General features: G+C 48.0%; 59 protein-coding genes (1 of these 59 running past the window's edge). 56 read left to right on the top strand and 3 right to left on the bottom strand.

Annotated features, from left to right (window positions below; translation table 11 throughout):
* Positions 1-11466: the 3' portion of a retention module-containing protein gene (locus tag MDMS009_RS13255; RefSeq protein ID WP_008291998.1), read on the top strand. Its footprint begins 348 nt before the window's first position; only the last 11466 of its 11814 coding nucleotides appear in the window; the start codon falls outside the window, past its left edge; it ends in the stop codon at positions 11464-11466.
* A gap of 214 nt (positions 11467-11680) precedes the next feature.
* Complete coding sequence (locus tag MDMS009_RS13250; RefSeq protein ID WP_008291938.1) at positions 11681-19903, top strand: retention module-containing protein; 8223 nt, start codon at positions 11681-11683, stop codon at positions 19901-19903.
* A gap of 174 nt (positions 19904-20077) precedes the next feature.
* Here MDMS009_RS13250 and MDMS009_RS13245 read toward each other — a convergent pair whose 3' ends face one another.
* The gene (locus MDMS009_RS13245; protein WP_008291967.1) at positions 20078-20707 is read right to left on the bottom strand and encodes a S24 family peptidase; all 630 of its coding nucleotides are present in this window, start codon (positions 20705-20707) and stop codon (positions 20078-20080) included.
* A gap of 49 nt (positions 20708-20756) precedes the next feature.
* Positions 20757-20894: a hypothetical protein gene (locus tag MDMS009_RS16325; protein ID WP_008291939.1), complete on the bottom strand. Its 138-nt coding sequence runs from the start codon at positions 20892-20894 to the stop codon at positions 20757-20759.
* A 105-nt stretch (positions 20895-20999) separates the two neighbouring features.
* Here MDMS009_RS16325 and MDMS009_RS13240 point away from each other — a divergent pair, with 105 nt between their 5' ends.
* Entirely contained in the window at positions 21000-21284 is a 285-nt protein-coding gene (locus tag MDMS009_RS13240; RefSeq protein WP_043887910.1) for a hypothetical protein, read from the top strand.
* Here MDMS009_RS13240 and MDMS009_RS13235 read toward each other — a convergent pair whose 3' ends face one another.
* Positions 21285-21737, bottom strand: coding sequence for a hypothetical protein (locus tag MDMS009_RS13235; RefSeq protein WP_008290335.1), 453 nt, complete (start codon positions 21735-21737; stop codon positions 21285-21287).
* 15 nt (positions 21738-21752) lie between these two features.
* Here MDMS009_RS13235 and MDMS009_RS13230 point away from each other — a divergent pair, with 15 nt between their 5' ends.
* From MDMS009_RS13230 to MDMS009_RS12980, 53 genes are all read left to right on the top strand, one after another.
* Positions 21753-22322, top strand: coding sequence for a hypothetical protein (locus MDMS009_RS13230; protein ID WP_008290339.1), 570 nt, complete (start codon positions 21753-21755; stop codon positions 22320-22322).
* A complete protein-coding gene (locus MDMS009_RS13225; protein WP_008290354.1) occupies positions 22315-24483 on the top strand; it encodes a transposase domain-containing protein in 2169 nt (722 codons plus the stop codon). Before MDMS009_RS13230 ends, MDMS009_RS13225 begins: the two co-directional genes overlap by 8 nt.
* Positions 24484-24533: 50 nt before the next feature.
* Positions 24534-25298 (top strand): AAA family ATPase, encoded by a 765-nt coding sequence (locus tag MDMS009_RS13220; protein WP_008290142.1) that lies wholly within the window; start codon positions 24534-24536, stop codon positions 25296-25298.
* On the top strand, positions 25295-25906 hold the full coding sequence (locus tag MDMS009_RS13215) for a hypothetical protein (protein ID WP_008290358.1): 612 nt from the start codon (positions 25295-25297) through the stop codon (positions 25904-25906). Before MDMS009_RS13220 ends, MDMS009_RS13215 begins: the two co-directional genes overlap by 4 nt.
* The gene (locus MDMS009_RS13210; RefSeq protein WP_008290147.1) at positions 25906-26127 is read left to right on the top strand and encodes a hypothetical protein; all 222 of its coding nucleotides are present in this window, start codon (positions 25906-25908) and stop codon (positions 26125-26127) included. Before MDMS009_RS13215 ends, MDMS009_RS13210 begins: the two co-directional genes overlap by 1 nt.
* Complete coding sequence (gene csrA / locus MDMS009_RS13205) at positions 26127-26306, top strand: carbon storage regulator CsrA (protein ID WP_043887800.1); 180 nt, start codon at positions 26127-26129, stop codon at positions 26304-26306. The genes MDMS009_RS13210 and csrA overlap by 1 nt, the downstream gene beginning before the upstream one ends.
* Positions 26303-26635, top strand: a complete 333-nt coding sequence (locus MDMS009_RS13200) for a hypothetical protein (RefSeq protein WP_043887799.1) — start codon at positions 26303-26305, stop codon at positions 26633-26635. The genes csrA and MDMS009_RS13200 overlap by 4 nt, the downstream gene beginning before the upstream one ends.
* A 2-nt stretch (positions 26636-26637) precedes the next feature.
* Complete coding sequence (locus tag MDMS009_RS13195; RefSeq protein ID WP_008290127.1) at positions 26638-26907, top strand: hypothetical protein; 270 nt, start codon at positions 26638-26640, stop codon at positions 26905-26907.
* A gap of 13 nt (positions 26908-26920) precedes the next feature.
* Positions 26921-27538, top strand: coding sequence for a DUF3164 family protein (locus MDMS009_RS13190; RefSeq protein ID WP_008290166.1), 618 nt, complete (start codon positions 26921-26923; stop codon positions 27536-27538).
* 8 nt (positions 27539-27546) lie between these two features.
* Positions 27547-27771, top strand: coding sequence for a hypothetical protein (locus MDMS009_RS13185; protein WP_008290122.1), 225 nt, complete (start codon positions 27547-27549; stop codon positions 27769-27771).
* Between the two features lie 362 nt (positions 27772-28133).
* Positions 28134-28685, top strand: a complete 552-nt coding sequence (locus tag MDMS009_RS13180; protein WP_237700449.1) for an HD domain-containing protein — start codon at positions 28134-28136, stop codon at positions 28683-28685.
* Positions 28682-29290, top strand: coding sequence for a regulatory protein GemA (locus tag MDMS009_RS13175; RefSeq protein ID WP_008290338.1), 609 nt, complete (start codon positions 28682-28684; stop codon positions 29288-29290). Before MDMS009_RS13180 ends, MDMS009_RS13175 begins: the two co-directional genes overlap by 4 nt.
* A gap of 16 nt (positions 29291-29306) precedes the next feature.
* Positions 29307-29681 carry a hypothetical protein gene (locus MDMS009_RS13170; RefSeq protein ID WP_008290342.1) on the top strand — a complete coding sequence of 125 codons (375 nt, stop codon included), beginning with the start codon at positions 29307-29309 and terminating at the stop codon, positions 29679-29681.
* Entirely contained in the window at positions 29681-30589 is a 909-nt protein-coding gene (locus MDMS009_RS13165) for an AAA family ATPase (RefSeq protein WP_008290124.1), read from the top strand. Before MDMS009_RS13170 ends, MDMS009_RS13165 begins: the two co-directional genes overlap by 1 nt.
* Before the next feature lie 75 nt (positions 30590-30664).
* Positions 30665-30985, top strand: coding sequence for a hypothetical protein (locus MDMS009_RS13160; protein ID WP_043887798.1), 321 nt, complete (start codon positions 30665-30667; stop codon positions 30983-30985).
* Positions 30986-31153: 168 nt separating this feature from the next.
* On the top strand, positions 31154-31699 hold the full coding sequence (locus MDMS009_RS13155) for a glycoside hydrolase family 108 protein (RefSeq protein WP_008290134.1): 546 nt from the start codon (positions 31154-31156) through the stop codon (positions 31697-31699).
* On the top strand, positions 31686-32264 hold the full coding sequence (locus tag MDMS009_RS13150; protein ID WP_008290135.1) for a 3TM-type holin: 579 nt from the start codon (positions 31686-31688) through the stop codon (positions 32262-32264). The genes MDMS009_RS13155 and MDMS009_RS13150 overlap by 14 nt, the downstream gene beginning before the upstream one ends.
* A 2-nt stretch (positions 32265-32266) precedes the next feature.
* The gene (locus MDMS009_RS13145) at positions 32267-32494 is read left to right on the top strand and encodes a TraR/DksA family transcriptional regulator (RefSeq protein WP_081443580.1); all 228 of its coding nucleotides are present in this window, start codon (positions 32267-32269) and stop codon (positions 32492-32494) included.
* Complete coding sequence (locus MDMS009_RS13140) at positions 32495-32830, top strand: DUF2730 family protein (RefSeq protein ID WP_008290353.1); 336 nt, start codon at positions 32495-32497, stop codon at positions 32828-32830. It begins immediately after the preceding gene.
* The gene (locus MDMS009_RS13135) at positions 32827-33117 is read left to right on the top strand and encodes a VpaChn25_0724 family phage protein (RefSeq protein ID WP_008290323.1); all 291 of its coding nucleotides are present in this window, start codon (positions 32827-32829) and stop codon (positions 33115-33117) included. The genes MDMS009_RS13140 and MDMS009_RS13135 overlap by 4 nt, the downstream gene beginning before the upstream one ends.
* A complete protein-coding gene (locus tag MDMS009_RS16320; protein WP_008290347.1) occupies positions 33114-33287 on the top strand; it encodes a hypothetical protein in 174 nt (57 codons plus the stop codon). The genes MDMS009_RS13135 and MDMS009_RS16320 overlap by 4 nt, the downstream gene beginning before the upstream one ends.
* Positions 33287-33835: a DUF3486 family protein gene (locus tag MDMS009_RS13130; RefSeq protein WP_008290117.1), complete on the top strand. Its 549-nt coding sequence runs from the start codon at positions 33287-33289 to the stop codon at positions 33833-33835. Before MDMS009_RS16320 ends, MDMS009_RS13130 begins: the two co-directional genes overlap by 1 nt.
* A 3-nt stretch (positions 33836-33838) precedes the next feature.
* Complete coding sequence (locus MDMS009_RS13125; RefSeq protein ID WP_008290169.1) at positions 33839-35365, top strand: terminase large subunit domain-containing protein; 1527 nt, start codon at positions 33839-33841, stop codon at positions 35363-35365.
* 2 nt (positions 35366-35367) lie between these two features.
* Positions 35368-36933: a DUF935 domain-containing protein gene (locus MDMS009_RS13120; protein WP_008290130.1), complete on the top strand. Its 1566-nt coding sequence runs from the start codon at positions 35368-35370 to the stop codon at positions 36931-36933.
* Positions 36926-37222 carry a Gp49 family protein gene (locus MDMS009_RS13115; protein ID WP_008290712.1) on the top strand — a complete coding sequence of 99 codons (297 nt, stop codon included), beginning with the start codon at positions 36926-36928 and terminating at the stop codon, positions 37220-37222. Before MDMS009_RS13120 ends, MDMS009_RS13115 begins: the two co-directional genes overlap by 8 nt.
* Complete coding sequence (locus MDMS009_RS13110) at positions 37223-38440, top strand: PBECR2 nuclease fold domain-containing protein (protein ID WP_008290145.1); 1218 nt, start codon at positions 37223-37225, stop codon at positions 38438-38440. It begins immediately after the preceding gene.
* 96 nt (positions 38441-38536) lie between these two features.
* The gene (locus tag MDMS009_RS13105; RefSeq protein ID WP_008290150.1) at positions 38537-38986 is read left to right on the top strand and encodes a phage virion morphogenesis protein; all 450 of its coding nucleotides are present in this window, start codon (positions 38537-38539) and stop codon (positions 38984-38986) included.
* 230 nt (positions 38987-39216) lie between these two features.
* Positions 39217-39669 carry a hypothetical protein gene (locus tag MDMS009_RS13100; protein ID WP_154646946.1) on the top strand — a complete coding sequence of 151 codons (453 nt, stop codon included), beginning with the start codon at positions 39217-39219 and terminating at the stop codon, positions 39667-39669.
* Complete coding sequence (locus tag MDMS009_RS13095) at positions 39669-40247, top strand: hypothetical protein (RefSeq protein WP_008290118.1); 579 nt, start codon at positions 39669-39671, stop codon at positions 40245-40247. The genes MDMS009_RS13100 and MDMS009_RS13095 overlap by 1 nt, the downstream gene beginning before the upstream one ends.
* A gap of 173 nt (positions 40248-40420) precedes the next feature.
* Entirely contained in the window at positions 40421-41515 is a 1095-nt protein-coding gene (locus MDMS009_RS13090; protein WP_008290138.1) for a phage protease, read from the top strand.
* Positions 41515-41916 (top strand): hypothetical protein, encoded by a 402-nt coding sequence (locus tag MDMS009_RS13085; protein WP_008290156.1) that lies wholly within the window; start codon positions 41515-41517, stop codon positions 41914-41916. Before MDMS009_RS13090 ends, MDMS009_RS13085 begins: the two co-directional genes overlap by 1 nt.
* Positions 41917-41953: 37 nt before the next feature.
* The gene (locus tag MDMS009_RS13080) at positions 41954-43024 is read left to right on the top strand and encodes a Mu-like prophage major head subunit gpT family protein (RefSeq protein ID WP_008290173.1); all 1071 of its coding nucleotides are present in this window, start codon (positions 41954-41956) and stop codon (positions 43022-43024) included.
* Positions 43025-43090: 66 nt separating this feature from the next.
* Positions 43091-43513 carry a hypothetical protein gene (locus MDMS009_RS13075; RefSeq protein WP_008290141.1) on the top strand — a complete coding sequence of 141 codons (423 nt, stop codon included), beginning with the start codon at positions 43091-43093 and terminating at the stop codon, positions 43511-43513.
* Positions 43514-43528: 15 nt separating this feature from the next.
* Complete coding sequence (locus MDMS009_RS13070; RefSeq protein ID WP_008290132.1) at positions 43529-43948, top strand: gp436 family protein; 420 nt, start codon at positions 43529-43531, stop codon at positions 43946-43948.
* Complete coding sequence (locus MDMS009_RS13065; RefSeq protein ID WP_008290165.1) at positions 43945-44508, top strand: phage protein Gp37; 564 nt, start codon at positions 43945-43947, stop codon at positions 44506-44508. Before MDMS009_RS13070 ends, MDMS009_RS13065 begins: the two co-directional genes overlap by 4 nt.
* A 3-nt stretch (positions 44509-44511) precedes the next feature.
* The gene (locus MDMS009_RS13060; RefSeq protein ID WP_008290139.1) at positions 44512-44760 is read left to right on the top strand and encodes a DUF2635 domain-containing protein; all 249 of its coding nucleotides are present in this window, start codon (positions 44512-44514) and stop codon (positions 44758-44760) included.
* Positions 44761-44762: 2 nt separating this feature from the next.
* Entirely contained in the window at positions 44763-46229 is a 1467-nt protein-coding gene (locus MDMS009_RS13055; protein ID WP_008290164.1) for a phage tail sheath subtilisin-like domain-containing protein, read from the top strand.
* Positions 46230-46244: 15 nt separating this feature from the next.
* On the top strand, positions 46245-46595 hold the full coding sequence (locus MDMS009_RS13050) for a phage tail tube protein (RefSeq protein ID WP_008290154.1): 351 nt from the start codon (positions 46245-46247) through the stop codon (positions 46593-46595).
* Between the two features lie 4 nt (positions 46596-46599).
* Complete coding sequence (locus MDMS009_RS13045; RefSeq protein ID WP_043887794.1) at positions 46600-46980, top strand: phage tail assembly protein; 381 nt, start codon at positions 46600-46602, stop codon at positions 46978-46980.
* Between the two features lie 81 nt (positions 46981-47061).
* The gene (locus tag MDMS009_RS13040; protein ID WP_008290161.1) at positions 47062-48834 is read left to right on the top strand and encodes a phage tail tape measure protein; all 1773 of its coding nucleotides are present in this window, start codon (positions 47062-47064) and stop codon (positions 48832-48834) included.
* A complete protein-coding gene (locus MDMS009_RS13035; protein WP_008290153.1) occupies positions 48834-49961 on the top strand; it encodes a DNA circularization protein in 1128 nt (375 codons plus the stop codon). The genes MDMS009_RS13040 and MDMS009_RS13035 overlap by 1 nt, the downstream gene beginning before the upstream one ends.
* Positions 49954-50976, top strand: coding sequence for a phage baseplate assembly protein (locus MDMS009_RS13030; RefSeq protein WP_008290121.1), 1023 nt, complete (start codon positions 49954-49956; stop codon positions 50974-50976). The genes MDMS009_RS13035 and MDMS009_RS13030 overlap by 8 nt, the downstream gene beginning before the upstream one ends.
* Positions 50976-51527 carry a phage baseplate assembly protein V gene (locus tag MDMS009_RS13025; protein ID WP_008290167.1) on the top strand — a complete coding sequence of 184 codons (552 nt, stop codon included), beginning with the start codon at positions 50976-50978 and terminating at the stop codon, positions 51525-51527. Before MDMS009_RS13030 ends, MDMS009_RS13025 begins: the two co-directional genes overlap by 1 nt.
* Complete coding sequence (locus tag MDMS009_RS13020; RefSeq protein WP_008290120.1) at positions 51524-51985, top strand: phage GP46 family protein; 462 nt, start codon at positions 51524-51526, stop codon at positions 51983-51985. The genes MDMS009_RS13025 and MDMS009_RS13020 overlap by 4 nt, the downstream gene beginning before the upstream one ends.
* Positions 51975-53039, top strand: a complete 1065-nt coding sequence (locus MDMS009_RS13015; RefSeq protein WP_008290140.1) for a baseplate J/gp47 family protein — start codon at positions 51975-51977, stop codon at positions 53037-53039. The genes MDMS009_RS13020 and MDMS009_RS13015 overlap by 11 nt, the downstream gene beginning before the upstream one ends.
* Positions 53030-53617 carry a YmfQ family protein gene (locus tag MDMS009_RS13010; RefSeq protein ID WP_008290129.1) on the top strand — a complete coding sequence of 196 codons (588 nt, stop codon included), beginning with the start codon at positions 53030-53032 and terminating at the stop codon, positions 53615-53617. Before MDMS009_RS13015 ends, MDMS009_RS13010 begins: the two co-directional genes overlap by 10 nt.
* A 2-nt stretch (positions 53618-53619) precedes the next feature.
* The gene (locus tag MDMS009_RS15910) at positions 53620-54567 is read left to right on the top strand and encodes a hypothetical protein (RefSeq protein ID WP_008290149.1); all 948 of its coding nucleotides are present in this window, start codon (positions 53620-53622) and stop codon (positions 54565-54567) included.
* Positions 54567-55088: a hypothetical protein gene (locus MDMS009_RS13000; RefSeq protein ID WP_008290664.1), complete on the top strand. Its 522-nt coding sequence runs from the start codon at positions 54567-54569 to the stop codon at positions 55086-55088. The genes MDMS009_RS15910 and MDMS009_RS13000 overlap by 1 nt, the downstream gene beginning before the upstream one ends.
* A complete protein-coding gene (locus MDMS009_RS12995; RefSeq protein ID WP_008290144.1) occupies positions 55088-55450 on the top strand; it encodes a hypothetical protein in 363 nt (120 codons plus the stop codon). The genes MDMS009_RS13000 and MDMS009_RS12995 overlap by 1 nt, the downstream gene beginning before the upstream one ends.
* Before the next feature lie 138 nt (positions 55451-55588).
* The gene (locus MDMS009_RS16780) at positions 55589-55783 is read left to right on the top strand and encodes a Com family DNA-binding transcriptional regulator (protein ID WP_081443579.1); all 195 of its coding nucleotides are present in this window, start codon (positions 55589-55591) and stop codon (positions 55781-55783) included.
* The gene (locus MDMS009_RS12990) at positions 55749-56510 is read left to right on the top strand and encodes a DNA adenine methylase (protein WP_008290345.1); all 762 of its coding nucleotides are present in this window, start codon (positions 55749-55751) and stop codon (positions 56508-56510) included. The genes MDMS009_RS16780 and MDMS009_RS12990 overlap by 35 nt, the downstream gene beginning before the upstream one ends.
* 31 nt (positions 56511-56541) lie before the next feature.
* The gene (locus MDMS009_RS12985; RefSeq protein ID WP_008290170.1) at positions 56542-57432 is read left to right on the top strand and encodes a hypothetical protein; all 891 of its coding nucleotides are present in this window, start codon (positions 56542-56544) and stop codon (positions 57430-57432) included.
* A gap of 35 nt (positions 57433-57467) precedes the next feature.
* The coding region (locus MDMS009_RS12980; RefSeq protein WP_008290359.1) for a hypothetical protein at positions 57468-57671 on the top strand (204 nt) is incomplete at its 3' end.

Raw genomic sequence — 57671 nt, 5'->3', positions numbered from 1 at the left:
GTGACCGGAACAGGTAATGAAGGCCATGAGGCTGTTTTTGTTAACTACCTGAATCCTGAAGTAACGCCTGAAGCTGGTTTCGATACAATCGGTGTTAACAACGAGATTGAAGATTTAGAAGAAGAACAGTTAATCGATGGCACGCCGACAGCGGGTACCATCACTGTCTTATTAGACGAAGATGATCTGTCTTCTTACAGAGATTTTGATTCGTCTGTCTTTTTGCAAAACCTATTGGGGCAGATTCAACCTGAATTTCAAACCGATACTAGCCTATTTTTATCAAATGGTTTCCACATGGGTGTGGGCGATACCGCCACGCCAGGTGATGACCTACCCTCACCAACGCCAACATTTTTTAGTGGTGCTTTAAATGCAAATTTCGGATCAGATGGTCCTGGCTCGATTAGCTTTAATCCTGTGGGGTCACAACCCTCTGGTCTGACCTCCGGTGGTCAACCTGTTCAAATTTGGGTATCTGCAGACGGTCTTACTCTGATTGGCTATATTGCAGCTGAGAATGGTGATTACCCTTACACTGTTCGTCAAATTAGTGAAGGCCCACAGTTTGACGGTGCCGAAATTATTTTCAGTGCTCAAATCGATCCTGCAACGCTGAATTTCAGTGCGGGTATCTATGGACCACTGGATCATGCTGATACCGCTGAAGAAGGCGCATTTGAAGAAAACCTGCTGATCAACATGGCCTTTACCATCACTGATTCAGATGGTGACTCTGCTCAGGGTATTGTTCAATTGAATGTGGACGATGACAGCCCTGTTATCGGCGAACAACAAGATTACCCTCAGGAAGGTCGTTTTACCGATTCGCCGTTTGATAATGGTGCTTCTGTTGATGAAGATGACACAGATAACGGCGTAGGTAATATCGATTCACCGGGTGATGACTATAGTTCGCCATACATCACACTCCCGATTAATTTTGGTGCTGATGGTCCTGCAGCCGAAAATCCGGTTGAAATCAGTGCAGAAGGCATCGTTGATCAGTTTGGCAACTCACTGACCTCGAATGGCGTTGAAGTTCAATTCAACTGGAATGCATTAACGAATACACTCGAAGGTACTGCTGACGGGCAACCTGTCATCAATATTCACGTAAGCGTTTGGGAATTCGGACCGGGTACACAAGTTAATATCGAACTGCTGGATAACCTCGATCATCCAGTAGGTGCTGATGGTGAGTCACTTGGAACTGAAGATAACCTGAATCTTGTTCTAAATTACACAGCCACCGATGCTGATGGCGATCAAGCTTATGGTAGCTTTGATCTGAGTATCGATGACGATATGCCTGTTATCGGCACACCAGAAGCGGTTTCTGTTGATGAAGAAGGTATCAACGGCAATGCGGGTGATAGTTATGCCGAGGGAGCAACTGTGGTTCTTGGGCAGCCAGCTGATGGGGTTGTAGATCACTGGCACTTTACTCACAGTGGCGGTGAATTGGTCATAAATATTGATAGCGAACGTTATGCTGGTGACCTAAATGGCGATAGTGTAACGGATTCGTTTGATAGCCAAATATATCTGTTCAATGCTGATACTGGTCAATTGGTTGGCACCGATGATGATGGCGATCCTGTTGATTGGTTAGACTCAGAGTTATCATTTAGCGATCTACCTGAAGGAAATTATCAACTCGCCATTGGTGACTGGGTTCTGACCGAAGCTGAAGCGAGAAGCGGGGCACATGATGGCCCGATGGGACCTTATCACATCAATTTCAGTACAGGAGTCGTGATCACCGCATTACCTGCTGGAGGCAGCATAATTACTGGTGATGACGGCGATGACCTTCCTGGCGAAGCAACCGTTGCTGGTGGAAGCCTTGCTATCAACTGGGGTGCAGATGATAACAACGATGCCGAGTCTGATTTTGATCGCAGTGTGGCATTCACAGAGCAAGTTGCGCCTGAAGGTCTGACAGCAGACGGCCAACCGGTCAGCTACAGTATCAATGAAGACGGTAGCATGTTGACCGCCTATACAGGCGAGCAAGGCACAGACAGCTACAGCGAAGTATTTACTGTCACGGTGTCTGATGAAGACAATGGTAGTTACACCTTCACATTACTGGGTAATTTAGACCACCCAGAAGCCAATACGGAAGATGATATCGACCTAAGCTTTGAGTTCATTGCTACAGACTCTGATGGCGACTCGGCTGTTGGTAGCTTCAATGTCACAGTGGATGATGATGCGCCTGTCGCTTCAGGCGAGACAGTTGAATTCACGATTGATGAAGATGACATCAGAACTGAACTGTCTGAAGGTAATGAGCCAAATGATGGTGATGACACGGATGGTTCCTTTACTGGTAGCCCGCTAAGCCCGTTTGATAATGGCCCGGCCAATGTCAGTGGTTCTGTTGCTTCTCTAGTCTCATTCGGCGCTGATGGCGCTGGTAGCTTCACCTTGGCGGATAACTTCGACGCGTTATTGGCTCAAAATCTGACGTCGCAAGGCGAAGCGCTGAGCTATTCTGTCGATGGTAATGTACTTACCGCAGAAGCGGATGGCCGTGAGGTGTTTACGCTGACACTGAACGAGAATGGTGACTTCACCTTCGCACTGAGTGATCAGCTGGATCATGCTGATGCTAACGGCGAAAATAACTTACCACTAGACCTATCTTCAGTGATTGTCGCTACTGATGCCGATGGTGATGCCATTACGCTGGAAAGTGGTTTTGTCATTAACGTCACTGACGACGTGCCTGAACAAGCTGGTTGGTTGCCTGAAGTCGGCATCGTGGAAGAAGAAGCATTGCCTTCTGGTAATCAGGAGCTTGATGACTTCATTACTACTATCGATCTCGGTCCCTTCGGCACGATCACAATTGCTGTAGATGGCTGGCCTGACACGGCCATCGCAACAGGTTCACTGGCTGACCAAGTCAATGTAGGTGCAGATGAACCTGCGACGTTCACACTTTCAGGTGATTACACACAACTTATTGCACAAAATCTGACATCAGATGACGAGCCACTTAGTTATGCCGTTCAAGGTAACACTTTGTACGCTGTGGCAAATCAAACTCCGATCTTCACCCTGACATTGGATGCGAATGGTGATTACACCTTCACATTAATGGGGCCGCTGGACCATGCTGATGGCATTCTGGAAGAAAACCTCCTGTCTATCGATTTCTCAACCTTGGTCGTTGTAACTGATGCCGATGGTGACCAAATCACTTTGGACGAAAACTTCTTCATTGAAATCGTCGATGACTCGCCTGAGGTCGGCAACAATGCAAGAGTTCGCCTTGATGATGATGCACTGGAAGGTGGTAACCCTGGTGGTCCAGGCGATAACACTGACTCTGCCAATGTCACCGGTACGCTGTCGCACAGTTTCGGTGCGGATGGTGGCAGTATCAGTTGGCAGACCAGTGGCGCACCAAACGGTTTCAGCTATGAAGCGGATGGTGATGACCTGCTCGTAAAACAGGATGGTGAAACTGTTCTGACACTGACGTTGGACCCGCAAACGGGCGAATATTCAGTGACGCAGAACGCGCCAATTGATCATCGCGATAACGGCAACAACAACGAAAACAATCAGAATTTCAATATTGGATACCTCGTCACTGATGGGGATGGCGACACGGCAACAGGTTCGCTGCGAGTCAATGTTGATGATGACACACCAACGGTTGCTGACTACGAAGTCAACACCATGCGCATCATCAGTGATGATGACACGGTCGCTGGTTTGAACGGTAATCCTGGTGGTGTCGGTGACAGTAACGAGTACAACCAAGTCAAAACCCTGCAATTCTCTGTGGGTGCAGACGGCGGTACGGTTGCGTGGAATACAGACACTAGTTCAGTTGAAGATGCGACAGCAGGTATCACTTTTGTAGTTGATGGTGATGGCTCGCTGTTGATCATGCAGGATCAAGGTGGGGCTGAACCCGTCCAAGTAGCCATTGTTACGTTGGATGAGAACACTGGTGATTATGTCTATACCCAAACAGCGAATGTACTGCACACACCGGGTAATGATGAAAATGAAGCGTCATTCAAACTTGGTTTCACTGTTACCGATGGTGATGGTGATACGGCTGATGGCTATGTGACATTATTGATTGATGATGACACACCAACGGTTGCTGACTACGAAGTCAACACCATGCGTATCATCAGTGATGATGACACGGTCGCTGGTTTGAACGGTAACCCTGGTGGTGTCGGTGACAGTAACGAGTACAACCAAGTCAAAACCCTGCAATTCTCTGTAGGTGCAGACGGCGGTACGGTTGCATGGAATACAGACACCAGTTCAGTTGAAGATGCGACAGCAGGTATCACTTTTGTAGTTGATGGTGATGGCTCGCTGTTGATCATGCAGGATCAAGGTGGGGCTGAACCCGTCCAAGTAGCCATTGTCACGTTGGATGAGAACACCGGTGATTATGTCTATACCCAAACAGCGAATGTACTGCACACACCGGGTAATGACGAAAATGAAGCGTCATTCAAACTTGGCTTCACTGTTACCGATGGTGATGGTGATACGGCAGATGGCTATGTGACATTATTGATTGATGATGACACACCAACGGTTGCTGACTACGAAGTCAACACCATGCGTATCATCAGTGATGATGACACCGTAGCAGGTTTGGACGGCAATCCGGGTGAAGGCGCTAATACAAACGACGGCGCAGGTACTGATAGTAAAGAATACAACCAGACGGGTACGCTGCAATTCTCTGCAGGTGCTGACGGTGGTACGGTTGCATGGAATACAGACACTAGTTCTGTTGATGATGCTACGGCGGGTATCAGCTTTAGCGTAAATGCTGAGGGTTCACTGATACTGACTCAACAGCAAGATGGTGTCCCTGTAGAAATTGCTGTTATCACATTGGATGAAAATACCGGCGACTACACATACACCCAAACAGGTAATGTGCTGCACACTGCTGGTGATGCCGAAAATGAAGCAGCGTTTACGCTTGGCTTCACGGTCACAGATGGTGATGGCGATACAGCGGATGGTCATCTGACTTTATTAATTGATGATGACACTCCTGTTATCACCAGCCAGCAAATCAACCTGCTGAGTGAATCTTTTGAAAACTTTGCACCAGAACTGTCTAACAATAATTGGACGGTAGTTGGTGAAGGTGGCGGCACCATCATTGGCAACAATGGTATTGAATGGACCGTAAACGGTGCCGGTATCGAAATTCAGACGGGTAATGTTGGTGGCAGTTCGGCTTCAGATGGTAATGCCCATGCTGAGTTGGATGCTCATGACAGCAATGGTGACGGTGGTACAACACTAACTGTATTGTCGACACAAGTTGATTTGCCGACACCTGACGCGATTCTAAGCTTTGACTTTAAACCACGTCCTGGCAGTGTTGCAGACAGTGATATCTCTGTTTCTCTGGGTGGCAACACAGTCACGCTAGATACCGATGCCGCTGGCAATATTGACTTTGGCACTTTGCCTGCAGGCGTTACAGCAACACAAAGTACCAGTGCGAATGGTTGGACAACCGTAACACTGAGCTTTACTGGTTTGGATACAGACAGTGCACAAACGCTGGCGTTTGAAGGTTTGGGTAATGCCAACAGTTTGGGTGGTTACCTAGACAATATTAACCTGAATGCTGGTGTTAGCCTGACGGTTGATGAATCAGCGCTGGCTGATGGCAACAGCGAAGCTGGTGCCTCTACGGTAGCAAGCTTCGATTTCAGCGGTTTCTTCACGGGTGAATTTGGTGCCGATGGTGCAGGTAGTGAAAGTTATAGCCTGAACCTGAATGGTAGCGATGTAGCATCTGGTCTTTTTGCTGTCGATAGTACCGATACGGTAACAACGGATGGTGATGGCTTCGGTCAAGGCTCAGAAATTGTCCTCAATGAAGTAAACGGTGACATTATCGGTTCTGTTGGTGGTGTTGAATATTTCACTATCAGTGTTAATGCTGAAACGGGTGAAGTAACACTGACACAGTTGGATAATATCTGGCAGCCTGATGCTCAAAACCCAGATGATTCACAATCGCTGGTATTGGACGCTGAAACGCTGAGTTTAATTAAAGAAATTACCGATGCGGATGCTGACAGTGCTAGTGCGTCGCTGGACCTGAGTGGTGGTCTGTTTAACTTTGAAGATGATGCACCAACTATCAGTTCAGAGCAGCCAGCTGTCAGTCTCGAAATGACCGTGACAAATCATAATGAAGTTAGCTCGGCAGGCTATAACAGCAGCTACGGCTACTACATTAAAGGCGAAAATGGTGATCCAACAGACGGTGTGATTATCTGGAACAACGTTCAGGATCCTGCCAATGAGTCTGCCACTGTAACGCTGGAAGGCGTGAGTGCAGATCAAGTCGGTTTCTTTATCATTCCTAACGGCTTTACTAACAACGGCGGTCTGGAAAATGATACGGAAGTCACGTTTGTTAAAGATAGTTCTGGACATTGGGAAGCGCAAGTAAACGGCCAACCTCTAGCCGGTTCTGGTAGTAATGTGTTGTTTGATGTTGCGGCATTAAATAACGATGGCCAAGACCATGTTCAAGATAACGCTCTAACTGGTAATCAGAACTGGGAAGACTTACAAATCCCGACGGGTGATGGTGATTACAACGACGTGAATGTGAATGTTGAGCTGACACGTGTTGGTGGCATCACCGTTGACGAAACGGATCTGGATAGTAGCGCTAGTGACTCAATGAACTTGGCCGGTAGCTTTGATATCAGCTTTGGTGCTGATGGTGAAGGCAATGTGGCATACGCATTATCTGTTGATACCGAGGTTGAAACCGGCCTGGTTGATACCTTGAGTGATAAACCTGTTCAACTGCGTATTAATGGTGCGGGTGAGGTAGAAGGCTACATCACGACTGATGATAACTTCGACCTTGTTGTATTTACCGCAAGTGTTGACGCTGCAGGTGAAGTCACGCTGACGCAACAACGTGCTGTTGAACATGATGATGTAGAAGACCACGACGAAGCATTATCTCCTGCGACAATTAATGCGGGTGCGATTGCTTTGGTTGCCACTGTGACCGATGCAGATGGCGATACAGCGGCCGATAGCATTGATGTGGGCGTGCTGTTTGCCTTCGAAGATGATGGTCCAAGTGTGGGTGAGCAGACTGCTACCGAAGTAGATGAGGGCGAGACTGTTGACGGTCAATTGGTCTTTGACGCTGGCGAAGATGGTGGTGAAGTCACCGCTGTGAATGGCACAACGTTAACCTTCGGCCAAGATGGTTTCTCTCAAGAAATCGAATTGGATCATGGCACACTGCAAGTTAAAGCCAATGGCGAGTATAGCTATAGCGTTGACAGTGGTTCTGTTGAGCAAGATGAAGTCGAGAACTTCAACTTTACTGTTACTGATGGTGACGGCGATACAGCTCAAGGTGCCGTGGCGATTACGATTGTGAATGCTCAGGTAGCTGACGTTATCACTCTGAATGATGTTACGGTCAATGAAGGTGACGGCACAGCCACAATCACAGGCAGTGTAGAAAATGCTGTCACTGGTACGCCACTAGTTATCACGCTGGACAATGGTGCAATCATTACCATTCCAGTTGGTGCCACTAGTGCTGATTCCACACCATTTGTTGTACAAGGCGATGATGTCATTATCGATGGTGAAGACTATACCGTGGGTGTCACTGGAACAACGGGCGGTGACTTCTCATCGCTGGATACTTCTGATACATCAACGGTCACCATTAACGACACTATTGATGATGTCACCGTTGTGCTGAGTGCAACCAACTCCACTAGCGAAGATGGCGGCAGCATTACCTATACAGCGAGCCTGGTTGATGGGGATAACAACCCCGTGACCACCGCTAATGCGATTACTGTGACCTTGGATAATGGTGAAACAATCACCATTGCCGCAGGTAGCAGCAGTAGTGACTCGGCTCCTGTTGCCGTTGAACGGGATGATGTCTATCTGGAAACAGACAGCATCGACAACAGCATCACTGGCGTTTCGGAAGCCAATGCAGGTAGTGATGGTGCCTTCGAGAACCTGGGGTATGACGCCAGCACTGTAAGCACCACCATCACTGACGATAGTGATGCGGTGACGGTGGTGCTGAGTGCAACCAACTCCACTAGCGAAGATGGCGGCAGCATTACCTATACAGCGAGCCTGGTTGATGGGGATAACAACCCCGTGACCACCGCTAATGCGATTACTGTGACCTTGGATAATGGTGAAACAATCACCATTGCCGCAGGTAGCAGCAGTAGTGACTCGGCTCCTGTTGCCGTTGAACGGGATGATGTCTATCTGGAAACAGACAGCATCGACAACAGCATCACTAGCGTTTCGGAAGCCAATGCAGGTAGTGATGGTGCCTTCGAGAACCTGGGGTATGACGCCAGCACTGTAAGCACCACAATCACTGACGATAGTGATGCGGTGACTGCAACACTAAGCACATCGACTACTGATATCTCTGAAGATGGTGGTGACATTATCTACACCGTTACTTTGACAGGTGGTCCGGGTGCTATAGATCCAGATGCTAACCTTGTTATCAACCTGGCTAATAGTGAGCAAGTGACCATTCTGGCAGGCCAGACTTCTGGTTCAGTGACAGCAACGTATACAGATGCTGAGATTACTAACCAAACAGCCATCACCAATAGTATTAGTGGGGTTGCGTCGGGTGGTACAGAGTATGAAAGCCTGCAAACAGCGGGTAGTACTTCGGTTGATGTGAATTACGGTCCTGTTATTGAAGACCTGACACCGCAAGCACAAGGTGGTGATGTCTCTGTTGATGAAGATGACTTAACAGATGGTTCAGATACATCTAAAGAGTCTACGACTCAGGAAGGCACATTCACCATCAGTGCAGCAGATGGTATTGATGATTTAACTATCGGTGGTGAAGCGGTTATTACAGATGGCGTGTTCTCAGCAACAAGCTTTACTACTGGATTAGGTAATACCTTATCAGTGACCGGTTTTGATGCAGGTACTGGTGAAATTACCTATACCTATGAGTTGGTTGACAACACCTTAACGCATGGGCCTGCCAACGATGGTCAGAACAATGTGTTCGAAAACTTTGATGTTGTTCTGAGTGATGTCGATGGTGACTTGGCTAATGACACCTTGTCAGTGGAAATTGTTGATGATGTGCCAACTGCAACAGCGGATAGTGTTGAATCTAACGAAGGTTCAAGTTCAACACTGGGAGCCGATCTGGTATTGATGATCGATAGATCAGGCAGTGTTAGTAACAGTGACCTTGATTCATTGAAGTCTTCACTGCAAACATTGTTTAACAATGGCTCGGTGCATTCAGTGTTTATTACATCGTTCTCATCTGGGGGGCAATTCCACGACTCTGGTGTTGATGGTGGATGGTTCACGAACCTTAATGATGCTATGAATGTGATTAATGGACTTTCCAGTGGAGGAACAACTGATTATGATGCCGCTCTTGAGGCTGTAACAGACAACTTCACTGCACCGCCTGCAGGTGGTGGTCAGTTAGTCTCTATGTTCATCTCCGATGGTGAGCCGAATGAGACTAATAACACAGGCAGTTATGGCATTATCGGTAGTGAGGAAGCTAACTGGATTAACTTCCTTGATAGCAATGGTTTTGATGACTCCTATGCTGTTGGTTATAACGGTCTGGATAGTGGTGATATAGGTTATCTGGAACCCATTGCCTGGACTGAGGGTGAGACAAGTTCTACCTACACTGGCTCAGATGATGACAATGTCATTATTCTGGATGATATAGATGATTTGGCTGTAACATTCGGCTCGACTGTGACAGCTACGCCAAATCCTGTGATAGGCAATGTGCTGGATAATGACGAAGCTGGTGCAGATGGTTATGGGACGCCTATCTTGGTTGATGTGACCTATGATGGTAATACCGTTACCTTCAGCGGTTCTACAACATCTGCAACGTTCGACACGGATGCAGGCACCGTGGTGATTAACAGTGATGGCAGCTACGAGTTCACCGGGTTATCTGACACTGATACGGATGTAAGTTCAGTTATCAACTACACCATGCAGGATGCGGATGGCGACCAAGCTAGTAGCAATCTGACTGTTAGCACACAAGACAGTGTGCCAGTAGCTGAGAATGATACTGACTCGGTTGAAGAAGCCACTTGGTCATTTGATGGGACTGAGTTTGCCACTGTTACGACTGAAAACTGGAGTGATACACCTGACCAAGATTCTTACAATATCAATCACAATATAAATCCTGGTTGGTCGGCTGATGCTGCAACAACGGGTAATATCGAGATTGACGCCGATAATGACCATCAAGCAAATATCTTGATAGACATTGATATTTCAAGTTATAGGTCAGACGATCAAATTCTCGCTCAACTATATAAAGTTGTGGATGGAGGAAGTGACCAGTTGGTAGAGAATGTTGACATTAATTTTGACCAAACAGTCAGTTTCGATGGAATCGATGAAAGTGGTCAGTATTATGTCCGCTTGTATGGCGATGACAATACCTGGAGTGGCAATTTAAGAGCCTCTATGAGTAATTTGAGAGTCAACTCGTTTGACTTCACTCAAAATACCTACTCAACCACAGTAAATACCGCTGCGCTTGCTGCATTAGCAGCCGCTACTGGCAATGTGTTAGCCAATGATGACGCGGGTGCAGATGGTGGTTTGTCTGTGACCGTGGTGAACGGTGATCCAGTCAGTGGTAGCACCGATATTGATGGGCTGTACGGCACATTAACCATTGATGAAAACGGTGATTATAGCTACACACCAAATGCAGAAGACTTACCAGCAGGTAGTAGTGAAAGCTTTACCTACACGGTAGTGGATGCGGACGGTAGTGAAGATACTGCTACGTTAACCATCGACATCAATGACCATGACTACGTGGTTGATGAAAACGATAACGTCGTGGTCGCTGATGCTGCTGGTGAAAGTGTGAGTGCTCTGGGTGGAGACGATGTCTTAATAGGCTCTGACCAGGCTGATACGCTTAATGGTGGTGCTGGTGATGATAACCTGATGGGTAATGGCGGCGACGATACCCTGATTGGTGGTGCCGGTAACGACATTCTGACCGGTGGTGCTGGTGCTGATATCTTCCAGTGGAATGATGGCGATGAAGGTACAGCTGGTTCGCCGGCAGTAGATTTCATCACTGATTTCAGTGCTGCTGAAGGTGACTCGCTGGATCTGGCTGACTTGCTGCAAGGTGAAGAGTCGGGTGATATCACTGACTATATCAGCGTGGCCCAGAATGGTAGTGACGTAGTTATTGAAGTCACGCCAGAAGGCAACGGTGGTGATATGAATCAGATTATCACTTTGCAAAACACCACGGTGGATCAGTTGGCAGGTGGAGATACTTCCGGTATGTCACAAGCCGACATTATCAACACACTGATTACAAACGGTCAGCTGAATGTAGACCAAAGTTGATAGTCTCGTCTAAATAACTTAATCAAACCTTAAGGCCGGCTTTTTAGTCGGCCTTTTTTTATGTTGTGTAACAGTTATGTACAGGCTTTCGTAACATATTTCTTACACTGTACCAAAGTACACTATCCACCCCGTAAAAAAAGGAGCAGATTAAAAGTCACACTTTAGCTTTGCGTCAAAAGACCGTGTTTTAGTTCTATAGGAGGACAGGATCATGGCTACACAAATCGGCGTTGTAAAAGCACTTATTGGTAACGTCACTGCGACGGCAACCGATGGTTCTTCCAGAACTCTTCAAGTTGGTGATAATGTCTATGCCAACGAACTCATAACGACAAATATTGCAGCAGCTATCGAAATAGAATTAAACGATGGCAGTGTGATGGACTTGGGGCGAAGCTCTCAGGTCATGCTGGATAACGCCGTTTTTGATCTTTCCGCTACGACTACAGTTGCGACTGAAACTGATGATGTGCCTGATGATATCGCTGCGATTCAGGCGGCGTTATTGGCCGGTGACGATCCTACTGAGGTGGGCGATGCCACGGCTGCTGGTGCAGGGGTTGTTACTGGAAATGAAGGCCATGCCCCCGTATTTGTTGACTACCTGAATCCTACCGTCAGACCTGAGGCAGGCTTCGATACGATTGGTGTGTTCAATGAATACGACTTGCCTGAAGAAGACATTATTATTCTGGATGAGGAAGACGGCTCACCAACTACGGGTAACACCGAAGTGTTTGTCGATGAAGATGACTTAGGTGGCGATATCCAGATCAGTTTTGTTGGACCCTCTGCCATTATCACAGCGTTTGGGTCTGATACGGACTATTTCACTACTTTTCCATTCAAGTTTGGCAATAATGATGAAGAACCAGGGGACGATCTGCCTCCCAACTCATCTACTACGCAGACCGGTAAGTTAAACGCCAGCTTTGGTAGTGATGGTGCTGGCAGTGTCGGTTTCCAAGCTGAAGCTGCTCAACCTTCGGGCTTAACGTCCGGCGGCCAGCCTGTTTTATTTTGGGTATCGGCGGATGGCAGTATGTTAGTGGGCTACACGCTGACAAGTGATGATTATTATGGTGATTATGATTTTGTGCGTATTGACCAAAATTATGAATTTCAGCCTTATGGTATGGCTGAAATTATTTTCACCGCTGAAATACCTGACTCCGGTACGACTGATTATGCTTTCACATTGCATGGCCCTCTCGATCATGCGCCTGGCGAATCAGAAAACAATCTATTCATCGATTTGGCTTACACCATTATTGATAGTGATGGCGACGCTGCGAGTGGCGTCTTACGCGTTAATGTTGATGATGATGTGCCTGTGCGTGCAGAAGGTGATGAAGAGCAAGCTCAAATTATTGCCCAAGTGCATGAAGAGGGTATGTCGACTTTATTGGGTGATGCTGGGGATTTATCTGAAGGTAACCGTGATGGTGGTTTGCTCACGGACGATGAAACCGGTTCACATATAGCAGGTTCTTTGCATTATGTGGTTTCTGTTGGTGCCGATGCGCCTGCTACATTCAGCTTGATTGATGACAGTGCCACGCTCAATGAACTGCTACCCGGTCTCTACTCCCAAGGAGAGTCAGTAACCTACAGTGTGAGTGGCGATTCAGATGTCTCTGTATTGACGGCAATGGCGGGTGGTCGTGTTGTGTTTACCATGACTGTTCATAGTAATGGCGACTGGTACTTTGACCTCGATGATCAGTTGGATCACGCTGCCGGTGATGGAGAAAACTTTACTCTGCTGACTGGTGATGGTGGCTACGATATTTCTACCGTTGGCAGCATTGATTTCACGAAAATACTGAAAGTCACTGATGCCGATGGCGATGAACTTGTCTGGACCGATGATGATGTAGAAGTCTTCGCCGTTCAGGTTCAGGATGACGTGCCTACGCTGGTTTCTGTCAGTGGTGAGTTTAACCCGGTTACAGCGCTGGTAGCCGAAGATGCTTTATCCACCGCTGTGGAAGCAACGGACAGTTCTGAAGGTATTCTCGACGCCGGTCAGGATAACAGTGATGATGAAGCGAGCGGTGTTGCAGGTGATCTGAGTAGTCTGATTGTCGTCAATGACGGTGCCGATGAACCTGTCTCTGTGACATTTGGTTTGCAAGCAGATACCAGTGGTTTACCCACGCTTTACTCAAACGGCGAGGCGGTGAGTTATAGCGTTGACGGCAATGTGCTCACTGCAATGGCTGGCGGTACTATTATCTTCACCCTGACCGTTAATGCCGATGGCAGTTGGGCCTTTGATCTCGACGATCAACTCGATCACGTTGATACCGACAGTGATACCACCACTGACTTGGTGACTGGACCAGGGAGTTCGGTCGGCAGTATCGACTTTTCATCTATCATCACCGCCAGTGTCGAAGATTTCGATGGTGATGTTGCGACTCTGAATGGACTGAATGCGGGTCTGTTTACGATCAGTGTGCAAAATGATGTGCCGGTCGCCAACAATGAAACGCCAATTGCTCTCACCGAAGGTGATGCGGCTATTAATGGCAATGTTCTGACAAATGATGTCCCCGGCGCGGATGAGCCGATTACGCTCACACATGTTGATTTGGGTGATGGGTTTGTGGATATCACCACAGGTACTGATTTGGGCTCTGGTAATTATGGCTTCAGTATTGATGGTGTGGGTGACTACAGCTTCAATGCTAATGGCAACTGGACATTTGAACCCGCTGACAGTGTGAATAACACCGAGGGTGATGTCGATGCCAGCTTCTCTTATCGGATTGAAGATGCGGATGGTGATAATGCCGAAGCCATGCAACCAATTTCGATTGCGGATGGCCAAGATCCACTGGCTGGAGAACCCATCACGCTGAGTCTGGATGACCAGAACCTCGCTGATGGCTCTACACCTGCTGTTGATGATTTCGACACCGGAAGCATCGTATTCACACCGGGCAGTGATCCGATAGCCAGTATTGTGTTCAGCATGGATCTGAGTGGTTTGGATCCAAGCCTGACTTGGGAACGAGTGAATGATAATCAGATTATCGGCCGTGATGGTGTTGACGATATCGTCACACTGGATTTGGGTGTGATCGGTGATACCGCCACTATCACTGCAACACTGAATAACAATTACGATAGTCACCCAACCGTCAATGTCGATGACTTGAAAGCATTGGGTAGCATGGGCGTAGTGGCTACCGATATTGATGGTGATACAGCAACCGGCATAGTCAATGTCGAAGTATCGGATGATCTGCCAACGGCTGTTAACGATGGCCCTGAAACGGTCACCGAAGACGCGACCAGCTTTGTATCGGGTAATGTACTGGATAACGACGATGCCAATGCCGACCAGGCTGCTGCGTTTGTCGGCTGGAGTGGTGCTGATGCTGCGACGATTGCGACATTAAATAGCTTTGGTACGCTGGTTCAAAATGGCGATGGCAGCTGGAGCTACACCTTAGATAACAGCTTAGCGACCACGCAAGCACTGACGGCTGCCGACACGATGGATTACGTGTTGAACTACACCATGGCGGATGCCGACGGTGATGAAGACACGGCGACGCTCACCATTACCATTAAGGGGGCTGACGACGATGCGACGGTAGAAACCGCCCAGGCTGAAGGCCCGGATGCCACTGTTTATGAAGCGGGTCTGAACCCAGATGGCAGTGATGCGGCGAGTGACAGTGAAACCGTTACCGGCAGCTTTGATGTGTCTGCGAGTGACGGTATTATCAATGTCGTGATTGGCGGCGCCACCTTTACGTTGGCTGAAGTGCAAGCGTTTGATGGCAGTGATAGTGTCACTACGGGAGAAGGTACGTTGACACTAACCGGGTATACCGGCGATGCGATGGGTGGCACGATTGCATACAGCTACACCTTAGATGGCACGATTGATAACGACAGTATCGTACCAAGCGGTGATGATGCTGTGACACTGGCACACTTTGATGACAGCGTTGAAATTAGCGTGAATGGTATTGGTGGCACGACAGCCAGTGATGACTTAGTGATCCGGGCGATTGATGACACCCCAACGGCTGTTAACGATGGCCCTGAAACGGTCACCGAAGACGCGACCAGCTTTGTATCGGGTAATGTACTGGATAACGACGATGCCAATGCCGACCAGGCTGCTGCGTTTGTCGGCTGGAGTGGTGCTGATGCCGCGACGATTGCGACATTAAATAGCTTTGGTACGCTGGTTCAAAATGGCGATGGCAGCTGGAGCTACACCTTAGATAACAGCTTAGCGACCACGCAAGCACTGACGGCTGCCGACACGATGGATTACGTGTTGAACTACACCATGGCGGATGCCGACGGTGATGAAGACACGGCGACGCTCACCATTACCATTAAGGGGGCTGACGACGATGCGACGGTAGAAACCGCCCAGGCTGAAGGCCCGGATGCCACTGTTTATGAAGCGGGTCTGAACCCAGATGGCAGTGATGCGGCGAGTGACAGTGAAACCGTTACCGGCAGCTTTGATGTGTCTGCGAGTGACGGTATTCTCAATGTCGTGATTGGCGGCACCACCTTTACGCTGGCTGAAGTGCAAGCGTTTGATGGCAGTGATAGTGTCACTACGGGAGAAGGTACGTTGACACTAACCGGGTATACCGGCGATGCGATGGGTGGCACGATTGCATACAGCTACACCTTAGATGGCACGATTGATAACGACAGTATCGTACCAAGCGGTGATGATGCTGTGACACTGGCACACTTTGATGACAGCGTTGAAATCAGCGTCAACGGACTTGGTGGCACGATGGCCAGTGATGACTTAGTGATCCGGGCGATTGATGACACCCCAACGGCTGTTAACGATGGCCCTGAAACGGTCACCGAAGACGCGACCAGCTTTGTATCGGGTAATGTACTGGATAACGACGATGCCAATGCCGACCAGGCTGCTGCGTTTGTCGGCTGGAGTGGTGCTGATGCCGCGACGATTGCGACATTAAATAGCTTTGGCACGCTGGTTCAAAATGGCGATGGCAGCTGGAGCTACACCTTAGATAACAGCTTAGCGACCACGCAAGCACTGACGGCTTCCGACACGATGGATTACGTGTTGAACTACACCATGGCGGATGCCGACGGTGATGAAGACACGGCGACGCTCACCATTACCATTAAGGGGGCTGACGACGATGCGACGGTAGAAACCGCCCAGGCTGAAGGCCCGGATGCCACTGTTTATGAAGCGGGTCTGAACCCAGATGGCAGTGATGCGGCGAGTGACAGTGAAACCGTTACCGGCAGCTTTGATGTGTCTGCGAGTGACGGTATTATCAATGTCGTGATTGGCGGCGCCACCTTTACGTTGGCTGAAGTGCAAGCGTTTGATGGCAGTGATAGTGTCACTACGGGAGAAGGTACGTTGACACTAACCGGGTATACCGGCGATGCGATGGGTGGCACGATTGCATACAGCTACACCTTAGATGGCACGATAGATAACGACAGCATCGTACCAAGCGGTGATGATGCTGTGACACTGGCACACTTTGATGACAGCGTTGAAATTAGCGTCAACGGACTTGGTGGCACGACAGCCAGTGATGACTTAGTGATCCGGGCGATTGATGATGTTCCTGCTGCCGAGGATTACATTGGTGGTAGCTATGCAGAAGGCAGTAGTAACAACGTTGTCGCCGCCGATGCAGCTTCAACTCTGGGTATTGCCGGCGGGGCAGATGGTCTGAATAGTACTCTGCCGGCAATTAGTTTCACAGGTGGTCAGGGCAGTCTGTTTATCAATGGTAGTGGTCAGTTGATTTATACACCACCGGCTAATGTGGTCAACCCGGGTGGTGCTCCGGTCAGTGATGTCTTTAGTTATACCGTGACTGATAATGACGGTGACTTTGTGACCAAACAGGTAACAGTAGGTATCACTGATACTGGTGTGACCGAACTGAGTGCGAGCAATGCTCTGGTTGATGAAGATGATTTGCCAATGGGCAATGATGATAGTGCAACCGGTGATGATAACCCTATCACTAGCGGCACTATAAGCTACACCGTCGGGGCTGATGGCTTTGACAGTGTCAGCTTATCAACCACCGCTGATACTACCGGTCTGATGACACATGATGGTGATGCAGTCGATACCATCTGGGACAGTGGCAGTAATACGCTGATTGGTTATGTTGCCGGCACTGACAGTAGTGATGCAGCTAACCAGGTGTTTACCGTCACACTGACAAACATCAATGCGAGTGGTGCTGATTATGATGTGACGTTGTTGCAAGCGGTGAAGCATCCGGATGCGGACAATGAAAACAATGTCGACTTCACGGTTAATGTCAGTGTGCTCGATAATGATGGCAGTGAGGGCATAACCAGCTTCAATGTGAGTATTGATGATGATGTGCCTGTCGCCTCTCCTGAAGAAAACAGTGGTGAAGCGACGTTGGAAGTGAATACCAACCTGATGATGATCCTAGATGTGTCAGGCAGCATGAATGATTCTGCCAACTTCCAGGGTATGACCCGTTTGCAAGTGATGATTAAGTCCAGTCTTGAGCTGTTGGACCAATACGATGCTTATGGTGATGTCATGGTTAATATCATCACCTTTGCTACCAGTGCTTCTAACCCTAGTGGTGGCTGGGTAACAGTCGACCAGGCTAAGGCTATCATTCTGGGGCTGACAGCAGGGGGAAATACTAACTACGATGATGCCCTGAACGATGCCATCAACGCTTTTGCCCTTGGCGGCAAACTTGGAGATGGACAAAATATTTCCTACTTCATGTCGGATGGTGAGCCAAATTCCAATAATGTCAGCAATTCGGCCACTGTACCTGATGGAAATAACAACCTGGGCGGTGGTAGCGGTATTGATTCCGATGAGGAAGATGACTGGATTGATTTCCTTGAACTCAACAATATCAATTCATTCTCACTGGGAATGGGCACAGGTGTCGATGAAGATGAGTTGGACCCAATTGCCTATGATGGAGTGGAAGAAGTCGATACGGACTCCATCGTGGTCTCTGACTTTGCCGACTTGCAGGCCACGCTAATAGGCACCATAGATGTCCCACCGCTTTCCGGCAACTTAATTGATGGTGGCGCAGGTGCTGATGAGGGCTGGATTTATTCGGTTACCGTTGGTGGCGTCAATTATATTTACGAACAGCCAAACGATAACCAATCTGTTAGTGGTGGGGCTTCCAATGGTTCGTTTGATGACACGACCAATGTGTGGACTATCACTACGCCTGAAGGCGGTACGCTCACCATCGATATGGATACCGGTGACTATGAGTATTTTGGCCCGGATGTGGTGTTGTCTGAAGTACAAGAGGTGTTTACCTTCACTATCAGTGATTATGATGGGGATATGGATTCCAGTACCTTGACGGTAACGATTGATCCGGCAGCTGGTCCGATGATTGTTCGTGATGACTTTGTACTGACCAACCAAGATCCGGTTGATATTCCCGACTGGGCGCTACTAGCCAACGATACCGGCCCAGACAGTGGCAGTCAGATTGTCTCTGCTGTCTTCAATGCGGATGAAGGCAGCGTGACGGATAATGCTGACTCCATCGAATTCGATGATAACGATACCGATGGTGGTAGCTTTAGCTATACCAACACTGCCGGTACTCGTTCGGATGATGGAAATGTTTCTGTAGAACGTCAGTCTGGCGATACGATTCAGGGCGATTACCTGGATGAAATCCTGATTGGTGGTTCTGATGCTGAGACACTCAATGGTGGTGCGGGTAACGATATCCTGATTGGTGGGGATGGCTCTACAGCATCGATTGTACCGAGAACAGTGAACGCTTTTGTCTCAGGAGGGGCGACTAACGGTAGTAATAACAACCAGTACAGCTTCGCCTTTGTTGCCGGTGCCGGACTCTATATTACTGAGATCAGGATAGATGTAAGTGGCATTGGTACTTTCAACCAATCTGGCGGGGGTAGTAAAGCCTTCACGATAGGCAGCTCGACAGATATCAATTTGGCGGATATCACAACAGTCACCTCAGGAGACACAACTGAATTAGTGATAACCTTTGATCCAAATGCTTTCATTGAAGGTGAAACACTCTACTTTGGCATTGATGCTAATGATGGCGATGAAGACCTTGATCATGGGGGAGATTTTGGTGATGAGAATGTACCATTCAGTGTTAGCTTCAATGACGGTGTGACTATCAACAGCAACTATGTAGATGGCCCTGGAAGTGGTACCAATGGAGACACTAGCCAGGGAACTGCGCAAATTACTGCAAATACCGTTTCAGATGACGTACTTAATGGCGGAGCAGGAGATGATATCCTCCAGGGCGGTGGCGGTAACGATCTGCTGTCTGGTGGTAACGGTGACGATATCTTTATGTGGAGAGCCGGAGATGATGGCACAGTCGGCTCACCAGCCATGGATGAATGAGGACAGATGGATTAAGTAAGACGGGATATAACGGGATTTAATGGTTTTAAATGGGAAGAAGCTTTTAATAATGAGGGTTTGAGTAACATTTAAAGCTTATTTAATAATTAATTATGGATCGCGATCATTTTAAATATAGTAAACATTTAGACACATGAATTGCGATCAAGCTCATTAGTGACGACGACCACTCCAAACAACTCGCCCAATAATCGAAAGCTCGTTCTGCAAATCAAAATCCAGTGATATCTCAAAAGGCTCATAAGCTGGATTATCACTGGTAACCTTTAACCGCTGACTTGGTAGGCGCTGTAGCCGTTTAACTAGTAATGACTCACCCATTCTGATTACATAGATGCCGTCACGTTTAGCAACGTTGTCAGTGTGATCAACGAGTATAACGTCGCCTGGACGCAATGCAGGCTCCATGCTCTCACCTTCTACATAAATCAGATATAAATTAGCTGGGCTGCTGTGTAGCTCGTTATATATCCATTCTTTTTTGAATATAAGTGCATCAGTTTCCTCTTCCTCGTGAATGACATAACCGTTGCCAGCTGATGCTTTTACATCAAACAGTGGGATGTGGGCGAATGTTTCCATAATGCTACCAGTTCCTGCTGAATAGTCTTTGATGCTCGATCCCACTTCTTCGTTGGAAGTGGGATCGACTTGCCCCACTTTAGATTTTCGATCCCGCTTTTCATAAGTTTCTGATTCGTTTGAATTTCTATGTGTTGATGATGAATTATCATCAACATCTAAGTGGGATCGAGTTGGAAAGGTTTCGTTCCCCGTCAGCACGTAATACGAATTAAACCCAAGCCCTAATATTTTTTCTAAATAAATAGCATCAGGCTACGTTCACCTTTTTCATATTTGGCTTGTGACTGCCTTGTGATTCCACAAAGTCAGCAACATCCTGCTGGGTTAAGCGTAGACGCTTACGCTCCTCTAGTATTCTGCCGCCAATGTAAACTAATGATTCCATTACAAGCCCTTGACAATGTTATTTTATGTGTACATAATTTTTGCAGGTGTTATGTTTTGTTTGCATTTATGTAAACGCTTATATATTTAATTACGGATTGTAACAATGAACTACAAGCAAATACATCAAGCATTGAAAGCCAAAGGTCTTTCTTGGTTAGTCGCTGGTGAAGTAATTGGTTGCACTCATCAGCATGTAATGAATGTTTGTGCAAGACGAGCGGAAAGTTTAAGAGTTGCACGATCAATATCCGTGCTAATCGAGAAAGATATTGCAGCAGTTTTTCCGGATATTCCCCGCTATCAGTCTGATGTAAAAACTGATCGCCAAGCCAAAATTGATCAAGCAAAAGCGCGTCTGGCAGAAGCCGGTCTTGCTGAGAGCGCCTAATCATGGTTGATAACTATCCGCATCAAGAGCACTTACATCCGCAAAAAGCACGCGCCCACAAAGCAGTTCAAACCAACGGCGATTCCAGTTCGGCGGCACAAGGTAAGTATCGGCTGGATGAGTGCGCTTCAACGTCGCAATCAAACTTTTTAGTTGATAAAGACGGAATGCCAGTTTCTCCTGGGTTTGGTGATCCAGATCGCCAATCTGCTTACAAAGCGTCGCGGATGAAGGCGGCAATACGTTTTCAACAACTTGCCAAGCAACAGTCTCAGCGAGTTGTGGAAGTTCCTCTGAATTGTCCGGTTCACGTATGTCCGATTTGTCAACTTTCAATGCTTTTAAAAAAGCTGATAGCTCGGATAAAAGCATGGTCGATGAAATGATGATGAATCCATCATTCTGCCCGTGTAAATACGCGGCACTGACGGGTGCTGGTCTGGTTGTTTTCACTTTGTTATCTCCTGTTTGGTTAAAACGCAGAACCAGCCTATCCCGTGCAGTACTGCCGCAACAATCAATAAATTTGGAAGTGGTGTTGTGATGAGAATTCCAAAAAGTAAGGTGGCTTGGAAACGCATCCAGCCGAACAATATAAAAGACGCGCTGCGGCTTAATAAAGAGTACGCCAGACAGTTCAAAAGGCTAACTGTTCCAGCTATCGCTGAACTGATGGCTGTCAGTGAAGACCGCTTATACAAATGGCTCTCTACTGGTGATATGCCAGTCAGTTTTATCCCGGCATATGAGCATATCTGTGAGATGGATTATGTCACCCAATATCTGGGTTACCGAAGTAACAAGCTGATGATTCAAATCCCCACAGGGAAAAAAGTGGATGAACTAGGTTTAGCCGAACTACAGCAGCTTTCTGCAGATGCAATGAGTTTGCTAATCAAGTTTTATCGTGAGGGTGAGTCGGTAGATATCCTTACTTCAGCGCTCACTCGACTGTTAGCTGGCGTGGCATACCACAGAGAAAATGTTATCTCTCAGAGTCAGCCAGGTCTAGATTTTGAGGGCGGTGAAGATGACTGAACAAAACAGGGAATGGTTCACAGCAACTGAATTAGCAAACAAACCAGGTCTTCCAAAGTACAAGCGTGGCGTTAATCAGCAGGCCTCAAAACAAGGCTGGAATACAAGGCAAGTAAAAGTAAGAGGTGGATCAGCAAATGAATACCACCTTTCCAGCCTGCCAGTAGAAACTCAGGCCGCGTTGATAAAACAACACCTGCCGACCCCAGTTAAGAGCAGCTCGGAAAGCACTGAATTTAGCTACGATCCTCAAGCATTATGGCAGCACTATGACAACAAGCCACAAAAACAAAAGGACGCAGCTCAGAACAAACTCAACCTGCTTTTGCAGGTCATGGCTCTGACAGAAAACGGTGGCGCCACACTTAAGAATGCCTTCTTACTGGTGGCTGATCAAAACGACATTAGTGAACGCACCATGCAAGGCTGGTATCACGGTACCAAGAGCAAGAAAGGGGTGAAATTCTATGCTCGTCAAGACTGGTTAGCCGCGCTGGTACCCGGCTTTGTTGGCCGAACGGTCACAGCAGATATGGATACTGAGGCTTGGGAATTTTACAAAGCCGATTACCTTCGCCTGGAGCAGCCAGAGTTCGAAGCCTGTTACTACCGACTACAACGTACTGCAGCCGAACAAGGCTGGAAAATCCCCAGCAAAAAAACACTGGAACGTCGCATCAAAGCCATACCGCTGGCAACCCGCGTTTATCTACGTGAAGGTGAAGCCGGTTTGATCAAACTGTTTCCTGCCCAACAGCGAACAGTCCAAGAGCTACATGCGCTTGAGTGGATCAATGGTGATGGCTACCAACACAACGTGTTTGTTCTATTGCCAAATGGCGATGTAACGCGCATGAAAACGTGGTTCTGGCAGGACGTCTACAGCCGCAAAATACTGGCTTACCGCGTCGATGAATCAGAAAACACCGACTCAATCCGAGCCAGTTTTGGCGATGTTGTGGATCAGTTCGGCATACCCGAACACGTCACTATTGATAACACCCGCGCTGCAGCCAATAAATGGATGACCGGTGGCGTTAAAAACCGCTATCGCTTCACCGTAAAAGAAGATGATCCACTCGGCCTATTCCCTACGCTCGGTATCAAAGTGCACTGGACATCAGTGATTGGCGGCAAAGGACACGGTCAGGCTAAACCTGTCGAACGTGCCTTTGGTGTTGGTGGTCTTGGTGAATATCTGGACAAGCATCCTAAGTTTGAAGGTGCCTATACCGGCCCAAACCCAATGGCCAAGCCAGAAAACTACGCCAAAAAAGCGGTACCCATTGAAACGTTCCTAGCAGTACTGGAACAAGAAATCATTGCTTGGAATGCCAAACCGGCTCGACGCACTGAAATCTGCAACGGCACAAAAAGTTTTGATCAAGCTTTCACCGAAAGCTATCAAACCGCCGTTATCAAAACAGCTAACCAAGAACAACGTCGCATGTGGCTGCTGATGGCTGAAGCCATCAAAGTGCAGAAAGATGGATCATTTAATCTTGATGCCGGATCAGCCACAGGACAAGGCAAAAACCGCTACCACGCGCCAGCGTTGCTCGACTTTGCAGGCCAGAAGATTACCGTTCGTTTTGACCCTCAAGCGCTGCATGAAATCGTCTATGCCTACACCTTAGATAATCGCTATATCGGTGAGGCGCAATGTATTGAAGCTACTGGGTTTGGTGATACTGAAGCGGCTCGAAGCTTCAACAAGCATCGCACTCGCTTTATCAAGGCCACCAAGCTGGCAGCGAAAGCCGAAGTCGCGATGGATGCAATGGAAGTGGCAAGTCGCCTGCCTTTGCAGCCACAGCCTGAAGTCGCCAACCCGAAAGTGGTCAGACCACTTCGCCCAGCGCCAGAACTAGGCCGACACATACCGCAGCCACAACTAACTGACGAACAAAAACAGGATCTGGCTACATTCCAAGCCGAGTTCCAACAGCCACAAGAGCCTGCAGCACAAATCATAAGAAATGATGACCCCAGAGCGCGCTACAAGCGTTGGGTCAATTTAGACCGTCGGTTGCGAGAAGGGAGTCAACTCTCAGCAGCTGATCAGAAATTCTGGGCGATGTACCAGAAAGGCGATGAGTTCCGCTTTATGAGCGAGTTCAGCGCTGACTTTGAGAGCTTCGACGAAACTGTCGAGGCATAAAAAAACAAACCCGCTGGCAGGCGGGTAAGTAAAACGTGATGAGGTAAATAATGACAACAAATCAAAACGTGGTCAACTTGGGAGACAGAGTCGAAGCCTCTGTCACCACGGCACCACTGAAAAACGTCATGCTCTGTACACGATTGCTGGAACAAGCGATGAATCGCCCAGCACATCTACCAGGTATGGTCACTTTCTTTGGCCCGAGTGGCTGGGGTAAATCGTTTGCTGCAGCTTATGCAGCGAATAAATACCGCGCTTACTACGTTGAATGCAAAAGCACCTGGACAAAAAAAGCGCTGCTCCTTTCCATTCTCAAAGAAATGGGCATCCAGCCAGATAAGACCAACTATGACATGGTCGAGCAAATCAGTCAGCAGCTGGCGCTGAGTGGTCTGCCGCTCATCATCGATGAGATGGATCACATCGTCGAAAAGAAAGCCGTCGAAGTAGTGCGTGACATTTATGAAGGATCAAACGCTGCCATCCTGCTGATCGGTGAAGAGAAGCTCCCGACCAAGCTGCTCAAGTGGGAACGGTTCCACAATCGAATGCTGGCTTGGCAAGGCGCTCAACCTGCCGATCTGGAAGACACACGACAACTGTCCCAACTTTACTGCCCGGACATCACCATTGCTGATGACCTGCTCGAACGCATCCAGCGTGAAAGCATGGGCGTCGCCCGTCGAATCTGCGTCAATCTCAACCAAGTTCAGCAAGCCGCCTACTCAGCTGGTACCGACCAAATCGACGTCAAACTCTGGGGTAACCGTCCCCTCTATACCGGCGACGCACCCAGGAGGAAGGTTAAATGACACAGCCTGTTCATATCACAAGAGCAAACGGCAAGCTGTCAGGTAGAGATGCCTGCTGGCAAGCCATACGTGAATTGAAAGTGTTTTCTTTACTTGACCTGGAAGCACACACCAGTGATCACAAACAGCTGAATGAAGTGAATCGCCGAACAGCCAGAACCTACGTGATAGGGCTGGAAGGTGCTGGCTATCTGGAACGCACCACCAAGCGCATGGGCGGTGCCATTGTCTGGAGGCTGACTCGTGATGTCGGTGTGAATGCACCTCGCGTCAACCGCAAAGGTGACCACGTCACTGGTGGCGAGAGCCGTGAACAGATGTGGCGAACCATGCGAATTCTGAGTGATTTCAGTTGGCGTGATTTGGTGGCATCAGCCTCTACGGAAGAAACACCTATCGAACCGAACACTGCCAAGGATTACATCACCTTTCTGGCTAAGGCGAATTATCTCAAAGAGATAATCCCAGCCAACCATGGTGGTGGTCTGGCGCGATACAAACTATTACCCGCGATGAATACCGGTCCAAAGCCGCCGATGATTCAACGCATTAAACAAGTCTTTGATCCCAATTTAAACAAGGTCGTATGGCCAAAGGATGGTGAGTAATGGATGAAGCGACAGTAGACGTAATTCAACAATTAATGGCATGGCACCAGAAACGAGTTGATGAATTGCAGCTGATAGTGGATCAAAAAGGTGCCTCTATCAAAATCGGTGAAGAGATTGAAATAACCGATCCGGAGGTGCTCAAAGGCGTTCATTTAGGCGTGAAGATTAGTTTGTCACTGCTTGGCAAGTTACCCATTTCATTAAAGGAAGGTGAGTAATGCTGATTTTAACAAGACGTGTGGGCGAAGCCCTGATTATCGGTGATGACGTTGTCGTGAATGTGCTTGGTACCAAAGGTAATCAAGTCCGGATCGGGGTTGAAGCCCCAAAAGATGTCTCTGTTCATCGTGAAGAAATTTATAACCGCATTCAGAAAGAAAAGGATGACAACAAATGAGCGACTGGAAACAAGTACTCAAAACCGAATGTGAGAAAACATCACAAGCCAAGGTGGCCGCTGTTCTCAGACAGAATGATGGCTTTCCTTCACCAACCGTGATTAACCAGGTCATCAAGAGTAAATACCCCGGCAGAACTGACCGACTGCAAGCACTCATTGAAGGCAAGTTTATGTCCGGCAGTGTGCAATGCCCGGTGGTTGGTGCTATCCCCAGCGACCAATGCATTGAATACCAAAGCCGCCCGTATGCAGCAACAAACCCGACACGCATTCAACTTTATAGAGCCTGCCGTGGCGGCTGTGAACACAGCAAAATTGGAGCCTAATCATGAACAAGAATTTGGGTAACGACATCATCAGCAAAAAAGTAGAAGACGTTCGCCACTGCTTAGCAGAACTAGCACGACGTGGCCTCACCATTACCGATATCAACATCGGTGAAGCCAGAAAGCCGACCATCACCATCGTCGGCTACAACGACAGTCCAGGTGGACTTAAGGGCGGCACAAAAACCCGCATTAAAACCGGCCTACGTCGTCTCGAAACCTACGCCACAGAAGTCAGCGGCTGCCAGGTGCAGTGGAAAGTTGTGGCTTAAACAGGAGTAACCCATGAATACAGCTATCAATACAGAGCAACACAAGGTGAACGCACAAGGTCACCTTGTACCCATTAGCAAAATCAAACAAATCGATCTGGATCGTGATGATCTTATCGAAGAACTGTTTGGTAAGGCCGAGTTGCTGCGAGAGCAGATGGTCGCCTTCAAAGCTCAGGCGATGAATGACGTTTATGCCTTCGTCGAGCTTGTTGCAGAAAAATACGATGCCAAGCTCGGTGGCAAAAAAGGCAATATCAGCCTCACCAGCTATGACGGTAAACGCCAGATTCGCATTCAAATGGCCGAGCTGTTGCACTTCGATGAGCGTGCTGAAGCAGCTAAATCCCTGATTGATGAATGCATTCAAGAATGGTCAGAAGGCAGCAACGACAATATCAAAGCCCTGGTCGATCACGCCTTCAAAACCAACACTGAAGGCCAGCTTAGTGCTGCCCGAATCCTCGGACTGCTGCGGCTGGAGATTGACGATCACAAATGGAAGCAAGCCATGGAGGCGCTGAAAGATTCGATGCAAATCACTGGCTCCAGCGCCTATGTGCGTTTCTATTACCGCCCGACCACCGAGAGCAAGTTTCAGAATCTGGCTCTCGATATGGCTGCTCTGTGAGGTCTTCTATGGAAATGATTGTATTCGAAGACAGGGGCCAGGACTTTCTGGAGTGGGACATCGATGAAGATGGCGTCGTTGTTGATTCAAGACCATTTCAGGCTGGTATCTGGAGTGGCACGTTTGTATCAGACATAAAAGTTGGTGAGCGACCAACCGTCACCAGTCCCCGTGATGGGGTTCAACGACAGTTGAAGTATCGCGTCATCGATATTCAGCCTAAATCCGCTTAACCAACGGCGCGTCAGCAGACAGGTGGTGCCAGCAAAAAACTAACAGACTGCAGCTGAGACGGTGGGTTTTATAACCTTTCTCCCCGCCGGGCAACGCCGACTGATCCACGAGACGGATTACTTAGCCCCTTCGTTGGGGTTAAGGCAGTGAAAAATCCGGGAGATGATATGGATGAATTAAGGAACCCAATCTGTTTTGCACGTTGCATCTGGCGGTCGCTTAGTCGTGGTCGGTATATATCTGGTCACAAGTACAAAACAGCAAAAGAGGTTACACCGGAAAACATTCATATCCTCCGCTGTAAACATTGTGGCCATAACTCCATTGCATGGAGCTGGGGATCGTTAGAGGAATCCAAATAATGAACATGAAAGAAGCAAGCGAGATGCGACCAGACATACTCACTATCAGTGGTGAATACTTTAACTTTATGTGTCCTGAAGAGTCTGAGTTCGACATTTACGTTGCCGCTCATGGCCTATCAAACATTTGCCGCTTCGCTGGCCACACTAATAAGTTCTACAGCGTAGCCCAACATTCGGTTTATGTGTCTGAAATTGTACCGCCTGAAATGGCTTTGCACGGACTGCTGCATGATGCCGCAGAGGCGTTTGTTGGTGATGTGGCCAGACCACTGAAAAACCTCTTGCCCGATTATCGTGAAATAGAGAAGCGTGTTGAAAAAGCCGTGTTAGGCCGTTTTGGGTTAGACGCTGAGATGCCTGCAGAAGTGAAGCACGCAGACTTGGTCTTGTTAGCCACAGAGCAGCGTGACTTGATGGCACCACACGATGATGAATGGCCGTTAATTAAAGATATTGAGCCATTAAAAAAAGCCATTGAACCAGTGTCTCCCAGCACAGCGTTTTTAATGTTTGTTGGCCGTTATCTACAAATCGTGGGGCAGCTATGAGTTCAAGACAAAAGCTAATCCAGCTTGTTCATATCGGCGCTAGCCGCTTGTTTAAGGACGAAGAAGCTCGTCGCACATGGCAAGGAGACCATACCGGTGAACGTTCGTGCAGCAAGATGACGGACAAAGAATTGAAACATTTAGTCAATTTGCTACGTGATGCCAAAGCGATTAAACCACCTAAACGCGCAGGCAGAAAGCCATTCAATCGCAGCCCGTATATGGCAAAAATTGAAGCCTTACTGACCGATATGCAACTCAGTTGGGAATACGCTGAAACCATAGCCTGGCACGTCACCGGTGGTAAAGGCCATGCAACAACAGGCCGTCCTGGTATTGAACGTCTGGAGTGGGTGCACAAGCGTCAGCAGTTTGAAGCGATCATTGCCGCGTTATATCAGGAACAGAAAAAACGCAGCCTGCTGCAAACCGTTGAGTACCTACTGGATGCCATGAACCTGAGCGAAAGCTATGTCGAGAAGCTGGTAGCAGGCCGTGCGAATGCCAGCAAGTGGCGTCGTAATGTGCCGCTACTCAATGCCATCGTCGATCACCTTAATGACAAAGTCGCGTTTGAACGTGCCACTCAAGTAGCGCTGCCATAAGCAAGGTACCGAGCCAGTGAATTTACCTGATTATTTACCACCTGTAGCCAGAGAGATAGCCGATGTGATCGGTCTTGATGGACTGTTGCGTCTGGTGAAACAGTTCGGTGGTGTCACTATTCGAGTGCCGGGGCAAGGTGACCTAAAGCAAGTGCTTAGTCCAGATCAATACAAACAGTTCGTGCATACCTTCCGTAATGAGAAAATCGCCATCCCCAAGCTTCAAGCAAGGCTATACCAAGTGGATCTGGCAGAGACAAGCCGTCTGCTTGATCAAGGCTTTACCAAAGCAGAAGTCGCCCGGACACAAAAAATTACTGAACGCGCTGTCTACAAACGCCAGGCTAAACAGCGTCAACTTGAAAATGACAAACAACAGGATCTCTTTTAATGTTCGATTTTATCAATCCACTCACAACTGATGACTTCAACGATAGTGTTGAGTTTTTATACCCTAATTTTTTGCCTAAAAAACAAATCACTATGATCTATGCCGATGGCGGCATGGGTAAAAGCTGGTTGCTTTTCGGGCTGGCAAAATATGCCACTGAACACAACAGTGGTAGTGAGCAAGGCGCGATGAATGTGCTGTACATCGATGTCGATAACCCCATCAGTGTGCTGAAAGAGCGTGGCATCGAACATAAACTGATCGAAGCCTGCCCGAATCTAACCTACTCGCACCGCAGTAAGTTCAATGGTGAGCCACTCGAACTGCTGGATGAGCTTGAAAACAGAGCCTATGGCAACGCGTTTAAAAACATGCTGCTGATGCTGGACAGTCTCAGAGACTTTGGTGATATCAATAATGACCTGACAGCCATGCGGATCGGCAACAAGCTGAAAAAGATACGTGACGCCGGTGCCACCATTATTGTGTTGCATCACTCCACCAAGAACGGCAGCAACTATCAAGGATCAAACAACCTACGTAACAGCGTCGATAATATGTACCGTCTTATCAAAGCGGACTCGCCCGAAGGTGAAATTCGCTGGCTGCTCGAAGTTAAAAAAGAACGTGCTGCCATTGCCAATATCGCACTAAGAATAGAAGTGGCAGATCTGTTTTTAACCGAACTGGATCTCGACGAAGTCACACTCAACGATGAAGAAAGAGCGTTTATCGACAAGGTAAAAACCGTGCTGAAGGAGCAAGGTAGTTTGAATAAAACCAAGCTACTGGACGCCTGCGGTCACAAAAAAGATGATAAAACCGCCCGTGATAGACTAGATCGCTTTGACCGTATTCACTGGCAATCTGAGAAAATAAAAGGTGCTTACACCTATAGTTTGGTTTAACAACCACTACAACGCGAACAACCTATCTGCTAAGTTGTAGCGGTTGTATCGGTTGTTGATAAAAGGAACTTAAAAATGAAAAAACTCGCTTTTTGTATCTATGCGCTACTACTTTCTTCATCAGTTTTTGCAGCCGATGACTCACTCTTCCAGCCATGGTGTGATGCTTTCACTGCTCAGGGTATGGTGAGTTTGGCAGCGAATCGCATTTATGGCAGCCCCAGTACATTGAATGATGAGCAGTATGAGTCGCGTAGTAACTGGGTAAATAATAGCTACCGAATGGCAGCTGAGAGATTTGCAGCCCGTTCCGGGCAGAGTTTTGAAAAAGTAGATATGGATGCAATGTCAAACGGTTGGGTTCAACGGTGTCAGCTGAAAGACCAAGTCCAATGAATCTTATAGGTAAATTTCCAGCTTGGTTATAACTTCCAGCCAGTCTGAAAAAAATAACTCAAGATTGCCCAGACTTCTAAAACCTGCTTAACTAAATTGTAGTAACACCCCAGCGCCCTGAACTCATTCAGGGCGTTTTTGTTTGTGCCAGAAAGCATCATGCAACCCATGGACACAAACAAAACCTACCCAGAACTTTTCCTCAAAGCAGTCAATCATGTCTTGAAGATTGAAGGCGGCTATGTGGATGATCCAAACGATGCCGGTGGCGAAACCAACTACGGCATCAGCAAGCGTCAATACCCCCATCTTAATATCAGACTGCTGACATTAGATGATGCCATTGCACTCTATTTCCGTGACTACTGGCAAGCCTATGGCTGTGGCGATTTGCCACCAGTCATTGGTTGTTTCTTGTTTGACTCGGTAGTAAACCACCGGCCCAAAACAGCAATCAAATTCCTTCAATGCGCTTATCGCGTGGAAGTAGATGGTGTGATCGGTGATGAAACGCTTGGCGCTATCAGACGTTTCGCTAATAACGAAGACTACCTTACTAACAAGCTCACTCTCAGCCTTGCCTATCGGGCTGACTTCTATCATGACCTCGCCGTTGAAAACCCATCACAAGAACGCTTCATTATGGGCTGGATGCGCCGTCTGTTTGTGTTGCAGCAATTTATCAATACAGAGGTGACTCATGGAGCCGATTAGCATTGCTTTAGGATTAGCGCAATTCGTGCCGGGGCTAACCCGGCTTTTAATGGGGGATAGGGCTGGTAACGTCGCTGATAAGGTTGTTAAAGCAGCCAATGCAGTAACGGGCGCAGGTAACGCTGATGAAGCCTTAGCCAAAATAAAGCATGATCCAGAGCTTCAACTAAAACTGCAAAAAGAAATGAACGTTATCGTTCTCGCCGAACTAGAAGCCGAGAACAAGCAGTTGGCCACCATCAACGCCACCATGCGAACCGAGTACACCTCTGGCGATTCATTCGTCCGTCGCTGGAGACCTTTCTTCGGTTACACCATTGCCGTGACATGGTTTGTACAAATGTCTGCTTTGGGCATTGTGATCGTTATTTCACCGAATGACGCTCCTGCTGTTATCAATGCCATGGTCAACCTATCTGGTATGTGGGCAATCGCGCTTGCTGTGCTGGGTGTCTCAGTGAAAAAGCGTTCTGATGATAAACAAGTGTCAGCCGGACAAACGCCACCTCCGGGCGTATTTCAGAATCTATCTACTCTTTTAAGCCGTAACAAGGAAAGTAAATAAGCATGGTGGACGTGTTCGACCGCGCCCAGGAGCGCGAACAAAAAGACAGGGATATCGCGATTCAGACGGTGCTTCGAAGTAGCAGAGAAACAGAACAACCTGATGAAGAAAACGGTATTCGCTATTGCTTGGATTGTGGTGAGCCGATTCCAAATAAAAGACTGGAAGCAAGACCAGACGCGGTGCGCTGTGTGGACTGTCAAAACATTAAGGCTAAGCGGGAGCGATAAATGGAATTAGATTACACCGCATACAGGTTTTGGTTTGATGTGTTTCTGGCTTTTTTGTTTGCAGGTAATTGGGTTTACACCTGGCTAATCAATCGCCATCGCGTGAATAAAACAGAGATTAAAGAAGTGAGCCAGCAGATAGTTAAAGTAGTTAGCCGAATGGATATCGTTGAAGAGCGAATGAATGGTGCACCAACGCATACCGACCTTAGCAATATCTACAATCGCATGAATGGAATGAGTGAAAACATCAGCGAAATGACTGGCTCTTTGAAAGCCATGACAACCCAGCTAACGCTAATCAATGACTATCTGTTACGAGGAGATAAGCGGTGAGCTTTAATCAAATACTCACAGAATCTATTCGTCTTGCCTTATTGCAGGCATTGGAGCAAGACCCTGGCTACTCGCATAACGAAAACATCTTGCAAATGATTTTGGCCAGTGTTGGTCATGATGTGTCTGCTGATCGTGTTCGTACCGAATTGCGCTGGCTGGAAGAGCAAGGTCTGCTGGCGATTACAACGGTTGGTGAATTGTTGATTGCCAAGGTGACTCAGCGTGGCGTCGATGTTGCGCTGGGGCGGAGCCGAATTGATGGTATTGGGAGAGCGCGACCATGATTAGAAAATTAAAGAACTGGCTGTTACAGCAAGATATAAAGAGCTTCGGCAAAGAAGTGTTAAAGAGTGTGGTTATTTTTTGCTACATCATTGCCGCTGGTTATTTCTTTGGTGTTGGGATGTCACATTCTTATTCACCCATCACCATCAGCGTAGAGACGACTGAATAATGGCTCGCGCCTCATCCATTGAGCAATTGCCAGCCGATATTCTGGAGCAGCTGCAAACCCTGTTGCGAGATCCGCGAGTCTCACAACTGGATGCCACAGCACAAATCAATGCCATCCTTGAACAGCTCGGCACTGATGATCGCGTCAGCAAGTCTGCGGTCAATCGATATGCCGTCAAGATGAAAGATGTCGGAGCCAAACTACAGCAATCACGCGAACTGGCCAGCATGTGGATCGGCAAGCTGGGCGCTGCACCGCAAGGCCAGGTTGGTAAGTTAGTCAATGAAATCATCCGCACGATGGCGTTTGATTCAGCAATGCATATGGCTGAAGGTGATACCCCTGTAGAGCCAAAAATGCTGGCTCAATTGGCACTCGCTGTTCAGCGACTGGAGTCAGCGGCCAATATGAATGAAGAGCGAGAGAAAGCCATCAGAGCCGAAGCCGCTAACGAAGCTGCAGCGACAGCTGAAAAGTCTATGGTCAGCCAAGGCATGAGCCAAAAAGCAATTGATTCAATCAAGACAGAAATACTGGGGCTGGGTTAAGCGATGGGCGCTGCTTTAGCCATATACAAAGATTACGATCCGAATGATGTCCTGCTGCCATATCAAAAGAACTGGATGGCAGATGACAGTATTCTTAAGCTTGCTGAAAAGTCACGACGTACAGGTTTAACTTGGGCTGAAGCAGCCGATCAAGTATTAGCCGCCTCATCGTCAAAGGCTGCGGGCGGTACCAACTGCTACTACGTTGGTTCTAATAAAGAGATGGCCGTAGAGTTTATTGATGCTTGTTCGATGTGGGCTAAGTCATTCAATAAGGCTGCCTCAGCCATTGAAGAGGAAATCTTTGAAGATGAAGACAAAGATATTCTCACCTTCACTATTCGCTTTGCCAGCGGCTTTAAGATTCAGGCACTCAGCTCACGACCCAGCAATATGCGTGGTCGTCAGGGTAATGTCTGCATTGATGAGGCGGCATTCCATGATGCACTTGATGAGCTTTTAAAAGCTGCGTTAGCTCTGACGATGTGGGGCAGCAAAATTCGAATCATCTCTACGCATAATGGCGTAGAAAACCTGTTCAATGAACTCATCGAAGACAGTCGATCTGGAAAAAAAGATTACAGCGTTCATCGAATCACACTGGATGATGCGTGTGAAATGGGTCTCTATAAACGCATCTGCCAAATTCAGAAAATTCAATGGACACAAGAAGGCGAAGACGAATGGAAAGCTGGGCTTCGTAAAAATACTGCCAGTACCGAAGATGCCGAAGAAGAATATGACTGCGTCCCCAAACAAGGCGGTGGCACCTATATCAGCCGCGCCCTACGTGAGTCCCGCATGCATGATGTGCCGGTGCTGCGCTATTCCGGTACCGCCGAGTTCAACCTGTGGCCAGAGCATCTTCGCCAGGCAGAAATGCTGGCCTGGTGTGAGGTTAATTTAAAGCCGCTTTTAGACCAGTTAAATCCCAATTTACGCCACGTTTTAGGCGAAGATTTTGGTCGCTCCGGTGACTTAACCGTGCTGACACCGATGACCATCAGTCAGCAGCTCAGGCGCGTAGTGCCATTTATGGTTGAACTGCACAACGTGCCGTTCAAGCAGCAAGAGCAGGTGCTGTTTTATATCTGTGATCGTTTGCCTCGATTCAGTGCGGCCAAGCTGGATGCCCGTGGTAATGGTCAGTATCTGGCAGAGCAAGCCAAGTACCGCTATGGCGTCAATGTGGTCGAAGAAGTGATGCTTAGCCAAAGCTGGTACCTGGATAATATGCCCAAGTTCAAAGCTGCGTTTGAGGACGACACCATTCTTATCCCGCGTGATGCCGATGTCGCAGACGATATCGGTGCGCTGCAAGTGATTAAAGGTGTACCGAAATTGCCCGATGGTAAAACCGATGCTGCCAAAAGCCGACACGGTGACGCAGCGATTAGTTTGGTCATGGCGCATGCTGCCAGCTTTGATTTGGCTTCACCGATTGAGTGGACAGCAGCCCCCAGCAAAACCGAACGCGACAACCCCGACAACGACTACAGCAGCCTGATGCAAAAAGGCGGTGGATGGTAACAATGGAACAAGTAAGAACAAGTCAAATCGTAGATGCCGCTGGTAAGCCAGTACAGGTGCGAGAAGCACTGAGTGAAGAGCAAACATCCAAGCTCGGCTTTATCAGTAAAGAGTTTGAGAACCATCCTTCAGGTGGTTTAACACCACGCAAGTTAGCCAGCATTCTGCAAGCAGCTGAACAAGGCAATCTGGTCGAACAGGCCGACCTGTTTGAAGATATGGAAGAAAAAGATGCCCATGTCTTTGCGGAAATGAGTAAGCGAAAACGGGCGTTGATGGGTGTCGATTGGGATGTGGTCGCACCGCGTAATGCCGATAAAAAAGAAGAAGCGCTTGCCGAAGAGGTCAAAGAGTGGCTGCTTGACATGGAAGACTTCGAAGATCACCTTTTCGATATCGGTGATGCGATTGGCAAAGGCTATTCGATGCTGGAACTCGGTTGGCATAAGCTGGGTAAAACGCTGTTACCAACGCTAGAGCATCAATCAGCACGCCTATTTACCATCGATGAAAATGATCGCAAAAAGATTCTGCTGCGTAACAGTGGTGGCAGAGGTGATGAATTGTGGCCGTTTGGCTGGGTAACGCATGTTCATAAAGCCAAGTCTGGCAGCATTGCCCGTGGCGGTTTGCATCGTATCCTCGCATGGCCATACCTGTTTAAAAACTACAGCATTCGGGATCTGGCCGAGTTTCTGGAAGTCTATGGCATACCAATGCGACTCGGCACTTACCCCAGCGGTGCCAGTGATGAAGAAAAAAATACCTTGCTTCGCGCCGTCATTGGTATCGGCCACAGTGCTGCAGGCATCATGCCCGATGGTATGGATGTCGATTTTAAAGAGGCCGCCAAGGGAGCCAGCGACCCATACCAGTTTATGATCAACTGGTGCGAGTCGGTTCAGTCTAAAGCGATTCTCGGTGGCACCTTAACCAGTACGGCACAAAATACCGGTCTGGGTTCTAACCTGGGTGATATCCATAATGAAGTGCGTCATGATCTGCTGGTCAGTGACGTGCGGCAAATTGCTGGCACCTTAAACCGTGACCTACTTTGGCCAATGGTTGCACTCAATATTCCCGGTGCCGATCCACGCCGTGGCCCACGTATCAAGTTCATCTCTGAGGAAGGTGAAGAACTTAACGAACGCGCCGAACGCGATAAGCTTTTGTTCGATATGGGCTACCGGCTTAACCAAGAAAAACTGACGGAGATCTATGGTGAAGGCTATGAACCGGTTCCAACTAACACCCCTGAACAAAATGATGCTGCACGCCCGAATGCCGCCGCTACCGCTGCAGCCAAAGCCGGTGATAATGAAACAGAGTTAGATGGTGTTGTGAATCAACTGGCAACACAAGCACAGTCACCGTTAGACGACCTTTATAACCGTATTAAATCCTTATTAGAGGAAGTGGATGATAACGGTGGCACGCTAGAAGACTTTCAGGATCGCCTGGTCGAAGCATTCGGTTTTCTTGACCCGGAAGAACTTGCTGACGTGATTCAAATGGCGCTGGCCACCGCTGAGCTGGCTGGGCGTTATGAGGTGTCTGAAAATGACTGAAATAGAAAATGAAATTCAAAAGAAAGAACTTAACGCTCCAAGGTTAACTCCAGATATGCTTCAGGCTGTAATCAAGTCAGAGCAGTATCACGTATTTGAAGGAAGCCAATTAACTGTCTGCTGCTTAACTTTACAAAATGGCTTTACTGTAACAGGTGAATCAGCTTGCGCTAGTCCAGAAAACTTCGACGCTGAAATAGGTGAGAAGATAGCCTATGAGAATGCCAAAAATAAAATCTGGCAACTGGAAGGTTATCTGCTGAAGCAAAAATTGCATGAAGCTGGCTAAATGAACATCAATTACGGCTCCATGCCTTTCAATAAAGCGGTTGATGCGTTTCGTGACAAGCTGAACCTGCCGACGGCATCCTGGACAGATATCTATGAGGGCCAGCATGCCCGTGCCTTTGTCATTGCCGGGGCGATGAAAGAAGACCTGCTTAACGATTTTCGTTCATCAATGGACAAAGTGATTACTGAAGGCATGAGCCTGAAGGACTTTCGCAAAGACTTTGATCAGATAGTCAGCAAGCACGGCTGGGGCTATAACGGTGGTCGCAACTGGCGCAGCCGGGTTATCTACGAGACCAATCTGTATCAAAGCCATAACGCTGGTCGATATGCCCAGATGCAGCAAGTCAAACACACTCGACCATTCTGGCAGTACATACACAATGATGCTGTCGAGCATCCACGGCCAGAGCATGTAGCCTGGGACGGATTAATCCTTGATGCCGACGACCCATTCTGGCAGACCCATTACCCCCAGAACGGCTGGGGTTGCAAGTGTCGGGTCAGAACACTCAGCAAACGCGATATGGATAAGCTCGGTAAAACTGGCCCGGATAACGCTCCTGCAGTAGAACTGGAAGATAAAGTGGTCGGTGTCCGAGGCCCGTCGCCTCGTACCGTAAGCGTACCCAAAGGTGTTGATCCGGGCTTCGCCTATAATCCAGGCAGAGCCGCTTTTGGTGAGCAGCTGGCTGATGATGTGATGGCGCAATACACAAAAACACGCACTCAGTGGACAACGCTCACACCACAAGGCTGGGCTGAAGCTGGCAGAGAACAACAGATACCTTTCACCAAGTCGCCGGTGAAGTTGGGATCACGCTTAAATAAAAAAGCAGAAGTATATGAGCAGCTGCAAAAACAAGTGGGTGAAGAGAAACTCTACACCCCCGGAGGCTTACCGTTTCTGCTCAACAGCAAGGCATTATCAGAACATATTGATCCCGCCCGTGCTGAGTTCCTGCCGTTACTGGACGACTTGCTGACCAATCCTTATGAAGTCTGGTTATCGTTCCAGCAACACAACGGCACTGGCAAAGTGGTGCTGCGCTCTCGCATTGTCAAAGCCTACGATATCGGTAAAGGCCGGTACCTGGTCGCGGTGGCCAATGTGAGAAAGGGGTTACTGGAAAGCTGGACGTTTATCCCGACATCACGCCGTAATTACCTGAACAGTCAGCGTAAGGGGTATCTGGTGTATGGGGATGAAGAATGATGGGGCCACTTTTCCTGACGCACCAGGTTGGCGGGTTTTTGATGCTATGGGCGTACGCGCCAGCATCGCAACCGATAAACATAGTATAGGTGAATAATGGCAGGCGCATCAATCAGTATCGACTATAGCTTCCCGGATAAAGCCATCGCCGCCCGGCTACGCGCCCTGGTCGATGCCGGTGAAGACTTGGAACCCGCCTTTATCGATATCGGTGAAGGTTTACTTAACAGCACCCATGATCGATGGGATCAGCAAGTCGATCCTGAAAGTAACCCATGGGAGCCACTCGATCCGAAATATCAGGCACGTAAAAAGAAAAACGCCGACAAGGTGCTGGTGCTAGAAGGATTCATGCGTGACACGCTAGCCTATAACACCAGCAGCCAGAGTATGGAAATGGGTACCAACCTTATCCAGGGCGCGACCCATCAGTTCGGTGATGAAGACCGAGGTATTCCCGCCAGGCCCTACTTGGGTGTGTCAGAAGACGATGAACAAATGATAATTGATACCCTTTACGAACACTTTCAAGATGCACTACGTTGAATCTCTGTGTGCCGTTCTAAGCTGTTTTAACTGTTGATGTGCGGTCAGTATTGGAATATAAAAGTATTAAACGATTGTGCGGGAATTTAAACGGGGTTAAGCGGTCTTTAATAGTGTTGCTATTGCTTGGATATGTAAAACTGTGACAATATGCCTTATTATGGATAACTACTAATAGGGAGTAACCCTGATGCTGATGGTTTGATTGGTGTCGGGTTTTTTTGTGCCTGATGGCAGACAAATATCAATCAAGAACAGACTTACTCGTTGAAAATGCATCGCTTCGGGGAAGTATCGCAACAATGCGAGCTGCTGAGTGGTCAAAAACTATAAGGTGGTTTATTGCTGGGTCAGCATTGGTTTTAGGGCTATATCTTTTATCGCCAGTTGCAATTTCATGGGCTGGTAAAACAACAAAAGCTGATATTGGCATTAACGCGAAAATCCACGCTGAAATTAACAAGGATGAAAAGTCAGCTGAAGAGAGTAGTTATCTAGTTGGCTTGCTCGGTGGTCTCTTTGGTGTGTTCGGGATTTTATATGGTAGAGGTCAGTCAAGACATAGAAAAAATGTGGTTGAACGCTATCAACCATATAAAGAGATGTATGAAAAAGAAGTGGACAGTAAGAGAACATCTAGTGACTTAACGCCAAGAGGCGAAACAAGACCGGAGGATGTGTGATGGATTCACAATTGAATGATTCAATATTACTGATCGCGTTATTTATTGGGATTTGGTACGCCTGGTTTGTTGAGTATAGAAGCTATTTGAACGACTCTACTCGTCAGCGCCTTTTTGATATACGTGATCAATTATTCAATGCCGCTGAAGCGGGAGAAATTGATTTTGATAATGAATTGTATTGCATTACACGCACGACTTTGAATGGGGTGATTAGATACACCCATCAGTTAAGTGCGATGCATTTTATCCTGACGTTATTTTTGGGCCGGAATGATATTAAAAATAGTCCTCAGTTAAAACGTTATCAAGAGCGTTGGGAGGATGCTTTCTTAAAAACAGAGTCAGAGCATCAAAAGAAACTGATATTAAAAGCCCAAAAAGAAATGCACCTTACTGTCTTTTATCACATTGTCAGAGGTTCACTCTTTTTAAGGGCGGTACTATATATGACGGCATTGCTCCTAATTCTAAAAAATCGCAAGATTGATAATGCTGTCACGTCAAAAAGTGTACGTAGTAAATGGACAATGCTGGATGCTGAAGCTAATTGCATAGGTCAAGCGGTTGCATCTTAACTTCTGATTGTTGCCGTTTTTATGCGTAGACGGTATCTTCAATAACAACAAATATTTAATGCCCTGAACTGTTTCAGGGCATTTTTTTTGCCCCGCATTCGTAGAGTGGCACCTGTTCTTGAAATAAACGACGAACAGGAGACTCGCCATGACATCATTCCCTCAAGGTCGCTATGCATAACGTAGCGCTTGCAATCTGCTCACTACTGGTCGGCACTGATGGTGCCGTCCAGTTATTTCCTGCTGGCAAGTTCGATGCCCCTCGCGGTGCGATGGCAGGGAGTGGCCCTTGGTATCTTGATGATGTTTCTGCAGCTGCACTTATTAATCGCGTTCAATCACGCAAGAACGACATCGTTTTCGATTACGAACACCAAACTTTGTTGGCTGCTAAAAATGGTCAGCCTGCACCCGCTGCCGGTTGGGGTAAGCCTGCCGCGTTGAGTTGGGTGCCTGATAAAGGTCTCATGTTGTCTAGTCCTGAATGGACACCAAAAGCCAACGGCTTCATCACCAACAAAGAATATAAATATATTTCACCCGTTTTCACCTATGACCCCAAAACAGGTCATGTCTTGGATTTACTTCATGTCGCGTTAACCAATAACCCAGCCATTGATGGAATGGATGATGTATTGGCAGCGGCTTCCCTTCTCCCGCAACCAAAACAAGAGGACGCTTCTATGAACGAGGAGACTTTAAAGCTGTTACGCCAATTATTTGGCCTTGCAGCTGATGCCGATGAATCAGCGGTGACTGCAGCTCTGACTGCTATGAATAAGCAGGTTACCAACATGGCAACCACATTGGAGCTGAAAGACACTTCAGGGCTTGCTGCGCTGACAGCGGTTAGCAATGCTCTCGGTGAGCTAAAGAAAAAAGCCGATAGCGCTGATGAAGCTGTTGCTGCTGCCACTGCGGCTACCCCCGACACCGCTATGGCTGTTATTAAAGAGCAAGGCGAAGAAATTGCTGCTCTGACAGCGCGCCTGGATGGCAATGACAAGGACGCCATGATTGCCGCAGCCAAAGCAGATGGCAAGCTCACTCCCGCCATGGAGCTGTGGGCTAAAGACCAGCCGGTTGATGTGCTGAAGTCCTACCTTAAATCAGCCGCCCCCATTGCCGCCCTGACAGGTAAACAAACCACCACACAGCAAGTCGATGACGACGGCAACCCCGTTCTGTCTGATGCGCAGTTGGCGGTTTGTACGCAATTGGGTGTCGAGCCAGCCGAATACGCCAAATCACTCAAAGGAGATAAGTAATGGCCGCATTAACCAAAGACCGTAATACCCCGCAACGGTTAGGTGAAGTTCACAACCATCCAGTGGCGGCATCAAGTGTCATCTTTGCTGGCTCTATTGTTGTGCTTGATTCATCTGGCAATGCTGAGGCTGGTTCAACGGCAACCGGTTTGAAAGCCGTAGGCCGTGCAGACCAGCACGTTGATAACGGTGCTGGCTCTGCCGGTGATAAAGCCATTGATGTACGCAAAGGCACGTTCTTGTTTGCAAACGATGGCTCGATTGACCGCACCGATATCGAAGCCACCGCTTACATCGTCGATGACCAGACAGTGGCTAACACTGACGACACCGGCTCCCGTAGTGCTGCAGGCAAGATTGTCGACGTTGATGTTGACGGCGTCTGGGTCAAATTCGACTAAGACTTCACTGGTTTAGCTAATTAATAAGGATGACACCATGAAAAAACTGATTCTCTTGCCGATGGCCATCGTCGGCGCTCTCGTAATGATGACCTCCGCGATGGCGGCTGACTGGTCATTGCCAGCCAGCCTAATGACCGGCCCTGCCTCATTGAATACGGCCATGATGGGTGATGCAATGCCAATGCTGGCGTTTGGCGGCATCATCATTAACAAACAGGCTATTCAAGATATTTTTATTGGCCTGAAAACCGTCTTCCATAACGCACTCAAAGCCCGAACCAGTAACTGGCAACTGACTGCGATGGAGGTCATGTCTAGCACCAAGACCGAAGACTACGCCTGGTTAGAACGTTTCCCGAAAATGCGTAAATGGGTGGGTGAAAAGCATGTCAAAGCCTTGAAAGCCGGTAAATACACTGCCACCAATGAAGATTGGGAAACGACCATCGCGGTTGATCGTAACGATATCGAAGATGACACCTTGGGTATCTACAACACCCAAGCCAATATGGCGGGTGACTCAGCGGGTGAACTGCACGACATCATCTTGGACGATCTGAAAAACAACGCCTTTATTAATGAAGGTCTTGATGGTCAGTACTTCTATGACACCGATCATGAAGTGAATGAAGATTCGGTATCGAACAAACTGACAGTGGCATTGAGCGCGGCAACATCAGCGGCTGCAGCGGCGTCTTACGGTGCGGCACGTACTGCAATGATGAAGTTCACCGATGACGAAGGCATGCCATTGCGTCTGGTACCCGACTTGCTCGAAGTGCCACCGGCTTTGGAAGCTGTCGCACGTAAATTGGTCGAAGCCGACAAGCTCGACGATGACAGCCCGAACCCCTACAAAGGCACAGCCAAAATTGAAGTCAATCCGGGGTTAACGTCTGATACTGTCTGGTTCCTCCACCACACCCGCAACGCTGTGAAGCCTTTCATTATCCAGATGCGTAAGAAGCCTGTCTTCGTCAGCCAGACGGATATGGAAAACGATGATGTATTCAATAAGCGTGAATACAAGTTTGGTGCCGAAGCGCGAGCGACTGGCGTGTATGGCTTCTGGCAACTGTCTGTCGGTTCCACCGGCGGCGCGTAGTTAATCAGCCTTTAAGACAACTTTATCAGGGCGGTTTTCCGCCCTGATAACCAAGATAAGGAACGCATGATGGAAAACTTACTACAACTGCTACGTGAGAAGGCATTCGACAAAAAGCCTACCGTCGAAGAACTGAAAAAGTTTGATGGTCTGGACAGCATTACAGCCAAAGAGCGTGATGAAGCCTGGAAAGTCATTCAGGACGAAAAGCAGGCTCAGTCTAAAACGAATTCAGAAGCTGATGATAATGGGGGTGGCGGTGACTCAGACAAAAACAGCACAACCACAACAACCACTACAACCGACAGTGACCCTGATTCTAAACCAAGCACCAAACAGAACGCTTTACCACACTACCGTGTGACCGTGATGCGGGATGGGTTTCGTCGTTTAGGTCGTGCCTGGTCAGGCAGTGATGATGTCGAGCTGAGCGAAGAAGAGGTCGCCATCCTGGAAGCCGATCCGATGTTCAGCGTTGTCGAGCTATAAGCGGATATCTCAACGATGCCTTACTGCACACAACAAGACCTGGTCACCCGATATGGAGAGGATGAACTGATCCAGCTTACGGATAAGCAAAACACGGGTCAGCTGGACACGGACGTCATTAATTTAGCCATTGCCGACTCAGACAGCATGATTGATGGTTATCTGGGTGGCCGTTACAGCCTGCCGATTGACCCGCTGCCAAGGTCATTGGTGCGTATTGCTTGCGAAATTACACGCTATTACTTGTACGAAAATCTAGCGCCCGATGAAGTAAAAGACCGGTACAACGAAGCAGTCAAGTCACTCAAAAGCATCGCCCGTGGCGAATTGAGCATTGGTATCAGTACAGAAGGTGCCAAACCTCTCAGCCAAAACACAGTGAAAATCAACACCGGTGGCAATGTCTTTAACCGTAAAGATAAGAGCTTTATATGAACAGCATTAGCACCGTTGAAGATCACATCATTGAAAAAGCACAGGCGTTATTTGGCAATACATTAAGCGCTGCTGAAGTGTTACCCAGCGCGTTGAACTTGGCAGTACTGAAACAGTTGGTTGCCTCAAACAGAACGCCGGGCGTTTACACCACGTTTCTCGGTGGTCAAGGCAACTCACGCGGTAGCCTCAATGGCCGTTTTGATGTGTATGTCATCACCCGTCACGTTGGTAACCACAGCGCCCGGCGTCGAGGTGACACAACCACCATTGGTGCTTATGACATTTTAGCGGCACTGATTCCTAAGCTGCATGAATCGACGATTGCAGGGGTCGGTTCACTGGCGCTGAAGAATGTCAGGAATCTGTTTTCAATGCAGCTGGAGCAAAGCTTCAAAGCCACGATGTATGCCGTCACTTTTGAGTTGCCAAATATGCCATTTCCTAATGACTTTGACCCATCAACGTTGGCTGATTTTGTCACCTTTCATGCTGAACATTCATTGGTCGACGGCGACGACGAACCCGACGCTATTGACCACATAACATTGGAGCAATAAACCATGCCAGACCGAATTTTTATCAAACCCGCCAAGCAGGCTGTCAATGTGCGAAAGCTACGCGGCGGTCTGTTAAATCAGCACGGTGAATACGTGCCACGTGAAGTGTATTACCTGAAGCGGATAAAAGACGGTGATGCGATTGAGCTAACCAGTGACGCCGACATTAAAAAAGCGTTGGCCAAGGCTAAAACGGATGCCAAAAAAGCCGTTGCTGCCAAACCCACAGATTCAACTGATAAGGATGCATAAGCATGGCTATTTCTTTTGATACGATTCCTGAAAAATTACGTCTACCGTTTACAGCCATTGAGTTCAGTAATCGGTTGGCAGGTAATGCCAATATTGATTTTAAAATGCTGGTTATCGGTCAGCGACTGTCAACCGGCACGATTCCAGCGGGGCAAGCAGTTCGTGCCAATAGCCCTGAAGAATTGGAAGCGTATTTTGGTCGAGGCTCTATGTTGGCTGAAATGGGCAAGGCACAAATCAATGCCGATCAGTTTACTGAAAAGTGGTTCTTGGCTTTAGATGATGCATCAGGCGGTGAACAAGCAACCGGGTCAATCACCGTTACTGGCCCGGCCACGCGAGGAGGCACAGTCTTTCTTTACATCGCAGGCTATCGCTTACTCATTGGTGTTGACGCTGCTGACACGGATGAAGATATTGCCAGCGCTATCGTTGCAGCCATTACGGCAGAGACGACCTTACCGGTAACAGCCGAAGTTAATGGTGCAGAGTCGACTGAGGTCGATATCACTTGTAAGTGGAAAGGTGAAACCGGCAACGATATTGATATGCGACTCAATTTCTACGATGAAGCCTTGCCTGATGGTGTCGGCCTCACCTTTGTGGCCATGTCTGGCGGTACCGGTAATCCTGATCTTACTGATGTGTTCACTGCTATTGGTGATGAATGGTACAACTGGCTTGCAGTGCCTTATACCGATACAGCCAACTTAGTGGTGCTAGAAGCCGAAGCAGAAAGTCGCTGGGGGCCAATGCGTGCCATCGGCTTTCGGGCATTTACTGCGTTTAAAGGCACCCACTCAGAAACCGGGACTTTTGGCAGTGGACGAAATGGCCCACACGTCACCTGCATGGGTACCAATGACTCACCGACTCCGCCTTATCTATGGGCTGGCGTCAATTGTGTTGTCGCTGCCGCTTCCTTGCAAATTGACCCGGCACGTCAGCTAAGAACGCTGGCATTGCCTGGTATTAAGCCACCGAAAAAAGAACTGCGTTGGGATGGTACCGAGCGTAATCAGCTGCTGTTCGATGGTATTGCTACTTACAGTGTTGATCGTGGTGGATTGGTACGAATTGAACGTCAAATCAGTATGTATCAAACCAATGCGTCCGGCTTTGCTGATGACAGTTATCTCAACATCAACACGGCAGAAACATTAGAACGCATCCGCTTTGAGCAACGGGCAATGGTGTCTCAAAAATTCCCGCGTCACAAGCTGGCGGATGATGATTTTGATATTCCAGCCGGTCAGGCGGTGGTGACGCCTAATGCCATGGAAGATGAGTTTTTAGCCTTGTATACCGTCTTTATGGATCGCGGCTGGTGCCAGGATTATGAAGGTTATAAAGCCACAATCATCGCTGAAATTCATGATGACGATCCAGACCGTCTGGATATGTATGACTCACCAAAACTCATCAATAACCTACGTGTCACGGCTGTGCACACTGAATATCGTCGTTAAATTTAGGAGTAAGCAATGAGCGAACAAGTCACAGGAAAAGTAAAAGTCAGAATTGACGGCGGTGTTATTGAGTCAGAAAACGAAGCCACGTTAGATCCGGGTGGTGTTTCAAGAGAACCGTCGAGCCATGGTGGCAAAACCTATTTCACCGAATCAGATTCACCACCGAACCTGAAGTTTAAAATCCTGCTCACGTCAACGGTTGACGTGACAGAGGTGAATAAGTGGAAAAACAAAACCGTCACGTTTATCACTGATACCGGCCAACGTTATTTAATGCGTAACGCCTTCACTGTGAATGTGATTGAGCATGGCATGACCAGTGCGGATGTCGAGATGTCAGGCGATATGGCGGAGAAGGTATAAACGCATGGCCACGATAACAATTTCACTCGAACACGGCGTCAAAATGGGCGATAAAACCCACACTACAGTCTTGCTGCGAGAGTTAACCCCTGGAGACATCATTGATGCGGGGCTAGCGTCTGAACGTGTCACGGCATCAGATGATGGCTATGTGTTTGCTGTCAGTCCGACATTGATGGGGCTTCATACCTTGGCGAAGCAGATTGAATCTATTGGTGATTATGACGGCATTGTTGATATTGATGACCTGCGTAAATTTCACCGTGAAGATTTTGAGCTGCTTCAGTTTCATGCAGAACGATTAGACCAGGCAGTGCTGGAGTCTGTCATGCAGCGGGGGAAGCATGATGCGTCTGGCGGAGAACCTGAACTGGCAGACGATTAAGTTCAGCCAGTACAGCCAGACGCCTCTTAACTACACATTAAATAGACCTTTAAGACTCTTTTATACGCAGCTAATGAAACGATGAGCCAAAACGACTTAACAACCAGCATCAACATCAACGCCGGAGGTAACTTCGGCCGCCAGATGCGTGTTAATGAAGACCGTTGGAAACGCTTTAGCAAAACAGGCCAACGTCAAATGGGCGTGTTGCGTAGAAGTGTCAGCAGCTTTGGTAACGGGCTTGATAAGTTAGGCAATCGTTACACCGCACTATTGACCGGTGCCGCTGGTGCCGGAACAGCCAAGTTTTTAGTCTCGCTTGAGCGTCGCTTCACTCGGCTAGGCATTCAAGCCAATATCGGTGCTGAAGCAATCGATGAACTGAAAAAGAAAATCTATGAAACGGCACAATCACCCGACATCAGAGTTGACCCAAGTCAAATCACCAGCGCGATTGAATCTATTGTCGAGAAAACCGGTGACCTGGACTTTGCTGAAGCCAATATCCGCAACATTGGTTTAGCCATCCAGGCAACCGGTGCAGAAGGCACATCGATTGGTGAAGTGCTAGGTGAGTTCCAGAAAATGGGCATCGTCTTGGAAAAAGACGTGCTTACGGCACTCGACACACTCAATGTGCAAGGTAAAGAAGGCGCGTTCACCTTGCAAAATATTGCGGCATTAGGCCCTCGTGTTGTCACCGCTTACACCTCGATGGGGCGGCAAGGTATTCCTGCTATTCGTGAGATGGGTGCGGCATTGCAGGTTATCCGTCAGGGTACCGGCTCATCAGAGATGGCAGCGACGGCTTTTGAAGCCTTAATGCGGACACTGAGTGATGCTAAGAAAATAGACATGCTCAAAAGCGGCGGCATCAAAATATTTGATGCTGAAGCTTTAAGTCGTGGCGAAGAAGTGTTGCGACCAATCAATGAAATCATGGTCGACATTATCAAAAAAACACAAGGCAAAAAAACACTGTTAAGCACCGTGTTTGATGCAGAAGCCATGCGTGCATTCAATTCTTCCACTGCCGAGTTCCAGCGCACTGGTGGGCTGGAAAGCTTAGATAAATTCATGAATGTCCACGCTGATGGCACCACCACATTAGAAGACTCGACCAGAGCAGCAAATGATGCCGCAGGCGCTATGCGAAACCTCTACACTGCCTGGCAACAATTTGCTGACTCAAACCTGACTACCTACATTCAATCATTGGCGGACACGATCAATGACATTGATAAAGAAACACTGGATATGCTCATCAAAGGTGCAGCAGGTCTGGTTGCAGTCGGTGGCACAGCTATCCTAGCGAGGAAACTCTATAAAGGTGGCAAGGGTATCTCCGACTTTGTTAAAGGCAGCAAAGCTAAATCCGCCATGGGTGGTGCACTAGGCGGGATGGATGGGGTAACGCCTGTTTATGTTGTCAATATGCGCGGCGGCATGGATCCAACGGGTATGGATCCAAAAAAGAAACCAAAAGTAAAAAAACCTAATCGTAGGCAAATGCTTAGAGCAGCGCCAAATATGAAAACAATAGCAGCGATGGGTGCCGGAGCGATGGGTACTGCTGGTTTAGCAGTTGGCGCTGCTGGTTTGGCAGGTTACGGAGCCGGTAAGGTTATTTATGATAATGCATTAGAAGGCACTGAGTTTGCTGACGCATTAGGCCGTTCGATTGCTAAAGCCTTGGCTTTGTTTGGTAATGATAATGCTCAGGCCGCATTAAGTGCGGAAAAACGCAGCCAACTGCAAATTGAAGTCACCGATAAGCGTGTCCAGGTCAAAAATATCCAAAGCGATGACATGGATATTAATGTCGATACTGGCCCTACAGTGGGGAATCTGTAATGGCCGAACAAGTATTGACATGGCGCGAGCAACTTCAACAATCCTCATTCCGTGGCGTTGAGTTTTATGTTGATGACCATACGCTCGAATTTGGTCGCCGTGTCCAGTTGCATGATTATCCCTTTAAAGATGATGCCTATGCCGAAGACTTAGGCGGCAAAGATGCTGTGTACTCCTTTCCTGCTTTTGTAGTGGGTGAAGATTACAGGCAGCAGCGTGACAAACTGATTGAGGCTTTAAACAAAAAAGGCTCTGGCACCTTAGTTCATCGTTACCTCGGACGTGTCCGTGTGCAGGCTGGCCCCAGCAGTTTGCGTGAAACCAATAAAGAAGGTGGTATTGCCCGATTTACTCTGACTTTTTACAAAGCTGAGTCACGCGCCAAGCCAACATCAAAAGTTGACACGCAACAACGCGTCAATGCAGCGGCCAAAAACGCACAAGCTGTAGTGAAGCAACAATTTACATCGGCATACAGCGTTACCGGCTTTCCAGGTTGGGTGAAAGAACAGGCGAAAACCGTCTTATCCGATATCGAGTCACGCTTTTCCGGATTAGGTGTTATCGATGCCACCATTGCCGATTTTGTTGGTTTGCCCGATGCCTTAGCGGGGCAGGTGATTGGCAGTGTCGGCAGTCTTTCTGCCATGACTCAGTTTCGTAAACTGTTCAGCTTTGGTAGCGAATCAGCCGCCGTGCCAACCACCACGCCAAGTCGTGTTCAGCAAGCCTCAAATCAGCAGGCAATCATTAACCTGGTACAACAATCATCACAAATTGAAGCGGCCAGAGTGGCTAGTACCCGTGATTATGACTCGGCTCAAGATGCGATTGCCGCACGTGATGAACTGTCTGAGGTATTAGATGAGCAAATGCAAGCGGCAGACGATGAGACCTATATCGCACTGCAAGATTTACGGGCTTCCATGGTTCAAGACCTGACAGAACGTGCCGCCAACCTCAAGCAAGTTCGTCGCTATACACCACAAGCGACATTGCCCTCATTAGTGATTGCGCATCAGCTCTACCAAGACGCTGATCGTGCAACCGATATCGTCTCTCGCAATAACATCGGTCACCCCGGATTTGTACCCGGTGGTCAGACTTTGGAGGTGTTGGATGCATGATGTCGCCTTGAAAGTGAATGGTCTGGACTGGTATGGCTGGGAAGAGGTTCGGATCAATCGTTCAATTGTTCAAATTGCGAATGAGTTTAATCTCAAGCTGACTGATAAATGGTCTGAAAACAGCGCGCCACGCCCTATTAACGATGGCGATTCCTGCAAGGTGACGATTGATGATCACACGGTCATCACTGGCTATATTGATGAAGTTGATCATAGCTATGATGACAGCACTAATGGCATTCAAGTAGCAGGGCGTGATGCAACCGGTGACCTGGTTGATTGTAGCGCGCCATCGTTTCAGTGGGCTGGTCGTAACCAATTAGAGGGTGCGTCAGTACTCTGTGAGCCATACGGTATTCCGGTGTCCTCAACGGTTGATACCAGCAAACCGTTTGCCACAATGAAATCAGATGAAGGTGAAAGCACCTTTGAAGTGCTCGATACCGTCGCTAAAATCAGAGCAGTACTGCTAGTGTCTGATGGTTTGGGTGGCCTAAAAATCACACGTTCCGGAACCCGACGCCTGAAAGGCAGTTTAGAAACCGGTGTCAACATTAAAGCCGGTAGTCGTAAACGCTCATCACGCGAACGCTTTAGTCACTACACGGTTAAAGGCCAAACCAGCAGTGCCTGGATAGATACGGTATCGGTGTCAGCTACCGTGGCAGATAAAGCCGTTACTCGTCATCGACCTAAAATTATTCTAGCTGAAGATGCCTTAGATGCCGCTGGCTGCAAAGCCAGAGCCACATGGCATAGAAATATTTCTGCAGCGAAAGCTCAGACATTTAATTACACGATGCTGAGCTGGTATTTAGACGATGAATTGATCGAACCCAATTGCCTTATCGCAGTGAAAGACCACTACCTGAATGTCAATCGTGACCTATTGATCGTAGGCATCACCTATATAGTTGATGATAAAGGGCTGCGCGCTGAGCTGATCCTTGGTTTGCCTGAAGCGTTTGAACTACAAGCCCTGCCAGAGCCAAACGATGAAGGCGGTGTCTGGTAATGCGTCGCTTACAGAAATTACTGTCACCATTAAAACGTGGCCTGCAACAAATGCTACGTGTCGGTGCCTTGCTTAAAGTCAATGACGCACCACCGATTCAAATGGTGCAGATCGAAACCTTATCTGGTGAGGTGATTGAGGTGCCTCGCATTCAAGATTACGGCATAACATCCGTGCCACTACCCGGAGCAAAAGGTGTCGTCGCGGCTATTGGCGGTAAAACCAATGGCTATGTTTGCATCAAGATGGATGATAAGCGCTATCGTCAAGTCAGTCTCAAGCCGGGCGAAGTTGCACTCTACGATAGTCAAGGACAACTCGTTCACCTCAAGCAGGGTGGCCTGATGGAGTTGATTGCCAACACACAAATCACGGCCAAAGTGCCGGTTTTTCGTATCGAAGGCCAACTGAACGTCACCGGCGACATTATCGATCACGTCGATAGCGATGGTCTGACCATGGCGAGCATGCGTTCTACTTATAACGGCCACAATCATAATGGCGATAGTGGCGGCACCACCAGTAACCCTAATCAGAGTATGACACCATGATGGATTTTGTTATCAAAATGGTGAATAAAAATGGTCGTCCACGCTTTGTGCTGGAAACCGATCCATTAAAAATTACCTACGTCGCGATACTGGAAACAGCCGTCATCGTGGCGCTTTTCACTGACAGACAAGCCGACTCAGATGACGTCATCCCCGATGGCACCAATGATAAACGTGGCTGGTGGGGCGATGCCTTGGCGTCTGTTTCTGGTGACTTGATCGGCTCACGGCTTTGGTTGTTACAACGTGAAAAGCAAACCGAGCCTGTGCGAAAAGCCGCTGAAGACTATGCCGATGAAGCCTTGCAGCATCTCATTGATGATGAAGTGGTTGATTCCGTGCAAGTCACAGCCAGTTACCCACGCGCTGAATGGTTAGCCTTAGATATCGACATCGAAACAGCAGACGGCCAGCTTTTAAATTTCAATTATGCCTGGGAGGCTTTCAATGGCGTTTAAACGTCCTTCATTGGCAGAATTACATGCCCGTTTAACGGCGAATATTGATAGCAGAACCGATGGTCAGCCACGTCTGCGCCGTTCACCGTTTAATATCTTTGCCACGGTCATGGCGGGTGGCATGCATGAGATGTATGGCTATCAAGCCTATAAAGCGAAGCAGTTATTGCCTGATAGCGCCGATGAAGCGCACTTTGGTCGTCTCGCATCAATTGAAGGCACCGAGCGAAACCCATTCGAATACGCGATCGGCCAATGTGAAGTCACCGGCACCAATGGCGCTGTTATCGAAGCCGGTAAAACTCTAAAACGTGCTGATGCGGTTGAATACACAGTCGATGATGAAGTCACTATTGTCGGTGGTGAAGCCGTTATTTCAGTCACAGCCGTTTTGCCAGGCGCTGAAGCCAATGCCATCGCTGGCGTTGCCTTAACCTTTGTCGATACCCTTGCCGGTATTAATGGCCAAGCCATCGTTGACGCAGACGGTATTAACAATGGTACCGACATCGAGCAGCTTGAAAGTTGGCGTCAACGTCATATCGAAAACATCCAGCAACCGGCTCAAGGTGGCGCGGCACATGACTACATTAGATGGTCAAAACAAGTGCCAGGTGTTACCCGTGCATGGCAATATCCGGGTGAGATGGGTGAAGGCACTGTCACCGTTCGTTTCGTGAGAGATAACGATGACAGCATCATCCCTGATGCGACTGAAGTGGAAGCGGTGTATGACTATATTTTTGAACAGCACCCTGTTACAGCCGGGATCTATGTTGTTGCCCCCATCCCTGTCGCTTTAGATTTAACTATCGCGTTGACACCGAATACCACGGTTGTCAAAGCAGCCGTTGAATCCGAAATAGCCGACTTACTTTCGCGAGAAGCGATTCCAGAAGATGGTAATGGCAAAGGCACTATCAAAGTCAGCCATATCCGAGAAGCGATTAGTATCGCTGCTGGTGAGACCGATCATGTTTTAGTTAGCCCGACAGAAGACGTCACGCTAACGCTAGGCCAAATTCTCGTGCCAGGTGATATCACATGGCAATAAAAACCCAGCAATACCTCACTATGCTGATGGCCTTAATGCCTCGCGGCCTGCTTTGGGACGATCTGCAACACGATCCTGACTTTATCGGCTTGTTCGAATCAACCGCTGAAGAGCTTGCCATCCTTCACGCCCGTGAAGATGACCTGTTAGACGAAGCAGACCCGCGTACCACCTATGAAATGCTTAATGAGTGGGAAGCCGCTTACGCGCTGCCCGATCCGTGCGTAGATGACGTGCAAACCCTTCAGCAGCGACTGGCTAGCCTATACGCCAAAGTGACCAATAAAGGGGGGCAAAGCATCCCGTATTTTATAGCCATTGCAGAATCGATTGGCTATCAAGTCACTATCACCGAGTTTTCGCGCTGGACAGTCGCAGACCGAGTCAATAAACCGCTTTATGGGCAGTCTTGGCAGTTTGCATGGCAGGTCAATGCGCCTGAAGAAACGATTAGCTATTGGAGAGTGAATGGCCGCGTCGATGAGCCATTAGCATCATGGGGCAATAAGCGCCTCGAATGCACACTCCATAGATTAAAACCCGATCACACCACACTCATTTTTTCCTACGGAGGATAATAATGGAACCACGTAATTATGAAGCGGATGCTTCAGCATCACCTCCTGATGCCCCAGCAGTACCGTCAGTTGGTTATCCAACAAATGGTGATCCTACATCCGGTACACCAGCGACATGGCCCGGCGCGCATTGGTTCTACAAAATGGGCGAGTCACTACGCAACGTCATCACTAATGCAGGCCTCACACCTGATGATGGTGATTTAAACCTGCTGCAGAAAGCCATCGTCAAGCTGGTCTCAGCCACCAACCACGTTGTACGGCTGGAAGATGTCACCTTTGGTCCATCAGTAGCCGATGGCGATGCCGTGTACTGGGACACTGCCAACAGCCGCTATGACCGTGCCATTGCCGACGGTACCGACAAACAGAAGATGGTCGGCTTTGCGGATGTCACCAACAGCCTGGTCGAAGCGTTTGGTCGTTCGGCGCTGTTCTCCGGCCTGACGGTGGGTGACAAGTATTATCTGTCTGGCAGTACGGAGGGGGAAATTACTGCAACTGCGCCATCCGAAAAGGTGGTCGTCGGTCTGGCTAAATCAGCCACCGTGATGTTTGTTGATATTGACCCGATTGCCGGTACGCCTATTCAGGATCAGACGACATGGAATACGGGAACCGATACGACTGAGAGTATTATCAGCCCCGACAAGCTTGATGCCAAAATCAAAACGATGGCTATTGGCGAGGGGCAGGTCTGGCAAGACGTTTTTGTCAGTCGTTCAGAGGGTGTTACTTATACAAACACTACTGGTAGATCTATTCAACTGGCGATAGTTCTAAGCGCTGGCAGTGGGCCTCGTAATTTCCTTGTTGACGGTGAAGTTATCTGCACTATCGCAGGTGATTCTGATGAACAATACGTTAATTTGATTATTCCGAACGGTAGCACATATCAAGCCGGAGCTGGAGTTCTTTCGGGATTTGATGTTTGGTGGGAGCTTAGATAATGAAATATTTTAAAGACGAAAATAATAATGTCTTTGCATTTGAATCCGATGGCTCACAAGATCATTTAATTAAGTCTGGCATGACTGAAATTGATGAGTCAGAAATTCAATCTGTCATAGATTCAAAACTAATAATCGATGATCGGCTTGCTAATAAGCATTCTGAGATTGTTCAGAAATTCAAACTAGCCATGGCTCCAGTCACGAGTCTTTATACGGCTGAAGAAATTGCTAGCTTCCCAACGCAAGAGCCAGAAGCAATAGCTTGGCAGTCGGACAATGCCGCGCCGACGCCACTGATTGACTTCATTGTTGCAGAGAGAGCCAGCGTTGATAAAGCAACCCTAGTCGGACGAATCATTAGCAATGCGTCCAATTATAAAAGTGTGGCTGGCCCAGCTATTGGAAAAAAGCAGGACTATGAAGACTTGCTCTATGCACTTCAAACACAGCACGAAGATGAGCAGCAGCCGGATGTGATTCAAGCTGATATTGACGCGATTGTTGTGGATTACAGCTAATGCCTAAGCAATCAAAAATATCCTGGTCAGACCTGACACCGGAACAAAAAATCAGTTTTGGAAATGGCTGTGGCCCTGACTGGCTACCCGAACCAGTTGCTAAGCTGTTATTTGGCTGGTTCTTCGAGGCGAGTTGCCGTCATCACGATTTTAACTACCAACGTGGTGGTGGTGATAAGGATCGTCTCTCAGCTGACCGAGGCTTTTTTAAAGCCATGCTGCGAGATGTCAAGCGGCTGCATTGGTCATTACAATTGCCAGCAGCTATAGAAGCTGTTGGGTTCTATGGTCTGGTTCGCTTCTTTGGCCGTTTTCATTTTGAAGATGGCCAATACAAATCGCTAGACCAAATACTGAAGTAAAGGAAGAGACAGCGACTCGGCAGTGCGCCAACACTGCCGAGCCGTCAACCCACAGGCACATACCCTGTGAGCCAACCAAGGCCATCCCGCCGCGTCGACGCAGCCGGGCCAGCCTAGCACAAACAGATAGAGGCTCACATGAAAGAAGTTAGATGTGGTGGCTGCAGCCGGTTACTGGCTAAAGCTGAATACGTACAAATCGAAATCAAGTGTCCGCGATGTAAGACACTCAACAACCTGAAGGCCATTGAGCCTCTTAATCCAGCACCAGCGAGTGCCAGACCAATAGAGGAAAAACATGGCCAAACCAATTATCCCGTGGATGGGCGGTAAAACCCGACTCGCAAAAGACATCCTGCCCCTGTTTCCGGAACATCAATGCTACGTCGAAGTCTTTGCTGGTGGCGCAGCGCTCTTTTACAAAAAGGAACCATCCAAAGTCGAAGTGCTTAATGACATCAATGGTGAGCTGACCAACCTTTACCGGGTTGTTCAGCACCACCTTGAAGAATTCGTCCGGCAGTTCAAGTGGGCCTTATCCAGCAGACAACTGTTTGAATGGGAAAAAGCCAAAACACCCGAAACGCTCACCGATATCCAGCGTGCAGCCAGGTTCTACTATCTGCAAAAGCTTGCCTTCGGTGGCAAGGTCGACGGCCAGAGCTATGGCACCGCCACTACCAGTCCGCCACGGCTCAATCTACTCCGCATCGAGGAGGATCTGAGCGCCGCTCACCTTCGCCTGGCCAGAACCAACGTCGAGAACCTAGACTGGCAGCGCTGCATTCAGAAATATGATCGACCAGGCACACTGTTCTATCTGGATCCACCGTACTATGAAACCGCAGGTTACGGTCAAGACTTTGGTTTAGAACAATACGAAACCATGGCAGAACTGGCCCAAACTATCCAAGGCAAAATGCTCATCAGCATCAACGACCACGACACTATTAAAAAGGTCTTTAAAGGCCTCTCAAATAAGCCTTTAAATATCAATTACACGGTAGGTGGAAATCACAATAAAAAAGCATCCCGTGAGCTGCTAATATGGAATTGGTGATAATTAACAAATGGAGTCACATTCTTAAGCGATGATTACACTAAATACCGAGAAAGGCTTAATCCGTGTTGATTCATGGGGAGATATTCAAGACTTAGCTGGTTTTGAGGAAAACCTCGATCCATCAGACCATAAATTAAAGGAGATTCTAGGTAATTATACTTTTACTGAAAAAATTCGTTGTGGTTTATCAACTTGTCATTCGCCTCATAACAAAGGCTATATTGTCTCAACTGAAGATGGCTATACCACTAACATCGGCCAGTTATGTGGTGCCAGTTACTTCGGTGTTGAATTCAACACTCTATCGAAACGCTTCGACCGTTTTGTTACTGAATCTGAAAACCGTGCCACATTAAGAGAGTTTGATATTGATTCTGTTCAACAACAGGTTTCGGAACTAAAGGCTCAGGAAAAAGGTGCCAATTGGGCTAATTCTAAACTTAGCCCGTTTAAACAGAATAAATTTCCTACCATATCTAAAGCCTTGTCTAGCATGATCAAGACACGGAGTAATCAACTTATAATTACCGTGAAAGCTACTGTGCAAGAGGTTGAAGCTATTGAGGCTGCTCAAAATGTAACCCTTGAAAGGCCTCATTATGTTGAACGTCCTGTTGCTGAAATTGCTGGCTTAGAGGCTTTGTATGATGAGAACGACATCAGAGAGTTGGTGGTTATTCAGCTTGAAAGCAATCTCAATCAATTGAGAGATGCCGATATAAATCAGCTCAGTTATCAAGATTTAGAGAAATGGGCGAAGTGGGTTAGAGAGGTTGACTCTTTAGTCAGTAAAGCCACACAAATCATTCTCTTTGCCAGAGTGTTTCTCACTAGAGAGAACTTAAAACCACTTGATCGTTTAGGTGGCAGTTATGATGAATCTTCTGCATTTACTTCTTATATAAAGCAGCTTAAATAGATCATTAATTACCTATAGTTAGTTTGGAGTTTGTTATGTCTGGTTTTGTTTCTGTTGAGGTCGAAGGGAAGCTCTATGAGTCTGAGTACCATGAAGTTGGTGGTGTGGTTCGGGTTTATGGTGATCTAGGTGACCCTCATAAGCCAGAGGTCGAGTTCACCACTCTTGGAGGTATGAAGCCAGACCAAGTCGCTAGGATTTTGCTGAGACGTTTGGTTAAGCGAGGAGTAGTTTCGCCA

This window comes from Methylophaga thiooxydans DMS010, from assembly GCF_000156355.1.
GTDB classification, from domain to species: domain Bacteria; phylum Pseudomonadota; class Gammaproteobacteria; order Nitrosococcales; family Methylophagaceae; genus Methylophaga; species Methylophaga thiooxydans.
The sequence above is the reverse complement of the archived record's forward strand: the minus strand, read 5'-3'. Positions and strand labels throughout refer to the sequence as shown.

Bases quoted from the DNA above. Each gene is read 5' to 3' on its own strand.
- MDMS009_RS13250 (WP_008291938.1), top strand. From the start codon at position 11,681: ATGGCTACACAAATCGGCGTTGTAAAAGCACTTATTGGTAACGTCACT.
- MDMS009_RS16325 (WP_008291939.1), bottom strand. From the start codon at position 20,894: ATGGAATCATTAGTTTACATTGGCGGCAGAATACTAGAGGAGCGTAAG.
- MDMS009_RS13240 (WP_043887910.1), top strand. From the start codon at position 21,000: ATGAACTACAAGCAAATACATCAAGCATTGAAAGCCAAAGGTCTTTCT.
- MDMS009_RS13225 (WP_008290354.1), top strand. From the start codon at position 22,315: ATGACTGAACAAAACAGGGAATGGTTCACAGCAACTGAATTAGCAAAC.
- MDMS009_RS13220 (WP_008290142.1), top strand. From the start codon at position 24,534: ATGACAACAAATCAAAACGTGGTCAACTTGGGAGACAGAGTCGAAGCC.
- MDMS009_RS13215 (WP_008290358.1), top strand. From the start codon at position 25,295: ATGACACAGCCTGTTCATATCACAAGAGCAAACGGCAAGCTGTCAGGT.
- MDMS009_RS13210 (WP_008290147.1), top strand. From the start codon at position 25,906: ATGGATGAAGCGACAGTAGACGTAATTCAACAATTAATGGCATGGCAC.
- csrA (WP_043887800.1), top strand. From the start codon at position 26,127: ATGCTGATTTTAACAAGACGTGTGGGCGAAGCCCTGATTATCGGTGAT.
- MDMS009_RS13200 (WP_043887799.1), top strand. From the start codon at position 26,303: ATGAGCGACTGGAAACAAGTACTCAAAACCGAATGTGAGAAAACATCA.
- MDMS009_RS13195 (WP_008290127.1), top strand. From the start codon at position 26,638: ATGAACAAGAATTTGGGTAACGACATCATCAGCAAAAAAGTAGAAGAC.
- MDMS009_RS13190 (WP_008290166.1), top strand. From the start codon at position 26,921: ATGAATACAGCTATCAATACAGAGCAACACAAGGTGAACGCACAAGGT.
- MDMS009_RS13185 (WP_008290122.1), top strand. From the start codon at position 27,547: ATGGAAATGATTGTATTCGAAGACAGGGGCCAGGACTTTCTGGAGTGG.
- MDMS009_RS13180 (WP_237700449.1), top strand. From the start codon at position 28,134: ATGAACATGAAAGAAGCAAGCGAGATGCGACCAGACATACTCACTATC.
- MDMS009_RS13175 (WP_008290338.1), top strand. From the start codon at position 28,682: ATGAGTTCAAGACAAAAGCTAATCCAGCTTGTTCATATCGGCGCTAGC.
- MDMS009_RS13165 (WP_008290124.1), top strand. From the start codon at position 29,681: ATGTTCGATTTTATCAATCCACTCACAACTGATGACTTCAACGATAGT.
- MDMS009_RS13160 (WP_043887798.1), top strand. From the start codon at position 30,665: ATGAAAAAACTCGCTTTTTGTATCTATGCGCTACTACTTTCTTCATCA.
- MDMS009_RS13155 (WP_008290134.1), top strand. From the start codon at position 31,154: ATGGACACAAACAAAACCTACCCAGAACTTTTCCTCAAAGCAGTCAAT.
- MDMS009_RS13150 (WP_008290135.1), top strand. From the start codon at position 31,686: ATGGAGCCGATTAGCATTGCTTTAGGATTAGCGCAATTCGTGCCGGGG.
- MDMS009_RS13145 (WP_081443580.1), top strand. From the start codon at position 32,267: ATGGTGGACGTGTTCGACCGCGCCCAGGAGCGCGAACAAAAAGACAGG.
- MDMS009_RS13140 (WP_008290353.1), top strand. From the start codon at position 32,495: ATGGAATTAGATTACACCGCATACAGGTTTTGGTTTGATGTGTTTCTG.
- MDMS009_RS16320 (WP_008290347.1), top strand. From the start codon at position 33,114: ATGATTAGAAAATTAAAGAACTGGCTGTTACAGCAAGATATAAAGAGC.
- MDMS009_RS13130 (WP_008290117.1), top strand. From the start codon at position 33,287: ATGGCTCGCGCCTCATCCATTGAGCAATTGCCAGCCGATATTCTGGAG.
- MDMS009_RS13125 (WP_008290169.1), top strand. From the start codon at position 33,839: ATGGGCGCTGCTTTAGCCATATACAAAGATTACGATCCGAATGATGTC.
- MDMS009_RS13120 (WP_008290130.1), top strand. From the start codon at position 35,368: ATGGAACAAGTAAGAACAAGTCAAATCGTAGATGCCGCTGGTAAGCCA.
- MDMS009_RS13115 (WP_008290712.1), top strand. From the start codon at position 36,926: ATGACTGAAATAGAAAATGAAATTCAAAAGAAAGAACTTAACGCTCCA.
- MDMS009_RS13110 (WP_008290145.1), top strand. From the start codon at position 37,223: ATGAACATCAATTACGGCTCCATGCCTTTCAATAAAGCGGTTGATGCG.
- MDMS009_RS13105 (WP_008290150.1), top strand. From the start codon at position 38,537: ATGGCAGGCGCATCAATCAGTATCGACTATAGCTTCCCGGATAAAGCC.
- MDMS009_RS13100 (WP_154646946.1), top strand. From the start codon at position 39,217: ATGGCAGACAAATATCAATCAAGAACAGACTTACTCGTTGAAAATGCA.
- MDMS009_RS13095 (WP_008290118.1), top strand. From the start codon at position 39,669: ATGGATTCACAATTGAATGATTCAATATTACTGATCGCGTTATTTATT.
- MDMS009_RS13090 (WP_008290138.1), top strand. From the start codon at position 40,421: ATGCATAACGTAGCGCTTGCAATCTGCTCACTACTGGTCGGCACTGAT.
- MDMS009_RS13085 (WP_008290156.1), top strand. From the start codon at position 41,515: ATGGCCGCATTAACCAAAGACCGTAATACCCCGCAACGGTTAGGTGAA.
- MDMS009_RS13080 (WP_008290173.1), top strand. From the start codon at position 41,954: ATGAAAAAACTGATTCTCTTGCCGATGGCCATCGTCGGCGCTCTCGTA.
- MDMS009_RS13075 (WP_008290141.1), top strand. From the start codon at position 43,091: ATGATGGAAAACTTACTACAACTGCTACGTGAGAAGGCATTCGACAAA.
- MDMS009_RS13070 (WP_008290132.1), top strand. From the start codon at position 43,529: ATGCCTTACTGCACACAACAAGACCTGGTCACCCGATATGGAGAGGAT.
- MDMS009_RS13065 (WP_008290165.1), top strand. From the start codon at position 43,945: ATGAACAGCATTAGCACCGTTGAAGATCACATCATTGAAAAAGCACAG.
- MDMS009_RS13060 (WP_008290139.1), top strand. From the start codon at position 44,512: ATGCCAGACCGAATTTTTATCAAACCCGCCAAGCAGGCTGTCAATGTG.
- MDMS009_RS13055 (WP_008290164.1), top strand. From the start codon at position 44,763: ATGGCTATTTCTTTTGATACGATTCCTGAAAAATTACGTCTACCGTTT.
- MDMS009_RS13050 (WP_008290154.1), top strand. From the start codon at position 46,245: ATGAGCGAACAAGTCACAGGAAAAGTAAAAGTCAGAATTGACGGCGGT.
- MDMS009_RS13045 (WP_043887794.1), top strand. From the start codon at position 46,600: ATGGCCACGATAACAATTTCACTCGAACACGGCGTCAAAATGGGCGAT.
- MDMS009_RS13040 (WP_008290161.1), top strand. From the start codon at position 47,062: ATGAGCCAAAACGACTTAACAACCAGCATCAACATCAACGCCGGAGGT.
- MDMS009_RS13035 (WP_008290153.1), top strand. From the start codon at position 48,834: ATGGCCGAACAAGTATTGACATGGCGCGAGCAACTTCAACAATCCTCA.
- MDMS009_RS13030 (WP_008290121.1), top strand. From the start codon at position 49,954: ATGCATGATGTCGCCTTGAAAGTGAATGGTCTGGACTGGTATGGCTGG.
- MDMS009_RS13025 (WP_008290167.1), top strand. From the start codon at position 50,976: ATGCGTCGCTTACAGAAATTACTGTCACCATTAAAACGTGGCCTGCAA.
- MDMS009_RS13020 (WP_008290120.1), top strand. From the start codon at position 51,524: ATGATGGATTTTGTTATCAAAATGGTGAATAAAAATGGTCGTCCACGC.
- MDMS009_RS13015 (WP_008290140.1), top strand. From the start codon at position 51,975: ATGGCGTTTAAACGTCCTTCATTGGCAGAATTACATGCCCGTTTAACG.
- MDMS009_RS13010 (WP_008290129.1), top strand. From the start codon at position 53,030: ATGGCAATAAAAACCCAGCAATACCTCACTATGCTGATGGCCTTAATG.
- MDMS009_RS15910 (WP_008290149.1), top strand. From the start codon at position 53,620: ATGGAACCACGTAATTATGAAGCGGATGCTTCAGCATCACCTCCTGAT.
- MDMS009_RS13000 (WP_008290664.1), top strand. From the start codon at position 54,567: ATGAAATATTTTAAAGACGAAAATAATAATGTCTTTGCATTTGAATCC.
- MDMS009_RS12995 (WP_008290144.1), top strand. From the start codon at position 55,088: ATGCCTAAGCAATCAAAAATATCCTGGTCAGACCTGACACCGGAACAA.
- MDMS009_RS16780 (WP_081443579.1), top strand. From the start codon at position 55,589: ATGAAAGAAGTTAGATGTGGTGGCTGCAGCCGGTTACTGGCTAAAGCT.
- MDMS009_RS12990 (WP_008290345.1), top strand. From the start codon at position 55,749: ATGGCCAAACCAATTATCCCGTGGATGGGCGGTAAAACCCGACTCGCA.
- MDMS009_RS12985 (WP_008290170.1), top strand. From the start codon at position 56,542: ATGATTACACTAAATACCGAGAAAGGCTTAATCCGTGTTGATTCATGG.